Here is a 56,062-nt window from a genome sequence, read left to right as displayed (position 1 = left end):
CGAGGACCGGGTGGCCCAGGGCGGCCACGAAGTTGCCGTCGCTGGCGCCGCCGACGGAGCATTCGCGCAGGGTCACGCCCAGCTCGGCCGCGAGGTCGCGCGCGAGCTCGTAAAGCCGCGCGATGCCCTCGGATCGCTCCATCACCGGCCGGTTCCAGCCGCCCTCCACCACCACGGTGGCCCGCGGGTCGTGGGCGGTCAGCGAAGCGACACCGGCGTCGATGCGGGCGGCTTCGGCGGCGCTGGACACGCGCACGTCGATCTCGCCGCGCGCCGACCCGGCGATCACGTTCTGCCTGCTGCCGCCGGAGATCACGCCGACGTTCACGGTGGTCCCGGCGTCGAGGTCGGTCAGCGCGTGCAGCGCCAGGATCGCCCGGGCCAGCTCGTCGATCGCGCTCGCGCCCTTCGTCGGGTCGAGGCCCGCGTGGGATTCCACGCCCTTCGCGTGCACCTGGAAGAGGCCGACGCCCTTGCGCGAGGTCTTCACGGCACCGTCGGCGCTCGCTTCGAACACCAGGGTTGCGCGAGTGCCCGCGGCCGCCTCCTCGATCGCCGGCCGCGAGGCGGGGCTGCCGAGCTCCTCGTCGCCGTTGAGGACCAGCCGGATCGCCGGACGCGGCAGCCCCGCCGCGTCGAGCGCCCGCAGCGCCCACACGGCGTGGACCAGGCCCGACTTCATGTCGAAGATCCCCGGCCCCGTCGCGCGGTCGCCGTCGACGGTGAACGGCCACTCGGCGAGCGTGCCCAGCGGCCACACCGTGTCGTAGTGGCAGAGCAGCAGCACGGGCTGCTCACCGGCGCCGGGGTAGTCGTAGATCTTGATGTCGCCGTGGCGGCCGCCGTCGACGTCGCGCACGGCTGCGGGCTCGCCCAGCCGGGTACGCAGCCAGCCGTCCACCCAGGACAGTCCGCGGGTGAGACTTTCCTTGTCGTCACTGGGAGTCTCGATCCCGACGTACTCGGCGAGGTCGGCGAGCAGGTCGTCGCGGTGCGCGCGCACCCACTCGTGCAGCTCCCGGATCCCGGTCACAGGTGTGCCTCCAGTTCGGTGAGGTGGTCCTCGGACATCGGTGTGCCGGCCTCGACATCGCCCAGGCGCTTGAGCACGGCGGTCAGGAGCGGCAGGCCGATCCCCAACTCGGCGGCTTCGTCGAGCACCGGCGCGTAGTGGTGGAAGACCTCCACCGGGCGGTGGCGCACGGCGATGTCACGCCAGATCCCGCTGCGGTCCTTCGGCATCGTGCGCAGCCAGGCCACGAGCCGGTCCGTCGCCGCCTCCCGCCCGTCGGCACCCGGCAGGTACGCGGCCGGGTCGAACTGGTCGAACGGCTCCAGCACGCGCGCGCCGGCCGCCGCGAACACCTCGGCGGCGAGCGCGTGCATCAGCGGCCGGTGCCGGTCGATGAGGTCGGCCATCGGCGCGTCGGCCAGCGCCGTCGTGGTCAGCATCGCGCCGAACCCGAGCTTGGCCCACAGGTAACCCTCGACGTTGGCGGTCGCCTTCGCCGGGCCCCACGCCTGCAGGTCGGCCACGACCTCCTCGACACGGCGCGTGATCCGGCCGTCGGGCTCGCCGACGACCAGGGCGCCGGCCCCGCCGTCGCGCACCACGCCGGGTTCGGCGACGTCGGCGAAGAGGTTCACGAACGCGCCCACCGTGCGCCCGGCGCCGACGAACGACGCGATGAGCTGCTCGTTGAGCCCGTTCTGCAGTGACACCACGAATCCGTCGGCGGCCAGCCGCGGTTCGAGCCACTGCATGGCGTGTTCCGTGGCCTGGGCCTTCACCGCGAGCAGCACGCGGCCCAGGTCCGGCGGTGCCTCGCCGGGGACGAACGCGGGGAGGTCGACGCGCTCGGCACCTTCGGGCCGCACCAGGGTGAGTCCCCCTGAGTTGATCGCGGCCACGTGGGCCGCGTCCGCGTCGACGACCACCACCGGATGCCCGGCCTTGGCAAGGTGGAATGCCAGTGTGCCGCCGATCGCGCCGCCGCCGACCACCGTGTACGAGCGCTCAGACATGCGTGGTTCCCTTCTGAACCGCGGTCTCGCCGGACCAGTGCAACGGCAGGCCCGCCGCACCCGCGGTCGAGCCGCCGTCGACGCGCAGCACCGTGCCCGTGATCCACCCGGCCTCCGGGCCGGCCAGCCAGAACACGGCGTCGGCGATCTCACCCGGCGCGCCGCGGCGGCCGAGCGGGTTCACCGACACGGCCGCGGCATAGGCCTCGGTCACGGGATTGGCTTCGCTGTCGACCGTGACGAACCCGGGGCTCACGGCGTTGACGCGGATGCCGTGCGGTCCGAGCTCCACCGCACACGCCCTGGTCGCCATCTCCAGCGCGGCCTTCGACGTCGCGTAGTGCGACGCGCCGGGCCGCGCGCGGGTGGCGGCGCCGGAGGAGATGTTCACGACCGTGCCGGTGGTCCCGGCGGCCACGTGCTTGCGCCCGAACGCGACGGTGGTGAGCACCGCGGCCCGCACGTTCACGTCCTGCACGCGGTCCCACCGCTCGGCGGTCATGTCGAGGAGGCGGGTGGCGGGGTAGATGCCGGCGGCGTTCACGAGCACGTCGACCGCGCCGGCCGCGTCCACCAGGCCTTCGGCGTAGGCGGCGTCGGCGAGGTCACCGGGCAGCTCGGTCACGGCCACGCCGTGGTCGGCGCGCAGCTTTTCGGCCACTGTGGACAGTTCGGCCGGACGCAGGTCCGACACGGCCAGCCGATCGCCCGCGGCGGCGAAGCGGGCCGCGATCGCGGCCCCGATCCCGCCCGCGGCACCGGTGACGAGGACGGTGCGCACTAGAGCTGCTTTCCCTTCGTCTCGGGCATCGTGAGGTACACCGCGACGCCGATCAGGGCGGCGACGGCGACGTAGATCCACACGAGGTCCCCGTGGTGGTTGGCGTTGAGCCAGGTCGTGATGTACGGCGCGGTGCCGCCGAACACGGCGACGGCCAGCGCGTAGGGCAGCCCGATGCCGGTGGTGCGCACCTCGGGCGGGAACTGCTCGGCCATGATCACGGCGCAGTTGGCCGAGTAGCCGACGATCAGCACGAGCCCGATGAGCTCGATCACGAACACGCTCCAGAACCCGTTGGCCAGGAAGTGGAACGCGGGCCACGCGAAGATCACGAACCCGGCCGCGAACGCGGTCATCGTGGGTTTGCGGCCGATGCGGTCGGACAGCAGGCCGCCGAAGGGCAGCAGGCAGATGAACACGAGCATCGCCAGCGTGTTGGCCAGCAGCGCGGTCTTGAGCGGGATGCCGGTGGCGAGGTGGGCGTAGGCCGGCATGTAGCTGACCCACACGTAGTAGATGAGCGTGCCCGCGATCGTCACGCCGGCCACGCGCAGCGCCGCGCCCGGGTGGTCGCGGAACATCGCGACGACGGGGTTGCGGCGCGGCAGGGCGGTGGTCTTGCCGAACGCCTCCGTCTCGTGCACCGAACGGCGCAGCCACAGCCCGACCAGGCCCAGCAGCCCCGCGACGCCGAACGCGAGCCGCCAGCCCCACCCGTGCAGGGCGGAGTCGGACAGCGTCGAGTTGAGGATGGTGCCGAGCAGCGCGGCGATGAGCGTGCCGGCGCCGACGGAGACCTGCTGCCAGGACCCGGCGAACGCGCGGCGCCCGGCGGCGGCCGACTCGATGAGGAACGCCGACGACGAACCGAACTCGCCGCCCGCCGAAAAGCCCTGCACGAGCCGGGCCAGCAACAGCACGATCGGGGCGCCGACGCCGATCTGGCTGTAGGTGGGGCAGACCGCGATCACGATCGACGCGGCCGCCATCAGCGAGATGGTGAGCGTGAGGCCCTTCTTGCGGCCACGCCGGTCCGCGTACGCGCCCAGCACCGCGCCGCCGATCGGCCGCATCACGAAGCCGACCGCGAACACGGCCAACGTGGACAGCAGGGCCGCGGTTTCGTTGCCACCGGCGAAGAACTGGCCGGCGAAGATGGGGGAGAACGTGGCGTAGACCGCCCAGTCGACCCACTCGACGGTGTTGCCGATCGAGCCGGCGACGATCGCCTTGCGCTGCTGCGGGTTGAGCCGGTGGGTGGCGACGGACGTGTCCGAAGTGGACGGGACCGTGGTCATGGGCGGGCCTCCCCGCGGGTGAGGACGTGGTCGACGACCTGGGCGTGGGTGGCGAACCACACGCCGTCGTGGCCGCTGATGTGGTCGAGCAGCTCGGTGAGGATCGCGACGCGCGAACGGTGCCCGATGATGTGCGGGTGCATGGTGAGCTGGAACAGCCCGCCTTCGGCGTAGGCGGCGTCGAACTCGTCGCGCCAGATCGAGAGCACCCCGCGCGGCGGCGTGTACGGCCGCAGCGAGGCGAAGCGGTCCATCATGAAGTACGGCGCGTCGTCGCGGATCCATTCCACGGGCAGCTCGACGACGCCGGTGGGCTCGCCGTTCTCGAGCAGCTCGTAGCAGTCGTCGTCGGCCATCAGTGAGGAGTCGTACTTCAGGCCGAGCTCGCGCGTGATGGTGAGCGTGTGCGCCGAGAAGTCCCACGACGGCGTGCGGATGCCGACCGGACGGGTGCCGGTGAGGCGGTCCAGCACGTCGGCGGCGCGGAAGGCGAGGTCGCGCTCCTCGGTCTCGGTGAGGGCGGTGTTGCGTTCGTGGATCCAGCCGTGCAACGCGACTTCGTGCCCGGCGTCCACATAGGACTTGACCTCGCCGTCGTGCAGCAGGGCCGACACGGCGGGGACGAAGAAGGACGCGGGCGCGCCGAAGCGGTCCAGCAGCTTGAGCAGGCGCGGCACGCCGACGCGGGCGCCGTACTCGCCTTGCGCGAGCTTTCCGGGCAGCACTTCGCCGTCACGCAGGGCGGGCGTCTCGTGGTCGGAGTCGAACGACAGCGCCACGGCCACCTTCGCGCCGCCGGGCCACGAAGCCGGGCGCAGCGAGCGCCCGGCGCGGACGTGCTCGACGTGCCCCCGCCACGTCTTCTCGTCCCAGAGCCACGGTTGTTCGGTCATGCTTCCTCCCGGGTTGCTGTGGCCGCGGGCGTGGGCGACCAGGCGCGTTTGAGGGTCGAGACCTGCAGGGTCACGTCGGCTTCCCGCAGGCCCGGCAGGGCGCCGACGACGTCGGTGGTGTGGCGGTAGAGCTCGCCGTAGTGGCGCAGCACGATCTGGCCGACCAGGTTGAACCGGCCGGTCGTGGCGCTGAGGTACTTCGTGCCCGGGTGCGCGGCGAGCTGCTGCCCGGCGCGGTCGAGCTCGGCCGGGACGACCGAGAGCCAGAGCATGAACTCCAGTGCGTAGCCGAACATCGCGGGCTCGGCGAGCGTGCGGAACCGCAGGCAGCCGCGGCGCACGAGGGAGTCGACGCGGCGCGCGACGGTGGACTCGCTCGTGCCGACCTGGCGCGAGACCTCCTTGAACGAGAGCCGGCCGTCTTCGCCGAGGGCGGCGCTGATCGCGAGGTCCAGCTCGTCGAGGTGCTCCGGCGGGCGTTCCCAGTGCTGTTCCTCGAACGGGCGCACCTCGCCGCCGCGCAGCTCGGCCGCCGCCTCCGCGCTGAGCTCACCGGAGTTCCAGTCGTGGTTGGAGGTGAACGTGCGCATCACGGCGAAGGTCTCGGCGTCGCGGACGTTGTCGGCCGCGGGGAAGTCGCCCTGCAGACGGGCGACGTCGCGGTAGGTCGGGAGCACGAACTCGGCGGAGCAGTCGGCGCTGCCGGCGAGCACGGTGGCGTAGCGGACCTCGGGCCGCGCGGCCAGCGCCTCGGCGACGGCGGTGGCGGTGCCCGGCCGGCACCGCAGCCGCGCCAGCACCGGCACGCCGAGGCCGCAGCGCAGCACGTCGACCACGCCGATCACGCTCAGCTGGCCGGACTCCGTCAGCTGCCCGGCGCGGCGCAGCACGGTGGACTCGCTCGTGCCCACGTGCCGGGCGATCGCGCCCCACGACGCGCGCCCGTTGAGCTGCAGCGCGGCGACGATGCGCCGGTCAAGCTCGCTGACTTTGGCTTCGTCCTGCACGGATGCATCGTGTATGCAGGAAAACGTCAAGTCAAGGGTCAGGTCTGCAAGAAACCGGCGTTCTGCAGGGTCAGAAAGCGTTCCATCGCCGCGTCGACGGCTTCGCGGTCGCCCGTGGTGACGAGGTCGAGCAGCAGCCCGCGCGCCACGGCGAGACCGAGCCGGGCCTGCGCCGCGCGGTGCCGCTCGGGCACGCCGAGCCGTTCGAGCAGCGCCTCGACGGGCGCGAGCCAGCCGTCGATCACGCCGTCGAGGAACTCCGCCGTGCCGGGCGTGCCGCCGAGAGCCTGGCCGTAGAGCTGGAAGAAGAGTTTTTCGTTGTGCCGCAGCGTCTCGTCGGTGAGCCGGCGCCAGAACACGCGCGCCAGCTCGTCCGGCGGCAGGCTGGGGTCGAGGTCGGCCAGCACGGCGCGCTGCCGGCGTTCCACCTCGCGCGCGACCTCCGTGAGCAGGCCTTCCTTCGAGCCGAAGTGGTAGATGAGCATCCGGTGGCTCGTGCCGAGCGCCGTCGCCAATGCGCGAAGGCTGTGGTCCGCCCCGTTCCGCGCGATGTGCTCGACGGCAGCGTCGAGGAGCTTCGCCCTTGCCTCCGTCATGTACCGGATGGTACATGTACCACGTGGTACATGACGGTTGAGGAGGCCTGATGCAAAGAATCTCGGTCCGGGCCCGCACGTCCGCCGACCGGCGACGGTCTACGCGCTCCTGCGCGACGGCGAGAGCTGGCCGCGCTGGTCGCCGCTGGGCTCGTTCGAACTGGCCCGGGCGGGTTCGTCGGAACGCGAAGGGCTGGGCGCGCTGCGGGTCTTCCGCACCGGGCGCACCTGCTCGTGCGAGGAGGTGATCGAGCTGGTTCCCGACCGCCGGTTCGGCTACGCCCTGCGCAGCGGCCTGCCCCTGCGTGACTACCGCGCGTACGTCGACCTGACCCCGGTCGACGGCGGCACGGAGATCCACTGGCACTCGTCGTTCACGGGCAAGGTGCCGGGGACGGGCTGGTTCTACCGGCTGGTGCTGGGGCGGTTCATCGGCCGCGTGGTGGCGGGTCTGGTGGCGGAGACTTCGCGGGTCGCTCCGTAGGGTTCCGGCGCCCGCGTGTGGGCAGCGCTGCGCTGGGGGTGCGGCGGTGTCCCGGTGGCACCCAGGAGTGTTACTCTCTTCGGGAGAGTGACATCGAGGAGGCCCTGTGGTGCTGGGAAACCCTTACGACCGCGACTGCCCGACCCGTCAGCTCCTCGACCGCATCGGCGACCAGTGGACCGTCCTCATCGTCGGCTCGCTGCGCGACGGCCCGCTGCGCTTCACCCAGATCGGCAAACGCGTCGAGGGCATCTCCCAGAAGGTCCTGACGCAGACGCTGCGCAGCCTCGTCCGCGACGGCATCCTCACGCGCACCGCGTACCCCGTCATCCCGCCTCGTGTGGAATACGAGCTCACCCCGCTGGGCCGCAACCTGTCCGAGCCCCTCGACATGCTCGCCGGCTGGGCGCGCCACCACATGGACCAGGTGACCGCCGCCCGCGAAGCGTTCGACGCGGAACACGCGCCGGCCTCGGCCTGAGCGCCGGGGACGTGCCGAACCGCTGGGTCGGCGTGACCGTCGACTGCGTTGACGTGGAACGGGTCGCGGGGTTCTGGAGCGCTCTGCTGGACCGTCCGCCGGACCGGTCCCGGCCCGGCTGGGTCTACCTCGGCCCCGCCGGCGACCCGCAGCCCCGCCTCGTCTTCCAGCCCGTGACCGAGCCGAAGCACGGCAAGGTGCGGCTGCACCTCGACGTCGCGGTCGACGACATCGACCAGGGCGTCGCCCAGGTCCTCGCTCTGGGCGGGCGGTCGACCGGGGAACGGCACGACTACGTCGAGGGTGTCGTCGTCGTGATGGCCGACCCCGAACAGCACGAGTTCTGCCTGGTCCAGTACCTCTGATCCCGGGGATCACCACACCAGCGCGGCGCGGCCGGGAAAGGACCCCGACCGGATCCGCTCGTGCACGGCGGGTACTTCCTCCGGCCCCACCACCGCGCTCACCAACGGCCGGACGCGTCCGGAGGTGACCAGCGCGGCGGCGAGCCCGACCTCGTACCGCGACGCGTACCGACAGCCGAGCACGGCGAGCTGGGACAGGACGAGCTCACGCGAAGAGACCGTGAACTCCTCGTCGAGCATCGAGGTCAGGCACATCAGCGAACCGTTCTTCGCCAGGTGGTCGAGCGCCCAGCGCTGCGCGGGCGCCCGGCCGTACAGGTCGATCACCACGTCGGCCTTTCCCGCCCAGGCCGGCGGAAGCGCGATGGCACCGAAGTCGGACGAGTCGGCGGCCCGCACCCCCAGCTGCTGCTCGAGGTATTCGAGCTTGTCCGCCACCACGTCCAGCCCCACCACGTCGGCCCCGTACGCGCGCGCCACCTGGACCATGTGCAGCCCGACCCCTCCGCCGGCCGCCAGGACCGCGACCCGCGTGCGCGGCCCGAGCCCCGCGCGGCGGGCGATGTGCACCGGGGTCGCGATGGCGTCGGCGATCGTGGTCGCGGCCACGGGGTCCACCTCGCGCGGGACCTCGATCGCGTTGAGCGAGGGGAGAACCGCGTACTCGGCGTACCCGCCGTCGATCGCGACGCCGACGTTGCCGCGGAAGTTCAGGCACGTGGAGTCCCGCGCCGCCAGGCATTCGCGGCACGCGCCGCACACGAGGTAGAAGTACGCCATCACCCGCCGGCCCACCAGCGCCGGGTCGGTGCCGGGACCCACGGCTTCGACGATCCCTACCAGCTCGTGCCCGGGTACCCGCGGCAGGTGGGACGCCTCCGAGCCGAGCTGCCCGTTCATGCACTGCAGCACCGTCACGCCGATGCCACAAGCCTCGACCCGCACGAGGACCTCCCCGCGCGCCGGCTCCGGTTCGGCGACCACCACCGGCTCGAGGGCGCCACCCCACGCCGAGATCCGCAAAGCCCGCACGTCGCCTCCTCGCAGTGGCGGTCAGGCTACTGCAATCGTTCGCAGTGCGCGAGTGCCGGACGCGTTTCCGGGCCCTGAAGGCGCACTCGGCCGGCGAATCGGCGCTACCCGGCGAAGCGCTCCAGCTCGTCGGCCTAGAGGCTGTTCAGAATGACGTCGCCGGTGCGCACCAGGGACTTCCGCCGCTTGTCGTCGACGTGCACGACGGTGCCGGTCATCGTGGTGCCGGTGATCCGGACGGTTTCGCCCACCGCGAAGTCCGCCATGACCGCCGACCCCTGCCGCGGTGCCGCCTCAGCGGCTGACCAACCCCGCTTCGTGGGCCAGCAGGCCCGCCTGCGTCCGGTTCGCGCACTCCAGCTTCACCAGCATCCGCGACACGTAGCTCTTCACCGTCGCCTCCGCGAGGTGCAGGCGCCCGGCGATGTCCGCATTGGACAGTCCCTCGCCGAGGCACGTCAGGACGTCGCGTTCGCGGTCGGTGAGGGCGCCGACGCGGCGCAGCGCCGAGTCGGTGCGGGCGTGGCCGTCGGCCGACAGCGCGACGAGGCGGCGCGCGGCGGAGGGGGACAGGACGGTGTGGCCGTCGGCGGCGACGCGGACGAGGCCGATGAGGTCTTCGGGCGGCGTGGACTTCACGAGGAAGCCCGCGGCGCCCGCGCGCAGCGCCCGGATCACGTAGGTGTCCGCGTCGAAGGTGGTCAGCGCGACGACCGCGGGTGGGTCGGGCAGCTGGACGATGCGGGCGATCGCCGTGAGCCCGTCGACGCCCGGCATGCGCAGGTCCATGAGCACGACGTCGGGGCGGTGCCGCACGACGGCCTCGACCGCTTCGGCGCCGTCGGAAGCCGAGGCGACCACCGTGAGGTCCTCGGCCGAGCCCAGGATCGTGCGCAGGTGCGCGCAGACCATCGGCTCGTCGTCGGCCACGACCACCGTGATCACCGGGGCGCACCTTCCGTCGTCGGGACGTAGGCGGGAAGTATCGCACCGACGCGGAACCCGCCGCCGGGCTCGGGCCCGGATTCGAGCTGCCCGCCGACGAGCTCGACGCGCTGGCGCAGCCCGCTCAGCCCCGCGCCCGAGCCGCTGCCCGCGAGCGTCGGGTCGGGCGGCCGGCAAGCGCGGGTGTTGGTAACGCACACGTCGAGACCACCCGCGTGGTACCGCAGCGTCACGGCGGCCGACGAACCCGGCGCGTGCTTGCGGACGTTCGTCAGCGCCTCCTGCACCACGCGGTACGCGGTGCGCGCCACCGTCGGCGACACCTGCTCCGGGTCGCCGCTCACCGAAAGCTCCGTGGCCACGCCGACGGCCACCGACTCGGCCACCAGGTCGGCCGGGGAAGCGACCGGGGCCGGCGAAGCGACCGGGGGTTCGATGCTCGACCCGTCGCGCAGCACGCCCACCAGATCACGCAGCTCGTCGAGCGCGTGCGCGCCCTCGCGGCGGATGTCTTCGGCCGCGGAGCGCACCGAGGGGTCGGTCGACACCACGCCGAGCGCGCCCGCGTGCAGCACCATCAGGCTCAGCCGGTGGGTCACCACGTCGTGCATCTCGCCCGCGAGCCGCCGCCGTTCCTCGGCGCGGGCCCGCTCCGCGAGCAGGTGCTGCTCGCGTTCGGCGCGTTCGGCCCGGTCGCGCAGCGAACGCAGCAGGTCCCGGCGCGCCACGAAGTAGAGCGCCACCGCCACCGGCAGCGCGGTGCTCAGCAGCCCGAACGGCGTCGTGTTCCACGCCGGGTCCCACGGCCTCGTCGCCAGCACCGCCAGCACCCCGCCGATCCACAGCAACCGCCGCCGGTCCATCACGCGCGGGAGCTGGCTCAGCACCACCGGCGTGATGGTGGGCACCGTCATCAGGCTCGGCTGGTGCGCGGGGACCAGCAGCCCGGGCCAGAACAGGTCCGACGCCAGCATCGCCAGCGACGCCACCACGAGCACCCCGGCCACCGCGTCGGGGAAGCGGAACACCGCCAGCAGCGTGAAGTCGCAGGCGAGCCGCAGCACCAGCCCGGCGTACGGCCCGAGGACCCCGCTCGTCGGCCCGGCCCAGTGCAACGCGAAGTCGAGCCCGGCGAACAGGAGCGCCGCGACCAGCAACCAGACCATGTCCGCCGGCCGGGGCCAGGTTCCACGCCGTACTTCGCTCACGCTCGTCACGGTAACGGCTGGTCCGGACCGCCGCGGCGGAATCGCACCGGCCGGGGGAGGACCCGCAACGAAAGTTGCGCGCGGGACAACGTTCGTCGGCTTCACCGGCTACCGATCACCGTTACGCGGACCCGGCCCGGCGCGGTGGACTCGGATCATGACGAGCCTCATGACGAGCCGCGAGACCGGCACGGGGGAGATCGCCCCGTTCGCCCGGCTGCCGGTGCTCACCGTGGCCGTGCTGGCGGCGGCGCTGCTTGTGCTCACGAGCGTCCGCTACGCGCACGGCTTCGACGAGCTCTACTTCCTGGTGGCTGGTCGAGATCATCCGGCCTGGGGGTATTTCGACCAGCCACCGCTCGTCCCGCTGCTCGCGGGCACGCTCGACCGCCTGTTCCCCGGTTCGCTGCTCGCGTTCCGGCTGCCGATGGCGCTCGCGGTCGGCGCCGGCGTGGTGATCACCGCGCTGATCGCCCGCGAACTGGGCGGCCGCCGGCCCGCGCAGCTGATGGCGGCCGGGCTGTACGCCACGTCGAACCTGGTCGTCCTCAGCCACTGGATCTCCACCTACGCACTGGACCCGTTCCTGTGGACGGTCGTCGTTTTCCTGCTGGTCCGGTGGACCCGCACGCGCCGCGACGGCCTGCTCGTGTGGGCCGGCGTCGTCACGGCGGTGTCGCTGGAGGTCAAGTTCCTGATCCCCGCGCTGTGGGCCGCCGTGCTGGTGTCGGCGGCGATCCTCGGCCCACGCCGCCTGCTGAGCCGCCCGAAACTGTGGCTGGGCGCGCTGATCGCGGTGGCCGCCACCATTCCGGCGCTCGTCTGGCAGGCCACGCACGACTGGCCGTACCCGCACATGGCCGACGTCGTCGCCGCGGAGTTCCCCGGCTACCTCGCCTTCGCGCGCGACGGGCTGCTCGGCGCGGGCATGGGCGTCGGGGTGCTGGCGCTGCTCTACGGCGTGTGGCGCCTGTTCCGCTCGCCCGCGCTGCGGCCGTACCGGTACCTCACCTTGGCGTTGCTGCTGGTCACCGTGGTGGTGGTGCTGACGCACGGTCGCTCGTACTACCTGATGAGCCTCTACGCGCTGCCGTTCGCGGCCGCCGCCACGGAGCTGGGCCGGCGCGACCTGGTGCGCTGGTGGCGGATTCCGGTGGGGATCGCGTTCGGACTGTCGGCCGCCGTCACCGTGGCCGCGCTGCCGGTGTGGCCGGCGTCGGTCACGGCGACGTCGTTCGGGCCCTTCTCGCTCGGCACTGTGTTCGCCGGCGGCGAGACGGCGCAGAAGCAGGTCGCCGACGTCGTCGGGCAGACGTACTCCTCGCTGCCACCCGGCGTGAAGGCGCAGACGGCCGTGTACGCGGAGATCTACCCGTTCGCCGCGGCCGTCGAGTATTACGGCCCGCGGTACGGGATCACCGACGTCTACAGTGGACACCGCGGCTACTGGTACTTCGACCGGCCACCGGACCGCGCGCGCGACGTGCTCTTCACCGGCTTCGACCCGGCACTGCTGAAGCCCTACTTCACGTCGGTGACCGAGGTCGTACCGGGACTCGTCTGGCTCTACTCGGGAAGGACGCAATCGTGGGACCGGATCTGGCCGCTGGTGAAGCGCCAATGACTCTCTCGCTGGCCGCCCAGGCCTACCTCCTCGCGTGCGACCCGGACACGGGCCGCATCCGCAGACGCAGCCGCGCCGCGCTGCTCGTCCGCGCGTCCGCCACGACGGACCTCCTGCTGCGCGGCCAGTTGAGGACAACCGGCGGCCGTGTCTCGGCGGCCGGCTCCGGCCCCACCGGCGACCTGCTCCTCGACGACCTGCTCACCGACCTCATCGCCGCCGGCCCGACCCGCTGGCGCCGCCTGCTACGCCACGACTCGACCGACACCCTCCGCTCCCTGGAACTTCAGCTGGCCGCCGCCGGACTCCTGCAACCGCACGTCACGCCGCTCCTTCGCCGCAAAGTCCTGCGCCTCGACGGCCGATCTCCGGCCGAAGCGGTCCGCGCCACTGTGGACCGAGCCCTGCACGCGCCCTTGTCCGAAGTGGACACCCGCGCGGCCGCTCTGACGTCCCTCGCCGCGGCGGCCCAGGTGGGCTTCACCCGCCGCTCGACCCGCCACCACGCCGCCCGCCTCGCCGCGCTGGACCAGACCGCAGGCCCCGCGGCCCCGGCCCTGCGCGCCCTCCTGCGCACCCGCCGCGCGGCAATCATGGCGGGCGGCAGCTGAGCGAGCACCGCCGAGCGTCTGCGACAGCGGCGATGGCGGCAGCGGTTGGGGCAGTGACCGAAACCCGACAGGCGGTCGTCGAGCGGCCCGCCGGTTGACTGCCACCACGGCGGGCGAGAGCTGAGCCGGCGGTCGGATGGCGACTGAACTCGGCAGGCGGTGGTTGAGTGGTTGGTCGGCGGGCTGCCGGCGTCGTGGCCAGTTGCGCGCGCGGCAAGTCGGCTGCCGAGCCCCGCGCGCTGTGGTCCGTGGGGAGTACTGGGGCGGCGGCCGCCCCTGGCGGGGAGGTCGAGTGCTCAGCTCGGCGGCTGCCGCGGTGCCGCAGCGAGCAGCCGAGCGGGTCGGTTCGGCGGCCACCGAAGCATTGCGCGCGTAGGTTCGCGGGCATGACTTCGTTCGCCGCGTTGCACGTGCCCGGGAAGCCCCTGCTGCTGCCGAATGTGTGGGAGTTCGGCTTCGCGGCCGCGCTGGCCGCGGCGGGGCACCCGGCGGTCGGGACGACGAGCCTCGGCGTGTCGGCCGCCGCCGGGTTGGCGGACGGCGCCCCGGCGTCGCGTGCCGCGACGGTGGCGCTGGCTCGAGCGTTGGCGCCGCTGGACGTGCTGGTGAGCGTGGACATCGCCGACGGCTTCAGTGCGGAGCCGGCCGAGGTCGCCGACCTGGTCGCGGAACTCGCCGACGCGGGCGCGGTGGGCGTGAACCTCGAAGACGGCCGCGCCGACGGCACGCTCGCGCCGGTGGAGGTCCAGGGTGCCTTGATCGCCGCGGTCCGGTCGGCTGCGCCCGGCGTTTTCCTCAACGCCCGCACCGACACCCACTGGCTCGGCGCCGGCCCGGTTTCCCTTGCGGCCGAACGGGCCCGCGCCTACCGCGACGCCGGCGCCGACGGGGTGTTCGTCCCGGGCCTCGCCGACCCGGGTGAGGTCGCGGAGGTGGTGGCGGCGGTGGACGTGCCGCTCAACGTCCTGTTCCTCCCGGGCCGCGTCACGCTGGCCGGCCTCGCCGAGCTGGGGGTGGCGAGGGTGAGCCTGGGTTCGACGCCCTACCGCGTCGCGCTGGCCGCCGCCCTGGCGACCGTGGACGCCGCCCGCGAAGGGACTTCGCTGCCACTGCCTCCGCCGTCCTACGCCGAGGTAGCGGGGTTGCTGCCGCCGCCCCTGTAGCGCGGGGAATGCTTCGCCGGAGAACGACCCTGCCTCCGCTCTCCTGCACTGATGCGGCGGTCAGCTGAAGGCATGCGCGGCGTTGGGGCGCGGACGTGCTGCGACAGGGCCGCAATGCTGCCGCCGGTTCAGCAGGTAGGCACAGGCTAGCCCTTTCGTGGCGCGCCGCCGGCGGGAACCATGCGCGCCTCGGTCAGCCTGCTGGCGTCGAGGCAGCCGAATTGCTTCCCCCGCTTCAGTAGCGTCCACCCCATGCACGCCTTCGGAGCCGACTTCGCCGTTCCCGCCGGGTACCTCAACACGCCGAGCATCGGAATCCCACCCGAGCCCGTCGCGGACGCCGTGGCCGAGGCCGTGCAGCGGTGGCGAAACGGCAAGGACCTGCCGGGCGGTTTCGACGAGGCCGTGGCGCGCTCGCGCGAGGCCTTCGCCCAGCTGGCCGGCGTGCCGGGTGACCGGGTGGCCATCGGTGCGTCCGTGTCGCAGCTGGTCGCCAACGTCGCGGTGGGCCTGCCGGACGGCGCGCGTGTCCTGGTCGCAGCCGGGGACTTCACCAGTGTGACCTTCCCGTTCGCCGCGCGGCCCGATGTCGAGGTCACCGAGCGGCCGCTGGCCGAGCTGCCCGGGCACGTCGAGGGCCACGACCTCGTGGCGGTCAGCCTCGTGCAGTCCGCCGACGGCACCGTCCTGGACACCGAGGTCCTGCGCGAAGCCACGGAAGCCGGCGGTGCGGCCGTGTTGCTCGACGTCACGCAGGCCGCCGGCTGGCTGCCCCTGGACGTGGCGTGGGCCGACTGGGTGGTGTGCGCCGGGTACAAGTGGCTGTTCTCGCCGCGTGGGTGCGCCTGGCTGGCCGTGCACCCGCGCGCCCACGAGCGGACGCGGTCGGTTGCCGCCGGGTGGTACGCGGGGGACGACCCCTGGACCACGGTCTACGGCCTGCCCCTGCGCCTGGCCCGCGACGCGCGCGCGTTCGACCTCTCCCCGGTCTGGTTCGCCCACACGGGGGCCGCGGAAGCGCTGGAGTACGTCGCCGGTCTCGACGTCGCCGCGGTCCGCGACCACAACGTCGGCCTCGCGGACTCCCTGCTCGCCGCCCTGGGTCTCCCGCCCCGGGGCACCGCCATCGTGTCGCTCGACGCGGACCCCCAGCGGCTCGCCGCGGCGGGCCTCGTCGCGAGCAGACGCGCCGGTCGCGTGCGCGCCGGGTTCCACCTCTACAACACCCCTGACGACGTCGAACGCCTTCTCACCGCCTTCGGCTGAAGGCGCTCAGCGCGGTGAACTACGGTATGTGCCCGTGGTCGGTCCCCAATTCACCCCCGGTCCCTCGGACACGGCGCCGCTCGCTGCGGTGCCCGCGCAGCCGGGGTCGCCGCCCGGTGGCGGAAACGGCCCCACCCCGCCCCGGGACACGAAGGCGTTGCTGGTGCGCGGTGCGGGCCTGGTCGTGATCGCCGTCGTGGCGGGGCTGATCTGGTTCCTCATCCGGCACGACAGCACGCCCGAACCGGTGGCGGCACAGGAGCCGGCGAAGACGAACCCCTTCGACTACAAGCTGGTGGAAGGCCCGAACAAGTCCACCGACTGCGCGGCGAAGGCCTACGACGACACCAAGAAGTTCTTCCAGACCAACCCGTGCACCTCGCTCGCGCGCGGGCTCTACACGGTCGAGTACGGCGACGCGAAGGCGCTCGTCTCCGTCGTCAAGGTGAGCATGCCGACCGCGGCGCAGGCGACGCAGCTCAAGGCCCTGACCGACCAGGACGGCACCGGCAACGTGAGCGACCTGGTGCGCGACGGCACGTACAAGGCCGCGGGCGCGCCCAAGGTGAGCGGCGACCAGGCGGAGTACGAGTCCCAGGTCACCGGCACCGACGTCACCATCGTCCTCGCCGACTTCTACGCAAAGCACCGCGACGACGTGCTGCTCAAGCGCATCGCCACCGGCGCGCTGGACCTCGGCGCCGACCTGCACTGACCCGCGCCGGCACCGAGACACCAAGAACACCGAGACACCGAGACACCAAAAGGGCCGTTCCCGAAACATCGGGAACGGCCCTCTTTTTCACCGAGAACTCAAGCCGGCTGACCCGGCATCGCCAGCGCTGTCGGCTTCTCGCCCGCCTCCTGGCGCCACGGCGTGCCGCGCCGGGCCGCCGCGATCAGCGCCTGCAAAGCCATCTTCCGCAGCCCCGCGCCGTCCGTGTGGGTAACGACGCCGAGCCACGCGGCCGCCGAGTCCTCCTCGGCGCTCGCGACCAGCGCGGCGGCCGAGGCGGTGTCGTCGACCGGCTTCGGCGGCACGTAGGCCGCTTCCGGGGCCACCGGCGTGCCGCCCGCGGCCTCGATCATCTGGGTGACCACGTCGCGGCGCGCGGTGTGCTCGGCGCGCCCGGCCTTGAGGGCGTCGCCGAACTCGCCGGGCAGGAAGGCTGTGACCAGCCCGTATACCCACAGTGCGGCGTGTTCCGAGGCCAGCGCCTTCTGCAGGGGGTCGACCGCGTCGGAGCTGGCGGTGCCGGCGGGCGCCACCACGGCCTGGGCGTCTTCGCCGGGCCCGAGCGTCGAGGCCAGCCGCTGCAGGCTCGCGCAGCCGGCCGCGACGCCCGCGACCAGGCCGGCGCGGTAGGCGGGGAGGCTGGGCACGAGGTCCTCGGCCTGCTTGCGGGCCGTCGCCAGGCGCTCCTTGAACGCGCTCAGGTCCGCGGGCGCGGGCGGTGGCGTGCCGGCCTGCGAAGGCCGGTTCAGCCGGTCCACCTCGGGTTTCAGGGCGGCGGCCTGGGCGGCGCGCGCGTCGGCGACCTGCCCGGCGACCCCGCCGCCGAGGGCTCTGGCCGCGGCGGCGTCCGCGTCGGCGGCGGACAGGAGCGGGGCGAGCGGGTCGGGGCTCTCGTCGTATCCCCCGGAACAGGCGGCCAGCGGGAGGGCCAAGGCGGCGACGGCGCCCAGGCGCAGAACGCCGCGCCGGGAAAGGTCGGTCGGTCTTGCGGTCACGTCGGCCCATCCTGCCAGGCCCGGCACCGGCACCGCCGCTCGCGCGTCGGTGCGGGGGCGCACGATAAGCTGGTCCACCACCGACCACAGTCGTGACCAGCCCGCGTCACCTCGGCCGAACAGGAGTGCTCCACGTGCCCAACGAACTCGCCAGCCGGCTTCAGCCGATAGTGGCCGAAGCCGTCACCGCCGCGGGTTTCGACCTCGACTCGTTCGAGGTGCAGCAGGCCGGCCGCAAGCAGCTGGTCAAGGTCGTCGTCGACTCCGACGACGGGGTCGGGCTGGACGAGGTCGCCGAGATCAGCCGCAAGGTGTCGGCGGCGCTCGACGAGAACGAACACGTGCTCGCGAGCGCCTACACCCTCGAGGTCACCTCGCCGGGGCTGGACCGGCCGCTCGCACAGCCGCGCCACTGGCGGCGCGCGAAGTTCCGCCTGGTCCGCATCACGCCCGCGGAAGGCGCGGAGTTCGTCGCGCGGGTGGGCCACGCCGGCGAGGAGCGCGTGACCGTGCTCGTCGAGGGCAGGCTGAAGGACGTGCACTACAAGTCGGTGGCGAAGGCCGTGGTGGAGATCGAGTTCAAGCAGCCGCCCGCCGACGAGCTCAAACTGTTGGAAGAAGACGCGTCCGGCAAGAGCAGCACCCCTGCCGGCCAGACGGAAGCGAAGGAGGAGCCGAAGTGAACGTGGACATCGCCGCGCTGCGGGCGATCGAACGGGACAAGGACATCCCCTTCGACACGGTGATCGAGGCCATCGAGACGGCTCTGCTCACCGCCTACAAGCACACGGAGGGGCACCAGCCCCACGCGCGCATCGACATCGACAAGAAGACCGGCCTCGTCCGCGTCCTCGCGCACACCCTCACCCCCGAGGGCGAGGTCGACGAGGAGTGGGACGACACGCCGGAGGGCTTCGGCCGCATCGCCGCCACGACTGCCCGGCAGGTCATCCTGCAGCGGCTGCGCGACGCCGAGCACGAGAAGACCTTCGGCGAGTTCTCCGCCAAGGAGGGCGAGATCGTGGCCGGCGTGGTGCAGCGCGACGCGCGCGCCAACGCCCGCGGCATGGTCGTGGTCCAGGTCGGTGACACGGAGGGGATCCTGCCCTCGGGCGAGCAGGTCGCGGGGGAGTCCTACGAGCACGGCACGCGCATCAAGGCGTTCGTGGTCGGGGTCTCACGGAGCAACCGCGGGCCGCAGATCATGCTCTCGCGCACGCACCCGAACCTGGTGCGCAAGCTCTTCGCCCTCGAGGTGCCCGAGATCGCCGACGGCACCGTCGAGATCGCCGCTGTGGCCCGCGAGGCGGGGCACCGCACCAAGATCGCGGTGCGCTCCACCGTGCCCGGGGTGAACGCCAAGGGCGCCTGCATCGGCCCGATGGGCGCGCGCGTGCGCAACGTGATGAGCGAGCTGGCCGGCGAGAAGATCGACATCATCGACTACTCGGAGGATCCGGCCCGCTTCGTGGGGAATGCATTGTCCCCGGCGAAGGTTGTTTCGGTACGTGTCGTGGACGAGCGGGCGAAGACGGCTCGCGTCGTCGTACCCGATTTCCAGCTCTCCCTCGCCATCGGCAAGGAGGGCCAGAACGCGCGGCTCGCGGCCCGGCTCACGGGCTGGCGCATCGACATCCGCAGCGACGCCGCACCCGCCGACCCGGTGGGTGATCAAGACCACGCCGGACAGGCGCGGCCCGCCGCGACAACCGGTTCGGCTGAGTGAAGGTCGAAGCGCTAGACTCATCAGTGGTTCAGGGTCCGCCGCGGGGATGTGGCGACACGACCGACCTCCAGCGCCACCGGCATTTCCCGGTACGCACGTGTGTCGGTTGCCGGCAGCGGGTCCTGATCGGTGAGCTGCTGCGAGTGGTCGTGGTGGCCGGACGGCTGGTCGTCGACGAAAGTCGGCGGCTGCCGGGGCGGGGCGCGTGGGTGCACCCCGTACCGGGTTGTCTGGCCAAGGCCGAGCGGAAGCGGGCGTTCCCCCGGGCACTTCGGGCCCAGGGCACGCTCGACACCGCGGGGCTGCGCGAGCACCCGGCATTCATCACGGAGATCGGTTCCGGGACCCACCCGGAACCGCGGTGAAACAAGGAAGCAGGTCGACCCGTCATGAGTCAGCCGTGAAGCCGACGCCATGAACGCGCGACAATAAGGACGAGGTCAGCGGGTCTCTTCACCGCCTGGCCTCCCCTAGATGAGGAGAGCTGTGCCAGGCAAGGCCCGTGTACACGAGCTCGCGAAAGAGCTCGGCATCACCAGCAAGGAAGTTCTCGCCAAGCTCAAGGAGCAGGGCGAGTTCGTCAAGTCCGCGTCATCCACGGTCGAGGCGCCCGTCGCCCGCCGGCTGCGTGACGCGTACCCCGCCAAGGGCGGGAAGAAGTCCGGCCCGACGCCCGGCCCGCGGCCCACGCCGCCGGCCGCCAACTCGGGCAACTCGAACGCTGCTGCGCCCGCTCCGCAGGCCCCCCGGCCCGCGGCCGCGCCCGCTCCGCAGCCGACCCAGCAGCAGGCGCCGGCGGCCAAGGCCGCTCCGTCCGCTGCTCCGCAGCAGTCCGGCCCGCGTCCGGCCACCCCGGGCAGCCGTCCCGGTCCGGGCCCGCGTCCCGGCCCGCGCCCGGCCACTCCGGCTCCGGCGCAGCCGCAGCAGCAGCAACCGCAGCCCCAGGTGCAGGCCCCCGCGGCCAAGGCCGAGCCGTCCGGTGGCAGCACCGCGGCGCCGAAGCCCGCTCCGAAGCAGGACGCCGCTTCGTCGTCGTCCGGCTCGGTCGTGCCGCCGAAGCCGCAGGGCCCCAAGCCCGGCGGTCCCAAGCCCGGCCCGCGTACCCCGCGCGTCGGCAACAACCCGTTCGGCGTCGGTTCCGGCGCCCCGGCCCCGCGTCCGCCGGCCCAGCGCCCCGGTCCGGGTCAGGGCGGCGACAACCGTCCGCCGCGTCCCGGCGGTGCCGGTGGCGGCGGTGACCGGCCCGCGCCGCGTCCCGGCGGTGGCGCCGGTGGCAACCGGCCGAGCCCGGGCAACATGCCCCCGCGCCCGAACCCCGGCATGATGCCGGGCCGCACCCCGCGTCCGGCCGGTCCGGGCGGTGGCGCCCGCGGCGGCCCCGGTGGCGGTGCCCGTGGTGGCCCCGGTGGCGGCGGTCGTCCCGGCGGCGGCGGTGGCGGCGGTTTCCGTCCCGGCGGCGGCGGCGGTGGCGGTGGCGGTGGCTTCCGTGGCGGTCCCGGTGGCGGTGGCGGCGGTGGCGGTTTCCGTCCCGGTGGCGGCACCGGTGCTCCTGCCGGCGGTGGCGGCGGCTTCCGCGGTGGCGGCGGCGGTCGTGGCGGCCCCGGTGGCCGTGGCGGTACCGCGGGTGCCTTCGGGCGTCCCGGTGGTCCCTCGCGCAAGGGCCGCAAGTCGAAGCGGCAGAAGCGCCAGGAGTACATGGACAACATGCAGGCGCCCAGCGTCGGCGGCGTCCGCCTGCCCAAGGGCAGTGGCGAGACGATCCGGCTGCCGCGCGGTGCCTCGCTGACCGACTTCGCCGAGAAGATCGACGCCAACCCGGCTTCGCTGGTGCAGGTGCTCTTCCACCTCGGCGAGATGGTCACGGCGACGCAGTCCGTGTCCGACGACATCCTCGAGCTGCTCGGCGGCGAGATGAACTACGTCGTCCAGGTCGTGTCCCCCGAGGAGGAGGACCGCGAGCTGCTGGAGACCTTCGACATCACCTACGGTGAGGACGAGGGTGGCGAGGAAGACCTGCAGGTCCGGCCGCCGGTCGTGACCATCATGGGTCACGTCGACCACGGTAAGACCCGCCTGCTGGACACGATCCGGAAGACGAAGGTGCGCGAGAGTGAAGCCGGTGGCATCACCCAGCACATCGGCGCCTACCAGATCGAGACCGAGCTCGAGGGCACGCCGCGGCTGATCACCTTCATCGACACCCCGGGTCACGAGGCGTTCACCGCCATGCGTGCCCGTGGTGCGAACTCGACGGACATCGCGGTGATCGTGGTGGCCGCCGACGACGGGGTCATGCCGCAGACGGTCGAGGCGATCAACCACGCGCAGGCCGCCAAGGCGCCGATCGTGGTCGCGGTCAACAAGATCGACAAGGAAGGCGCCAACCCGCAGAAGATCCGCCAGCAGCTCACCGAGTACAACCTGGTCGCCGAGGAGTACGGCGGCGACACGATGTTCGTGGACATCTCCGCACGGGAGAACATCAACATCGACGGGCTGCTCGAGGCGATCCTGCTGACGGCCGACGCGGCGCTGGACCTCCGGGCCAACCCGGACATGGAGGCCCAGGGTGTCGCGATCGAGGCACACCTCGACCGCGGCCGCGGCCCGGTGGCCACGGTGCTGGTGCAGCGAGGCACGCTGCGCGTCGGCGACTCCGTCGTCGCGGGCGACGCCTACGGCCGCGTCCGCCGCATGGTGGACGAGCACAACGTGGACGTCACCGAGGCGCTGCCCTCGCGTCCCGTCCAGGTCATCGGGTTCACCTCGGTGCCGGGCGCGGGCGACACCTTCCTGGTGGTCGACGAGGACCGCGTCGCCCGGCAGATCGCCGAGCGCCGCTCCGCTCGCACCCGCAACGCGCTCAACGCGTCGCGGCGCAAGCGGGTCAGCCTCGAGGACCTCGACTCCGCCTTGAAGGAGACGAGCAGCCTCAACCTGATCATCAAGGGTGACAACTCGGGTACCGTCGAAGCGCTCGAGGCGGCACTGCTGCAGCTGGACGTCGGCGACGACGTCGAGCTGAACGTGGTGCACCGCGGTGTCGGTGGTGTGACCGAGTCGGACATCGACCTGGCGACCGCGTCCGACGCGATCGTGCTCGGGTTCAACGTCCGGGCCCAGGGCAAGGCGACCGAGCGGGCCACCCGCGAGGGCGTCGACGTCCGGTACTACACGGTCATCTACCAGGCGATCGACGAGATCGAGCAGGCCCTCAAGGGCATGCTCAAGCCGGAGTTCGAAGAGGTGGAGCTCGGCCGCGCCGAGGTCCGCGACGTCTTCAAGTCCTCCAAGATCGGCACGATCGCGGGTTGCCTGGTCATGTCGGGCGAGATCCGGCGCAACGCCAAGGCGCGCCTGCTCCGCGACGGCACCGTCATCGCCGAGAACCTGCCGATCAGCTCGCTGCGGCGGTTCAAGGACGACGTGGTGGAGGTCCGTGAAGGGTACGAATGCGGTCTGACGCTGGGTTCGTACAGTGACATCAAGGTCGACGACGTGATCGAGACCTACGAACAGCGGGAGAAGCCCCGTGCGTGAGTGATCGGTCCGGGGTGCGGGTTTCGGCCCGCACCCCGGACCTTTCGCCTCACGGCACAACTTCACTGCCTATGTACGTCGGAGCTCTCGAGCTCGACATCCTGCTCGACGACATTCATTCGTTGAAGCAGAAGCGATCCGTGATCAAGCCGGTCGTGGCGGAGGTGCGCAAGCGCTTCGCCGTCTCGGTGTCCGAAGCCGGTCACCTCGACCTGCACCGGCGAGCCCTGATCGGGGTGGCCGTGGTCGCCGCGGGTGGCGAACACGTCCGGGACGTGCTCGACTCGTGCGAGCGGTTCGTGGCCTCGCGACCGGAGTTCGTCCTGCTGTCGGCACACCGCCGGCTGCTCGGTCCGGACGACTAGACCGGAGAACATTTCAGAAGGAGACACCTCCCATGGCCGATCCTGCTCGGGCTCGCAAGCTCGCCAAGCGGATCTCGCAGATCGTGGCGTCGGCGATCGAGCACGACGTCAAGGATCCGCGGCTCGGTGCCGTGACCATCACGGACACCAAGATCACCGCGGACCTGCACGACGCCACGGTGTACTACACGGTGCTGGGCGAAAGCCTCGACTCGGCGCCGGACTTCGCGGGCGCCGCGGCGGCGCTGGAGTCTGCCCGGGGTGTCCTGCGCACCAAGGTCGGGCAGGGCACGGGGGTCCGCTACACCCCGACTCTCACCTTCGTCGCCGACAGCATCCCCGACGACGCGCGCCGCATCGAGGAACTCCTCGCCAAGGCCCGCGAGGCCGACGCCGAGGTGGCCCGCCGCGCGACGGGCGCCCAGCACGCCGGCGACGCGGACCCGTACAAGGCCCCGCGCGAAGACGACGACGAGGATGACCTCGACGTCGACCTCGCCGAAGCCGAAGAGGAGACGCGAGGCTGAACCGCTCCGGAGGACCCCCGACGTCCGACGACGCGGCGCGCTGTTCCGTGGCGCCGCGCCGTTCGTCGCCACCTCCTCCGGGCGCCCCGCCCCGCTGGCTACGCCGCCCGCGGCTGCCCCGCCCACCAGGCCGCCGGCCCTGAACGCACGACGCTCGGGGCCGGCGGTTTTTCGTGCCGTCAGTCCACCGGCCGGGTGGCGGTCACCGCGTCGGTCAGTGCCTGCAGCAGGTCCAGCACCTGAGGCTGCAACTCGCCGGGCAGGAGGTCCCACGCCGCGCGCTGGTTGTCGCGCAGGCGGGTGCGGGCGCGGTCCCAGTGGGCGCGGCCGCGGTCGGTGAGGGCGACGACGACGCGGCGGTCGTCGTGGGCGTGCGGGGTGCGGCGGACGAGGCCGGCGGACTCCAGGGCCTTCACCGAACGCGTGACGGTGGGCTGGGCGAGCTTCGCCTCCTGCGCGAGCTCGCCGATGGTCATGGCGCCCAGACGGGCCAGGGGAGTCACGAGCTGGGCCTGCGAGTCGCTGAGGGCGGAGGCGGCCGCGGCCTGCGCGTCGAGGCGGGCGCGGTTGGTGCGCATGGCCGAGTAGAGCGCGTTGCAGGCGTCGGCGAAGCGGTCGACGTCGGTGTCGGGCTCGGCGGACCCGGAGGGCACGGTCACCCGGAAAGATTAGATCACCGAAGTACATAGCATGCTATGTTTGGCTCACGGAACCGGGAGGAGACGCAGCATGGTCCGCAAGATCGCCCTCGAGGAGCACTTCGGCACCGCCGACCCCGACATCGTCGAGCAGTCGCGCGAGCACTTCACCGAGCAGACGTGGCCGCCGCACCGCCGCCAGTTGCTCGACGTCCAGGACGAACGCCTGAGGCTGATGGACGAGGCCGGCATCGAGATCGTCGTGCTTTCCCTGCTGGCGCCCGGAATCCAGGGCCTGCCCGACCGCGCGCAGGCCGTGGACTGGGCGCGGCGCACCAACGACGTGGCCGCCCGGCACGTGGAGCTACGGCCGGATCGGTTCGCCGCGTTCGCCGCGCTTCCGTTGCAGGATCCCGAAGAAGCCGTCGCCGAGCTGCGCCGCGCGGTGACCGAGCTGGGCTTCAAGGGCGCGCTGGTGAACGGGTTCTCCGAAGTGGACGGTGACCGGATCGCCTACCTCGACGAGCCGCGGTACCGGCCGTTCTGGGCGGCCGTCGAAGACCTGGGCGTGCCGGTGTACCTGCACCCGCGCGACCCGCTGCCGCGTGACAGCCGGATGCTCGAAGGCCACCCGTGGCTCTACGGCTCGGCGTGGGGCTTCTCGATCGAAACCGGCACGCACGCGTTGCGGCTCATGGCCAGTGGCCTGTTCGACGAGCATCCCGGCGTGCAGGTGATCCTCGGGCACCTGGGCGAGCTGCTGCCGTTCAACATCTGGCGCACCGACCACCGGCTGAAGGTCAAGCCCGCGGGCATCCCGGCGCGCAAACCGTTGCGCGAGTACCTGCGCGAGAACTTCCACCTCACCACGAGCGGCAACTTCGCCACGCCCGAGCTGCTGTTCACGATCGGCGAGGTCGGGGCCGACCGCGTGCTGTTCTCCGCGGACTACCCGTTCGAGTCGATGGGCGAGGCCGCCGCCTGGTTCGACGCGCTGGACCTCGACCGCGCGGTGCACGAGAAGATCGCGGAAGGCAACGCGCGCAAGCTCCTCGGGCTCTGATCGCGAAGGACGGTCAGGGCTTCGACGCCACCACGAGGTCGCGCTCGATGGCCTGGTCCACGCGGTGGGCGAACTGCTCGTACGGCCCGCCTTCGCGCACGTCGAGGCCGGCCTTCGCGAGCACCGCGACGAGCTCCTCGCGCGGCAGGACGTTGAGGTTCCACGAGATCCCGAGCGCGCCGCCCGGGCGGAGCACGCGTGTCCACACGGGAACGGCGGCCGCCAGCAGGTCGCGCGGGCTGCGCGCGAGGCTCGCGTCCTGCGTGCGGTGGCTGCCGTGCTGCACGCCGTACGGGGCGTCGGTCACGATCACGTCCACGGAGTTCGCGCGCAGCAGCTCGTCGGTGGTGAGGGTGTCGGCGTTGAAGTAGGTGAGCCGGCGCGTCTGGCCGCCCCTGTAGTCGTCCTTGTCGAACGCGTATTCGACGTCGAGGCGGCGCCCGAGGCGGACCTTGTTGCGCCGCAGCTGCCCGGAGTCGGCGGTGTGCTTCACGCGCTTGGTGCGCAGCCAGGTCTTGAGGAACTGCTCGAAGGCCTCGAAGTCCTTGCCGTCCACGTCGAGGCCGGTGGCGTCGAAGCCGTACATCACGGCCTGGTTGAGCGTGGTGCCGCGCCCGCACAGCGGGTCGAGCAGCGTCCGCGGGCGCTCCAGCCACCCGGTCGGGTCGGCGGTGGCGAGCAGCGTGACGTTGAGCAGCAGCTTCGTGAACTGCTCATTGGTCTTGCCCGCGTACTTCTGGATCGTCAGCAGGTCCGAGTCCGTCTTCGCCAGCGGCCGCACCAGGACCGGGCGCAGCACGCCGTCGCCCAGCTCGAACAGCGCGTAGAGCGAGGACAGGTTGGACAGCAGCGCGACGTCCGGCCCGGTCAGCGGCTCAGGGGTCGCGAACTTGACGTAGCCCACGCCGCCGAGCTCCACGTCCTCGGCCTCCGACAGCTCGGCGGAGAGGCCGGCCGCGCCGAACACCGCCAGCTCGGCCCGCAGCAGCGCGGGCGACGAGGCGGCGTAGACCCGGTTGGCGGACGGGTGAACGAGGATCGCGTACTCAGGCATCCCGCAGAGCGTAGCGTGACGCACTGTGACAGCTACTTTGGCGCAGGACATCGAAGCCGCCGCGGCTCTACTCGCCGGGGCCACCGACGTGACGCTGCTGGGCCACGTGCGCCCGGACGCCGACGCACTCGGCAGCGCTCTGGCCCTCGGCCACGTGCTGCACCGGCGCGGCGCCCGTGTGCGCGTGTCGTTCGGCGAGCCCGACGAAGCCCCCGAGACCCTGACCTGGCTCGACGTCGACGGGCTGCTGACCAAACCCGACGACCTGCCCGCATCGGAGCAGCTGCTCGTCGCACTCGACACGCCGGTGCCGGCGCGGCTGGGCCGGCTCGCCTCGCGCGTCGATGTGGTCCGCGCCGACGGCGGCGCCGTGCTGGTGGTCGACCACCACGCCACCAACGCGTTCTACGGCACCCACCACGTGGTCGACGAGGCCACCGAGGCGACCGCGGTGCTCGTCGCGCAGATCATCGAGGTCATGGGCGTCGAGCTGGACGAGCCGGCCGCGCGCTGCCTGTACGCGGGGATCGTCACCGACACCAGCGGTTTCCGCCGCGCCCGCCCCGAAACGCACCGGATCGCAGCGCGCCTGCTGGAGGCCGGCGTCGACCCGACGGAGGTCGCGCGGCGGATCGTGGACGACCACCCGTTCGCGTGGCTGCCGATGCTCTCGGCCGTGCTGTCCGAAGCGGAGCTGGAGCCGGAAGCCGCGCAGGGCTTCGGGTTCGTGCACGCGGTGGTGCGCTCGGCCGTGGCGGCGACCGTGCGGCCGGAGGAGGTGGAGTCGGTGATCGACGTGGTCCGCGCGACGCGCGAGGCCGGCGTCGCGGGGGTGCTGAAGGAGTTCGCGCCCGCCTCGCCCGGTTCCGTGTGGACGGTCTCCCTGCGGTCCGCGGGCCGCGTCGACGTGTCGGCGGTGGCCTCGGAGTTCGGCGGTGGCGGGCACCGGATGGCCGCGGGCTGCACGATGGAGGGCACGTCGGACGACGTGCTGGCGCGGCTGCGCGCCGCGCTCGGCCGGGCGCCGCTGCTGGGGAACCGGAGTGCCTGAACCCGTCCGGTTCGACGAGGAGTTCCTGGCCGACCCGGTGTGCGCGTACGCCCGGCTGCGCGCCGCCGGCCCCGTGCACCGCGCGGAGTCGCCCGACGGCGCGCCGATCTGGCTGGTCACGCGCTACGCCGAGGTCAAGGCGGGTCTCGGCGACCCGAGGCTGTCGCTGGACAAGGCCCACTCGTCGGGCGGCTACCGCGGCCTCGCGCTGCCGCCCGCGCTCGACAAGAACCTGCTCAACCTCGACGCCCCCGAGCACACCCGCCTGCGCCGGCTCCTGGGACGCGCCTTCACCCCGCGTCGCGTCGAGGCCCTGCGGCCGGAGGTCACGCGCATCGCCGAGGAGCTGGCCGACGCGCTCCCGGCCGAGGCCGACCTCATGGCCGGTTACGCCGTGCCGCTGCCGATCACGGTGATCTGCGTGCTGCTCGGCGTCGCCCCCGCCGACGTCGCCGTCTTCCGCACGTGGACCGACGCCGTCCTGATGCCGACGGACGCCGAAGCCACGCGCGACGCCATGCGGTCGCTGTACGCGTTCGTCACCGAGCTCATCGCGGCCAAGCGTGCGGAGCCGGGGGAGGACCTGCTCAGCGTCGTCGCCCCGGACCTCACCGACGACGAGCTGCTCAGCGCCGCGTTCCTCCTGCTGCTCGCGGGGTACGAGAACGTGGTGCACGTCCTCGGCAACGGCTTTCACGAGCTGCTCACCCGGCCGGCGCTGCGGACGGCACCGGCTGAGTCCTTTGTGGACGAGATCCTGCGCCACGCCTCGCCGGCGCAGCTCGCCATCCGCCGCTTTCCCTTGCAGGACCTCGAAATCGGCGACACGACGGTTCGTGCCGGCGACACCGTCCTGCTCGCCCTCGCCTCGGCCCACCGCGACGACACGGTGTTCGACGCCCCGGACACCTTCGACGCGGATCGTCCGGACAACCCCCACCTCGCCTTCGGCCACGGCCCCCACTTCTGCCTCGGCGCACCCCTGGCCCGCCTCGAACTGGAGATCGGCTTCGACACCCTCCTGCGCCGCTTCCCGGCGATGGTCCCGGCGGGCGACCCGGTGTGGCGCTCGACGTTCCGCAGCCGCGGGCCGGCGGCCCTGCCGGTGATCCTGCGCGCTTGACGTCCGGAATGTCGGCGGCGGTCGTTACGCTCGCCGGGTGCCCGATGAAGCCCCGCCTGCCCCGCCTGTGACCTCCGAGGACCGGATTCCCGCGCGACGCGTGCTCGGGCTCGCCGTGCCCGCGCTGGGGGTGCTGGCGGCGGAGCCGTTGTACGTGCTGGTCGACACGGCGGTGGTGGGGCATCTCGGCGCGCTGCCGCTGGCGGGCCTGGCGCTCGGCGGGGTGGTGCTGTCACAGATCTCCACGCAGCTCACGTTCCTCTCGTACGGCACGACCTCGCGCACGGCGCGGCTGCACGGCGCCGGGCGGCGGCGCGACGCGGTGAGTGAGGGCGTGCAGGCCACGTGGCTGGCGGTGCTGGTGGGGCTGGTGCTGCTGGTGGCGGGCCAGCTGCTGGCCGGGCCCATCGCGCGGGCGCTGTCGGGCAGTGACGAGATCGCGGCGGCGGCCGTGTCGTGGTTGCGGATCGCGCTGTTCGGGGCGCCGCTGATCCTCGTCACCATGGCCGGCAACGGCTGGATGCGCGGGGTGCAGGACGCGGCCCGCCCGCTGCGGTACGTGCTGGCGGGCAACGGCATCTCGGCCGTGCTGTGCCCGGTGCTCGTCTACGTCGCCGGGCTGGGGCTGGAGGGTTCGGCGATCGCCAACGTGGTGGCCCAGGTGGTCTCGGCGTCGCTGTTCTTCGCGGCGCTGGTGCGTGAGCGCGTGCCGCTGCGGCCGGACTTCGGGGTGATGCGCGCGCAGCTGAGCCTGGGCCGCGATCTCGTGCTGCGCAGCCTCGCGTTCCAGGCGTGTTTCGTCTCGGCGGCGGCCGTGGCGGCGCGCACCTCGACGGAAGCGGTCGGCGCGCACCAGGTCGTGCTGCAGCTGTGGACGTTCCTGTCGCTCGTGCTCGACTCCGTCGCGATCGCGGCGCAGTCGCTCGTCGGCGCGGCGCTGGGCGGGGGAGCCGAGCGGCAGGCGCGCGGGGTCGCGAACCAGATCGTCGCGTACGGGCTGGTGCTCGGCTGCGTCCTGTGCGTGCTCTTCGGGGCGTTGTGGAGCACGCTGCCGCACGCGTTCACCTCGGACCCGGGGGTGCTCGCGGAGATCCCGCACGCGTGGTGGTTCTTCGTGGCGCTGCAACCGATCGCGGGCGTGGTGTTCGCGCTCGACGGCGTGCTGCTCGGCGCCGGCGACGCCGCGTTCCTGCGCACCGCCACGCTCGTCAGCGCGGGCCTGGGCTTCCTGCCGCTGATCTGGCTCTCACTCGCGTTCGGCTGGGGGCTCACCGGCATCTGGACGGGGCTGTCGCTGTTCATGGTGTTCCGCCTGGCCGCCGTGCTCATCCGCTGGCGCTCCGGCCGCTGGGCGGTCGTCGGGGCCGTCCGCGGCGCCTGAGCCCGTGCCAAGGTGGAGCCATGCGCTTCAGCCAGGTCGACGTCTTCACCGATGAGCTCACCCTCGGCAACGCACTCGCCGTGGTGCACGACGCCGAAGGCCTCTCCGACGACACGATGGCCGCCTTCGCGCGGTGGACCAACCTCAGCGAGACCACGTTCCTGCTCCCGCCGGCACACGCCGGGGCCGACTACCGTGTGCGGATCTTCACCGTGGAGCGCGAGCTGCCCTTCGCCGGGCACCCCACGCTGGGCTCGGCCCGCGCGTGGCTCGAAGCGGGCGGCACGCCGAAGGGCGAAGACCTCGTGCAGGAGTGCGGCGCCGGCCTGGTCCGTGTGCGGCGCACCGGCGAGCGGCTCGCCTTCGCCGCGCCGCCGCTCACGCGCGGCGGCCCCGTCGCGCCCGAGGACCTCGCCGCCGTCCGGAAGGCCCTGCACCTGGCCGAAAGCGACGTCGTCGACGCGCAGTGGGCCGACAACGGCCCCGGCTGGCTCGCCGTGCTCCTCACCGACGCCGAGGCGGTCCTCGCGGTCGAACGCGACATCGCGGCGCTCGGGAAGTACAAGGTCGGCATCGTCGGACCCCATCCGGCCGGCTCGCCCGCGGCGTTCGAGGTCCGCGCCTTCACCGGCCTGGTCGAGGACCCGGTCACCGGCAGCCTCAACGCCGCGATCGGCCAGTGGCTCATCGGTTCGGGCCGCGCGCCGGAGTCCTACGTGGCCGCGCAGGGCACCCGGCTCGGCCGGCGCGGCCGCGTGCACGTCGAGCGGGCGGACGGCGAGATCTGGGTGGGCGGCGACACCGTGGTGGGAATTGCCGGTCGAGTGACGCTGCGGTGAACGGGTGATGTGGCGAATCCCACCGAGGTAACGGCTATGTTTCGAGGTTGCTGAGGCGATACAACGATCGAGGCGGCAGCGTCGTCGTCTTTCCCCGACGACCGCTACCCGCAGGAGGAAACCTTGTCGCCCGGCCGCGCCACCGTCCGGTCCTGGCTCATCTGGCTCACCGCCGTCTTCGTGTACCTGCTCGCCGTGTTCCACCGCACCTCGTTCGGGGTCGCGGGCCTGGAAGCGGCGGACCGGTTCGGGGTCGGCGCCGCGGCGCTCGGCACGTTCACCGTGCTGCAGGTCGGGGTCTACGCCGCCATGCAGATCCCCACCGGCGTGCTCGTCGACCGCTACGGCCCGCGCCGCGTCCTCACCGCCGCCGTGCTCATCCTCGGCACCGGGCAGCTGCTGCTCGGCCTCGCCGAGAGCTACGGCGTCGGCCTGCTCGCCCGCGGCATCCTCGGCCTGGGTGACGCGCTGACGTTCGTCAGCGTGCTGCGCCTGATCGCCGCCCACTTCCCGGCGCGGCAGTACGCGTTGATCACGTCGTTCACCTCCGCCGTCGGCTACATCGGCAACCTCGCCGCCACCGTGCCGCTGACGCTGCTGCTCGCCGGTCCCGGGTGGACGGTCACGTTCGTCTCGGTCGGCGCGCTCACGCTCCTGGTCTCGGTGCCGGTGGTGCTGCGCGTGCGCGACACCCCGCTCGGCGTCCCCGAGCCCGAGCGCAAGCCGGTGCACCCGGCGCTGCTCGCGCGCCAGATCCGCGCCGCGTGGCGCGTGCCCAGCACCCGGCTCGGCTTCTGGACGCACTTCAGCACGATGTTCGCGCCCAACGTGCTCACGCTGCTGTGGGGCGTCCCGTTTCTCGTCGAGGGCCAAGGCATTCCGGCCGCCACGGCGAGCGCGATGCTGACCGTGTTCGTGTTCGGGTCGCTGGCCGGCGGCCCGGTGCTGGGCACCGTGATCAGCCGCCACCCCGAGCTGCGGATGCCGATCGTCGGGGGCTACCTCGGCACCGCCGCCGTCACGTGGGCCGTGCTGCTCGGCTGGAACGGGCACCTCCCGCTCGGGGTGCTCGGTCCCGCGTTCGCGCTGCTGTCGCTCGGCGGCCCGGTGTCGATGATCGGCTTCGCGCTGGCGCGCGACTACAACCCGATCGAGCGCGTCGGCACGGCGACCGGCCTCGTGAACGTCGCCGGGTTCGTCGCGACGACGGTGACCTCGCTCGTGGTCGGCGTGCTGCTGCAGTGGACGGGCGGGAACTTCCGCGTGTCGCTGCTGAGCGTCGTGGTCGTGCTCGCGCTGGGCACGTGGCGGATGCTCGTGTGGTGGCGCCGCGCCAGGGCGCACGTGTTCGCCGCCGAAGCCCGCGGCGAGGACGTGCCGGTGCGGCTCACCCGCCGGCGCTGGGACGGCGAGGTGCCGGCCGAAGCCGCGGCCGTCGCCGCCTGACAGGTGCTCGCCGGTCCGAACCGGACGTCTCGATAGGGTTCGCCCCGTGTCTCGCCCGAAAGAACCGCGCCGCCCCGCTCCGCCGCCCGGTCTGCTCATCGTCGACAAACCGGCCGGAATGACGTCGCACGACGTCGTCGCGAGGGCGCGCCGGATCATGGGGACCCGCAAGGTCGGCCACGCCGGCACGCTCGACCCGATGGCCACCGGCGTGCTGGTGCTCGGCATCGAGCGCGCCACCAAGCTGCTGGGCCACCTGGCGCTCGACCGCAAGACCTACCTCGCGACGCTGTCGCTGGGCAGCTCCACCACCACCGACGACGCCGAGGGCGAGGTGCTCACCGAGGGCGACCCCGCGGTGCTCGCGAAGATCACCGACGAGGAGCTGGCCGCCGGCGTCGCCGAGCTCACGGGCGACATCCAGCAGGTGCCCAGCGCCGTCAGCGCCGTGAAGATCGACGGCAAACGGGCCTACGCCCGGGTGCGCGCGGGGGAGGACGTGGTGCTCCCGCCGCGGCCCGTCACCGTCTACCGCTTCGACGTGCTGGCGATTCGCCGCGAGGACGACCGGATCGAGCTCGACGCCGTGGTCGAGTGCTCGTCGGGCACCTACGTGCGCGCGCTGGCCCGCGACCTCGGCGCCGGGCTCGGCGTCGGCGGGCACCTGCTCGCGTTGCGCCGCACCACGGTCGGGCCCTTCACCCTCGCCCGGGCGCGCACGCTGGAGAAGCTCGAGGAGACGCCCGAGCTGTCGCTGGACCTCGACGCCGCCGTCGCCGCGGCCTTCCCGCGCCGCGACGTCGACGCCGCCGAAGCGCAGGCCGTGCGCCACGGCCGCGCCATCCCGGCGGCCGGCATCGACGGCACCTACGGCCTCTTCGCGCCCGACGGCCGCGTGCTCGCCCTGGCCGCCGACACCGAGGGTGTGGCCCGGTCGGTGGTGGTCCTGCTGCCCGCATAGGGTGGGTCGCGGTTGGGCGAGAGACCGGCACGGGGAGAGTTGACGACAGTGCAGCGGTGGCGTGGCCTCGGGGACCTCCCGGGCGGCTGGGGACGGTGCGTGGTCACCATCGGCGTGTTCGACGGCGTGCACCGCGGGCACCAGGTGCTCATCTCGCGCACCGTGCGCGCGGCGGCCGAGCGCGGGGTGCCGAGCGTGGTGCTCACGTTCGACCCGCACCCGTCGGAGGTCCTGCGCCCGGGCAGCCACCCGGCGCAGCTGACCACGTTGCGGCGCAAGGCCGAGCTCGTGGAGGCCCTCGGCGTCGACGTGTTCGCCGTGCTGCCCTTCACCCTCGAGCTCTCGCGCCTGTCGCCGCACGAGTTCGTGCACGAGGTGCTGGTGGACCGGCTGCACGCCGCCGCCGTGCTGGTGGGCGACAACTTCACCTTCGGCGCCAAGGCCGCGGGCGACGTGACGCTGCTGCGCAAGCTCGGCAGCCGCTTCGGCTTCGTCGCCTACGGCGCGGAGCTGCAAGGCCGCTCGCTCGCCGACGACCGCGTCGCCAACGACATCACCTTCTCCTCCACGTACGTGCGCTCGTGCATCGACGCCGGCGACGTGGTGGCCGCGGCCGACGCGCTGGGGCGCCCGCACCGGCTCGAGGGCATCGTCGTGCGCGGCGACGGCCGGGGCCACGACCTCGGTTACCCGACCGCGAACCTGTCGACGCCGCGGTTCGCCGCCGTGCCCGCCGACGGCGTGTACACGGCGTGGTTCACCCGCCTGTCGGACCCGGGCCGGCGGCTGCAGGCCGCGGTTTCGGTGGGCACGAACCCCACGTTCTCGGGGCGCGAGCGCACGGTCGAGGCGTTCGTGCTCGACGTCGACGAAGACTTCTACGGCCAGCACGTGGCGCTCGACTTCGTCACGCGGCTGCGCGACCAGGAGCGGTTCAGCCGGTCCGAGCAGCTGGTGGAGCGGATCGACGACGACGTGGCGCGCACCCGCGAAGCGCTGGGCGCCGAAGACTGACGTCGTTCCCCCGGACGGGGTCCGGCCGGGGGCGGAATGGGCGGTTCCGGCCGCCCGGGCGCGGGTCCGGTGGCAAGATACTCACGGGCGGGTGAAACGGTCCGGGCACGCCGGTCCGGCCGGACGAGGGGACCAAGGGGAGCGGAACTGGTGGAGGACCACAAGATCGTCCAGCGGAACGTCGCGCTGCAGCGGGAGTGGTACGGCGAACCGCTGGGTGACCGGGTGCGCAGGCTCGTCGTGGCCTTCGACATCTCGCAGGCCTACCTCGCCGAGGTTCTCGGCATCAGCGCCCCCATGCTCAGCCAGGTGATGAGCGGCCGGCGCGCCAAGATCGGCAACCCCGTGGTGCTCGCCCGCATGATCATGCTCGAACGCAAGATCCTCGTGCCCGACGTCGCGGCGGGCAACCGCGACGCGATGCAGGCGGCGCTGGAGGACGTGCGCGACTCGCGGCCCACGGTCGGGCGCGACAACATCCCGGTGGGCTCCGACGAGCGGCTGGTGCTCGCCGCGCTGCGCGAGGTCGCCGAGGAAGAGGACCTCACCGAGGCCGCGAAGCGCCTCGACGACGACTTCCCGATCCTCGCCGAGCTCCTGCGCCGCGCCGGCGCCAGCCACTAGCTTCGTGCGGCTGTTCACCGCGCTGCGCCCGCCGGCCGACGTCGTCGCCGCGGTGGCCCTGTCGCTCGGCGAACCCGGTCCCGGCCTGCGCTGGTCGCCGCCGGAGGACTGGCACGTCACGCTCGCGTATTACGGTGAAGCGGACCCGGAAGAACGGGCCGCCGACCTCGTCCCCGCGCTGGCCGGCCGCCCGGCCGTCGACGTCCGGCTGACCGGCCCGGGAACCTTTCCCGGCGTGCTGTGGCTGGGCGTCGCGGGGGACGGGCTGACGCGGCTCGCGGAAGCGGCCGGCGCGGACCAGGAGGAACGGCCGTACCGGGCGCACCTCACGCTGGCGCGGTACCCGCGTGACCGCCGGGGCGCGGCGACACCGTGGACGCAGCGGCTCGCCGGGTTCGCCAGTCGCGAGTGGACCGCCCGCGAGGTGGTGCTCATGGGCAGCGCCGAGACGGCGGGCGGGCGCTACCGGGCGCTGCGGACGTTCCCGCTGGGCCCCGCCGGAACGTGAACCGCGCCTGAAGGCACTGATCACACGGCTGGTAGCCTTGACAATCGGGTCCGGCTGCAGTCCGTGGCGGCCGAGACCGACTACCCGGCCGCGCAGCGCGGTGCGGGCCCCACGGCACTGATTCAACGAGGAGCAACACCAGTGGCGCTGTCCACCGATGAGAAGAAGTCGATCCTGGCCGAGTACGGCGTGCACGACTCGGACACCGGATCCCCCGAGGCCCAGGTCGCGCTGCTGACCAAGCGCATCGTCGGCCTCACCGAGCACCTCAAGGCTCACAAGCACGACCACCACTCGCGTCGCGGGCTCCTGCTGCTGGTCGGCCGTCGCCGCCGGCTGCTGAACTACGTGATGAAGGTGGACATCGAGCGGTACCGGTCGCTGATCCAGCGGCTCGGCCTGCGCCGATAGCGTGACCCGAGGGGGAGTGACCGGTCCGGTCGCTCCCCCTCGGTGCCAGAAGAGAAGAAACGGCGCGAGCGCGCTGGAGGATCCGTCCGCCGGTCCTCGGTAGTGGTTCCCGGGTGAGAAGACTGCGAAGTCCCGGGAGCTTCGATCGAAGACCGGCCTCATTCCTCGAGCGTCCGCGGGCGAACCGGGTCCCAGGGTGGGAGACTCGCGCCGGACGAAGCACAAAAGAGGAGATACACCCTATGACCGACTCCACCGGAGTCACCGTGCACGAGACCGAAGCCGTGATCGACAACGGCCGGTTCGGCACCCGCACCGTGCGTTTCGAGACGGGCCGCCTGGCCAAGCAGGCCGCCGGCTCCGTCGTCGCGTACCTCGACGAAGAGACCATGCTGCTCTCGGCCACCACGGCGTCGAAGCACCCGAAGGAGCACTTCGACTTCTTCCCGCTGACCGTGGACGTCGAGGAGCGCATGTACGCCGTGGGCCGCATCCCCGGCGCGTTCTTCCGCCGTGAGGGCCGCCCGTCGACCGACGCGATCCTCACCGCCCGCCTGATCGACCGCCCGCTGCGCCCGTCGTTCACCGACGGTCTCCGCAACGAGATCCAGGTCGTCATCACCGTCCAGAGCCTCAACCCGGACGACCCGTACGACGTGCTGGCCATCAACGCCGCTTCGGCGTCGACCCAGATCGCGGGCCTGCCGTTCTCCGGCCCGGTCGGCGGCGTGCGCGTCGCTCTGATCGAGGACCAGTGGGTCGCGTTCCCGACCTGGTCGCAGCTGGAGAAGGCCACCTTCAACATGGTGGTCGCGGGCCGCATCGTCGGCGACAGTGCCGATGACGTCGCGATCATGATGGTCGAGGCCGAGGGCACCGAGCACACGCTCGACCTGATCGCCGCCGGCGGCAAGGCGCCCGACGAGGCCGCCGTGGCCCAGGGCCTCGAGGCCGCCAAGCCGTTCATCCGCGTGCTGTGCGAGGCGCAGCAGCGCCTGGCCGCCGACGCCGCGAAGCCGACCGGCGACTTCCCGCTGTACCCGGCCTACCAGCCGGACATCTACGAGGCCGTCGCCGCGATCGCGACCGACGACCTGGCGAAGGCGCTGACCATCGCCGGCAAGCAGGACCGCGACGCCGCGACCGACGAGGTCAAGGCCACTGTGCTGGCGAAGCTGGGCCTGGGCGACGGCGAGGCCTTCGAGGGTCGCGACGGCGAGGTCGGCGGCGCGTTCAAGGCGCTGACCAAGAAGATCATGCGCCAGCGCGTGCTCACCGAGAAGATCCGCATGGACGGCCGCGGCCTGACCGACATCCGGTCGCTCTCGGCCGAGGTCGCCGTGATCCCGCGGGCCCACGGTTCGGCGCTGTTCGAGCGCGGCGAAACCCAGATCCTGGGCGTCACCACGCTGAACATGCTCCGCATGGAGCAGCAGATCGACTCGCTCTCCCCGGAGACGACCAAGCGCTACCTGCACCACTACAACTTCCCGCCGTTCTCCACCGGTGAGACCGGCCGCGTCGGCTCGCCGAAGCGGCGCGAGATCGGCCACGGCATGCTCGCCGAGCGCGCCCTGGTCCCGGTGCTGCCGAAGCGCGACGAGTTCCCGTACGCGATCCGCCAGGTCTCCGAGGCGCTGGGCTCCAACGGCTCGACCTCGATGGGCTCGGTCTGCGCGTCCACGATGGGCCTGTTCAACGCCGGCGTGCCGCTGAAGGCGCCGGTCGCGGGCATCGCGATGGGCCTGGTGTCCGACGAGGTCGACGGCGAGACGCGCTACGTCGCGCTGACCGACATCCTCGGCGCCGAGGACGCCCTGGGCGACATGGACTTCAAGGTCGCCGGCACCAAGGACATCATCACCGCGCTGCAGCTCGACACGAAGCTCGACGGCATCCCGTCGGAGGTCCTCGCGGCCGCGCTGAAGCAGGCGAAGGACGCACGGCTGACCATCCTGGAGGTCATCGCCGAGGCGATCGACGGCCCGGACGAGATGAGCCCGTACGCCCCGCGCGTCACCTCCGTGAAGATCCCGGTCGACAAGATCGGCGAGGTCATCGGCCCGAAGGGCAAGATGATCAACTCGATCACCGAGCAGACCGGTGCCGACATCTCCATCGAGGACGACGGCACGATCTACGTCGGTGCGGCCGACGGCCCCTCGGCCGAGTCGGCGATCGACCTGATCAACGCGATCGCCAACCCGCAGCTGCCGAAGGTCGGCGAGCGCTTCCTGGGCACCGTGGTGAAGACGGCCGCGTTCGGCGCGTTCGTCTCGCTGCTGCCGGGCAAGGACGGCCTCGTCCACATCTCGAAGCTGGGCAACGGCAAGCGGATCGCCAAGGTCGAGGACGTGGTCAACGTGGGCGACAAGCTCCGCGTCGAGATCGCCGACATCGACAACCGCGGCAAGATCAGCCTGATCGTGGTCAAGGAGGACGACGCCGCCGACGCCAAGCCGGCCGAGGGCGCCGAGGGTGCCGACGCCGAGAAGTCCGACGCCAAGTAAGTCCTTCATATCTGAAAAAGAAGTCCCGTCGAAGGCCTCCTCGCGGAAGACGCGCGAGGAGGCCTTCGCGGCATCGTGAGTAAGGAACCCATGGCACGGCAGGTTTCCGGGCACGAGCAGCCCGTCGGCAGCACCCGCACGCTCGAGTCCACTCCGGACGGTGCGATCGTCAGGCGCAGCGTGCTCCCCGGCGGCCTGCGGGTGATCACCGAGTACGTCCCGGCGTCGCGCTCGGCGACGGTGGGGCTGTGGGTGGGCGTCGGTTCGCGCGACGAGCCGCTGGCCGTCGCCGGCGCCGCGCACTACCTGGAACACCTGCTGTTCAAGGGAACCGCCAACCGGGACGCCACGCAGATCGCCGAGGAGATCGACGCCGTCGGCGGCGAGTTCAACGCGTTCACGGCCAAGGAGCACACCTGCTACTACGCGCAGGTGCTCGATGCCGACCTGCCGCTGGCCATGGACCTGGTGACCGACGTGGTGTTCGAGGCGCTGTGCACCGACCGCGACATGGACACCGAACGCAGCGTGGTGCTCGAAGAGATCGCGATGCGCGACGACGACCCCGAGGACCTGCTGCACGAGACGTTCGTGGGCGCGATCCTCGGCGAGCACCCGCTCGGCCGGCCGGTGCTGGGCACCGAGAAGTCGATCACGGAGATGTCGCCCACGGCGTTGCGCGGCTTCTACAAGCGCCGCTACACGATGCCGCGGATGGTGCTCGCGGTCGCCGGGAACGTCGAGCACAACCAGGTGCTTCGCCTGGTGCGCAAGGCTTTGGGCGATCGGCTCAACGGCGCGGGCGTCCCGGTGCCGCCGCGCGCCGGCCGCGCGCGCATCCAGACCGTGCCGAAGCTGGCGCTGCACACCGACGACACCGAGCAGGCGCACGTGATGCTCGGGCTGCGCTCGCTGCCGCGGCACGACGAGCGCCGTTTCGCGTTGTCGGTGCTCAACGCGGCGCTGGGCGGCGGCATGAGCTCGCGGCTGTTCCAGGAGATCCGGGAGCGGCGCGGGCTCGCGTACCAGGTGTACTCGTCGGTGGCGAGCTACGCCGACACCGGGCACATGGCTGTGTACGCCGGCTGCCAGCCGGAGCGGCTCGGGCAGGTCGCGGGCGTGATCCGCGAGGTGCTCGACGGCGTCGCCGCCGACGGGCTGACCGACGCCGAGGTGGCGCGCGCCAAGGGGCAGCTGCGCGGCGGCCTGGTGCTGGGACTGGAGGACACGTCGTCGCGCATGTCGCGCATCGGCAAGAACGAGCTGAACTACGGCCGTTACCTGGGTGTCGACGACACCGTGGCCCGCGTGGACGCGGTGACGACCGAAGAGGTGTGTGCGCTGGCTCGCACTCTGCTGCGCCGCCCCGGTGGGGTGTCGGCGGCGGCGGTCGTGGGGCCGTACGCTCACGCCGACGACCTGCCGGACGATCTGCACGAGGTGATCGCGTCATGACCGACTCCCCGATCCGCGTCGGCGTGCTGGGCGCGCGCGGCCGCATGGGTGCGACGGTGGTGAACGCCGTCGAGGGCGCCGCCGACCTGAAGCTGGTGGCCGCGCTCGACGCGGGAGACGACTTCGCCCCGCTGGGCGAGGCCCAGGTGGTGGTGGACTTCACCCACCCCGACGCCGTGATGGACAACCTGCGGTACCTGATCGAGCACGACTTGCACGCCGTGGTCGGCACGACCGGGTTCAGCGAGGAGCGGCTGGACCAGGTGCGTTCGCTGCTGGCCGGGAAGCCTTCGCTGGGCGTGCTGGTCGCGCCGAACTTCGCGCTCGGTGCGGTGCTGGCGATGCGCTTCGCGGCGCAGGCGGCGCGGTTCTACGCGTCGGCCGAGATCATCGAGCTGCACCACAACCGCAAGGCCGACGCCCCGTCGGGCACCGCGTCGCACACCGCGCGCATGATCGGCGAGGCGCGCGCGGCGGCCGGCCTGGAGCCGGGTCCGGACGCCACGACGTCCGAACTGGACGGTGCCCGCGGCGCCCGCGTCGCCGAGGTCCCCGTGCACTCCGTGCGGCTGCCGGGTTTGGTGGCGCACGAGGAGATCCTGTTCGGTGGTGAGGGGGAGACCCTGACCATCCGGCACGACTCGCTGGACCGCACGTCGTTCATGCCGGGCGTGCTGCTGGGCGTGCGTTCGGTGGTGTCGCGCCCCGGCCTCACGGTCGGCCTGGAGAACGTGCTCGACCTGTGAGGGCCCGCAACGTCGCGCTGCTGCTGACCGCGGCGCTGGTCGTGTACCTGGTCCTGCTGGCGGACCGGGCGGTGGCGCTGTTCGCCACCGGTACGCCCGCGGGCATCGCGCTCGGCGTGGGCGTGTTCGTGCTGCCGCTGCTGGGTGTGTGGATCGTGGTCGCCACCTGGCGGTCCGGCCTGCAGATCCAGCGCCTCTCGCGCCGCCTCGACGCCGAAGGCGCGCTGCCCGACGTGTCCGACCTCCCGCGCCGCCCGTCCGGCCGCGTCGACCGCACCGCCGCCGACGCCTGGTTCGACGCCCGCCGCGAGGAAGTCCAGGCCAACTCCGAGGACTGGCGCGCCTGGTACCGCCTCGCCTACGCCTACGACATCGCGGGCGACCGCCGCCGAGCCCGGGCGACGATGCGCAAGGCCGTGGAACTGGAAGCCGCGGACCGCTGAAAAACAGGGGCCGCCGCGGAACAGGGGTTGCCGTTCCGCGGCGTCCGTGCGGGTCGGCGATCCAGCGACGACCCGGCTCAGTGCATCCAGCCCGCGAGCAGCGCCGGTGACGCGGCCAGCAGGCTGAACCGCACCCAGCGGCCCGCGAGCCCCGCGGCCAGGAACGTGACCAGCCGCATCCGCACCATGCCGGCGAGCACGCTCGTCGCCATGAAGGGCGGGAGGCCGATGAGCGAGCTGACGCCGTAGGTGCCCGCCATCCAGTGCGGGTGACGCTGGCAGCGTTCGCGCAGGGCTTCGATCTTGGAGCGCAGCACCTTGGTGCGCCGGTGCCAGCGGTCCCGGCGGGCGCTGGGCACGCGTTCGCGGTGGAGGCGGTCGTGCAGGAAGCGCGGGAGGCGGATGGAGCCGCGCGCGGCGAGGTAGTACAGCAGCTTGCCGGCGATCTGGCCGACCGCGACGGCCGCACCGAGCCACAGCCAGTGCACGTCGTGCTGGCTGGCGCAGAGGCCGACGACGAACAGCTCCGCGTTCACGACCGGCACGATCGCCGAGCCGAACGCGACGCCGAGCGTCACGAGCAACCAGCCCATCGTGCCTCCCCCTGAAGTGAACCCCCCGAAGTGATCCTCGTCATTCGAGGCTAGCAGTCGTCACGAAAAGGTCACGGGGGCTAACCCCCCTATTCCGGCGGGTGCTGACCCCAGAAGATCACCTGGACGTTCGGTTCAGGACACCTGCGCCTGCCACCATTCGGGCGTGACCGACGTGCCCTTCGCCGATCGCTTCGCCGGGTTCTGCGCGGCCGTCGTCCGAGTCCTGCCCTTCGGGCTGTCGCGCCTCGTCGCGCCGAGCTTCCTCGGGTTCGTGATCATCAACGGCTTCACGTTCGGCGTCGACCTCGGGCTGCTGACGGTGTTCCACAGCAGCTTCGGCTGGCCCGTGTGGCTGGCGATCAGCGCGTCCTACGTGCTCGCGTTCGGGCTCAGCTTCGTGCTCAACCGCGCGCTGAACTTCCGCTCGCACGCGCCCGTCGGGCGGCAGGCGGTGCTGTACGTGGTGGCGATCGGGGTGAACTACGCGGCGTTCCTGCTGGGCGTGGGCGCCGGGCTCGCCGCGCTGGGCATGGAGTACCACCTGTCGCGGCTGATCGCGGGAGCGTGCGAGGGCGTGTTCATGTACTCGGTGATGCGCTGGGTCGTCTTCGCGAAGCGCGAAGAGCCCGCCGTCAGTGCGTGAGCTCCAGCTGCAACGTGCCGGTGAGGCGCACTTCGCGCAGCGTGCCGCGGCCCGTGTCGAGGGTGCGGACGGTCCCGTCGGGCGCCCAGCCCGCGCGGCGGTAGAAGCCGAGCGTCGGGTGGTCCGACTGCGCGACCCACGTGACGCCGCGGTCGAGCCCGTCCCGGCGCAGGTCGGCGGCGGCCGTGCCGAGCAGGCGGCCCGCGTGCCCGCGGCGGCCCCAGCGCGGCTCGACGACGAGCGTCGCGATCAGCGCGGTGGTGGCGGCGTCGGGCGGGGCGGCGCCGTCGGCCGTGGCGATCTCGTCGGCGGGCGCGGGGCCGGCCACGCAGTAGCCGACGGTGAACTCGCCTTCCACCGCGAGGTACACGCGCGTGCCGGGGAACTCGATGGTCTCGGCCCACGTGCCTTCGAGGTCGGCGGCGTCCAGCGCGTCGATGGCCTCGGCGCCCAGCAGGTCGGTGTAGGCCGCCCGCCAGGTGAGGCGCTGGATGCGGGCGATCTCGGCGGCGTCGGACAGGCTCGCGGGACGGACTTCGGCGGCACTCACGCGGGGCAATCTACCGCCCGCGGTCGCGGAAACTGTCGGGGGCGGCTGGCACGATGGACCGACCATGCAGACGATCAGCCTTCAAGCGGCCCGCCGCACCGCGCTGGCCGCCCAGGGGTTCGCCGACGCGCGCCCCGCCGCGCCGCCCACCCGCCGGCACCTGGCCAAGGTGCTTTCGCGCGTCCAGCTGCTGCAGCTGGACTCCGTGAACGTCGCCGTGCGCGCCCACTACATGCCCGTGTTCTCGCGCCTGGGCGCCTACGACCAGGCGCTCCTCGACGACGCCGCCTGGGCCGACAGCGCGCGCAGACCGCGGATGCTCGTCGAGTCGTGGGCCCACGAGGCGAGCCTGCTGCCGATCGAAGACTGGCCGCTCCTGCGCTCCGGTGCCAAACGCGACGGCTGGTGGCGCAACTACACGCGCGTGGTCGAAACCGTGCCCGGCCTGATCGACGACGTGCTCGCGATCGTCAAGGAACACGGCCCCATCGGCGCGGGCGCCATCGAGAAGGCGCTCGAAGCGGAAGTCGCCGGCCGCGGTCCGGGCGCGTGGTGGGAACGCTCGGTGGTCAAAAAGGCGTGCGAGTACCTGTTCGGCCTCGGCCGCCTGTCCACGGGCACGCGCCGGTCGTTCGAGCGGCTCTACGACCTGACCGAACGCGTGGTGCCGCCCGCGATCCTGTCCCGGCAGATGTCGGCCGAGGAGGGTGCCCGCGGCCTGATCGACCGCTCCGCCCGCGCGCTGGGCGTCGCCACCGAGACCGACCTGCGCGACTACTACCGGCTGGGCCCGGACGTCGCGCGCCAGGCCGTCGCCGAGCTGGTCGAGGAGGGCACCCTGGAACCCGTCCAGGTCCGCGACTGGCGCGGCATCGCCTACCGGCACACGGCCGCCCGCACGCCCCGCGCGATCACCGGCCGGGCCCTGCTGTGCCCGTTCGACCCGCTCATCTGGGAACGCGCCCGCACCGAGCGGCTCTTCGGCTTCCGCTACCGCATCGAGATCTACGTGCCGGAACCCAAGCGGCTCTACGGCTACTACGTCTTCCCGTTCCTGCTCGACGGCTCCCTGGCCGCCCGCGTGGACCTCAAGTCCGACCGCGCCGCCGGCGTGCTGCGCGTCCAGGGCTCGTTCGCCGAGGAGGGCGCCGACGTCCCGCGCGTCGCCGCCGAGCTCGCGGGGGAGCTGGCGCACATGGCGGCGTGGCTCGGCCTGGACGGCGTCGCGGTGGGACCCCGCGGCGACCTGGCGGAGGCCCTGTCACGCGCCGTGCGCTGACCGGCGCCTGAACACGTTGCGGGGCAAGGGCTTTCGCTGGAGGTGGCCGTCGAGAAGCGGCGGGCCGGAACGGGTAACCGGAGCGGGGGAGCGGTTCACCTGGCGGCAGGCGGGGCGCCTTGGCGGGTGCGGTTGTCCAGTGTGTTGCGGTGAGCTGGGCCCGAACGCGTTGCGGGGCAAGGACTTCGCATCGGAGTGGGGTGTGCTGCGGCGGCACGGTCGCGTTGTTTGCGCGTGCCGTGCGCTGAGCCGGCCCTGACTGCGTTGCCGGGCTGCGCTCGCGCCGGAGACGGCGGCCTGCGAGACGCGGCAGGCCGGGCCGGATGTCCGGAACGGAGGAAGCCGCACCCGTGACCAACGGGCCGGTGCCGGCGGCGCAATGCCTGGCGGTGCCGCTGCCGCGAGCCGAGCCGGAATGCCCTGCGGGACAAGGACTTGGCGCCAAGACTCTGCGGATACGAAGCGGCGGGCCGGACCGGATGCCTCGGTCCGGCCCGCCGCCTCCCCCTTAGCCGGCCGCGCGGGTCACCACCGCGTTGCCGGTGCCGGTGCGGGCGCGGACGCGCAGGGTGGCGCCCGCTTCGGGCGGCACGTCGGAGACGTCCAGCTCGCTGTGGACGCGGCCCGCGGACGAGGCGAGCTCGACTTCGGCCGCGATGCCGCGGCGGATGCCCACGCGGACTTCGCCGGAGCCGGTGATCAGGTCGACCGTGCCGGAGGCCGCTTCGGCGACGGACAGGTCGCCGCTGCCGGTGCGGGCCATGACTTCGCCCGTGACGGAGCCGAGCCAGACGTTGCCGGTGCCCGTGGCCAGCGTGGCGGAGCCGGAGACGGACGCCGCCTCCACCGAGCCGCTGCCGGTGCGCAGCTGGAGGCCGGCGGGCGTCGGGCCGAGCTTCACGCGGCCGGTGCCGGTGCGCACGATGGCGGCGCCGTCGGCCTGTTCGAGCGTGACCTCGCCGGAGCCGGTCAGGATGTCGGCGCGCCCGGCGGTGCCGGTGACCGTGACGTCGGCGGCGCCGGCGCGGACCTCCACGTGGGAGCCCTTCGGCGCGTGCACGGTGACCGACACCGGCACGTTCCGCAGCTGCCACGCCTTCGCCGCCCGCACCACGAGCCGGTTGCCGGTCTTCTCGATCCGCGCCTGGCGCACCGCATCGGCCGGCGAAGCGTCCGCGGTCACGCCCAGCTGGTCACCGAAGCGCTCGCCGACCCACGACAGCAGGTTGTTCACCCCGCTGACCCACGGCGGCTGCTCGCCCGCGTCGTGCCGCAGCTCGACCCGGGCGCCGGACTCGCGATCCAGCACCAGTTCCACGCGGCCGATCGTCACGCCGACGTCGAGCTCCAGCGGGCCATCGGCCTCGAACTCCTGCGCACGCACCAGCGGATCGTCCGAAGTGGACGAACCGAGATCAGCCGAAGCGACCGCCTCCTCCGCCGCACCCGCGACGGCTTCCTCGGCGGCTTCCTGGGCGGCTTCCTGGGCGGCTTTGTCCCAATCGGACTTGTCTTCACTCATCGTCGCTTCCCCCTTCTAGCTCTGGACCCAGCCGTGCAGCTTGGTCTCGGAGCGGCCGCCCTGGTGGTGCCGCTGCTGGTGGTGCTGCGCCTGGCCGAGTGCCCCCTGCACGGCCTGGGCGACGAACGTGTTGAGCGAGACCCCTTGCGCGGCCGCCGCCTGCTCGGCCTGGCTCTTGATCTGCTCCACGAGCCGCAGCGTGATGCGCGAGATGTCCCCGCCGTCGATCGGTGGGGGCGGCGTGCGCGGCTGGTCCGTCCGCGCCGGCTCGCCGGGCTCGGCCGCACCGGTCACGACCACGCGCACGTCGCGGCCGTCGAGCCGGACGTCCACGACCTGGCCCGGCAGGGCGGCGGTCACCTCGGCGGCGAGGTCGGCCAGTGCGTTCATCAACGTCAGCCGGGCCGCGGGTTCGAGTGCGGACGAAAGGAGTGCGGCCGTGCGCCGGGTCTGCTCGTCCCCGGCGGAGGCCGTGTTCGCGAGGTCTTCGCGAAGGTTCGCGATGTACGGCGTCAGGTCCATGACACCACTATGACGTCACCGGTGACGTCAGTCAAGGAAGCGGTGACATCAAGTGGTGTCACGCCGGTGTCGAACACACAAGCGGTTAGAGTGCGGGCCGGGAGCCGCAAGCGGGAGAGGGAGTGCTGACGTGGTCGAGACCGTGTCGCCCAGAGTGCAGCTGGTCGCGAAAACGGAGTTCTTCCCGCCGGAGGACGTGCCGTGGACGACGGACGCCGACGGGGGACAGGCTCTGGCCGAGTTCGCCGGCCGCGCCTGCTACCAGTCGTGGAAGAAGCCGAACCCGAAGACGGCCACCAACGCTGGGTACCTCGACCACATCATCGAGGTCGGTCACCTTTCCGTGCTGGAGCACGGTTCCGTGAGCTTCTACATCACCGGCATCTCGCGCTCGCTCACCCACGAGCTGATCCGCCACCGCCACTTCTCCTACTCGCAGCTCTCGCAGCGCTACGTCCCCGAGCGCGACGCCGCGTTCGTCGAACCCGACGTGATCGCGAACGACCCCGATCTGCACGAGAAGTTCCTCAAGGCCGCGCAGGCCAGCGCCGACGCCTACGACGAGCTGCTCGCCGGGCTCGAGGAGAGGTTCGCCGACGCCCCGAACGCCACCCTGCGCCGCAAGCAGGCCCGCCAGGCCGCTCGCTCCGTGCTGCCGAACGCCACGGAGACTCGCATCGTCGTCACCGGCAACTACCGCGCCTGGCGCCACTTCGTGGCCATGCGCGCCACCGAGCACGCCGACGTCGAGATCCGCGCGCTGGCCATCGAATGCCTGCGGGAGCTGCAGAAGGCCGCGGGCAACGTGTTCGCCGACTTCACCATGTCGACCCTGCCCGACGGCACCGAGGTCGCGTCCAGCCCGAAGGTGCTCGAAGGCTGATGAAACGACTCGCGATCGACGTCCGCCCGGGCGACTACTCGGTGGTGCGCCTGCCCGCCGACGCACCGGTGCCCGCAGACCTGCTCGACCCGGCCGGGCCCGCGCTCGTGTCCGTGACCCGCACGCCGGAGGAGCTTTCGGTGATCTGCCCGACGGGCCGCGAGCCCTCGGGTGGTGTCGTCGAGCACGGCTGGCGCCTGATGAGCGTGCGCGGCCCGCTGGAGTTCACGCTCACCGGCGTGATCTCGGCGCTCGCGTCCGAGCTCGCCGCCGCCGGCGTCGCGCTGTTCTCACTGTCCACTTTCGACACCGACCACATCCTCGTGCGCGCCGCCGAGCTCGACCGCGCGGTGAAGGCGTTCCGCGACGCCGGCCACGAGGTCGGCCTGCCCGCCTGAAACCGGTCGCGACGGCCCTCCGCCCGCGAGGACGGAGGGCCGTCGTCGTCCGGTACGGCCAACCGGCTGGTGGTAGAGCCCACCCTTGCCCTGCAAAGTTCGGCATGCCTAAACTTCGAGTTGGGACACCCGACAGACGGAGGGCGACGTGATGGCGGTGGCGGAAGCGGTCCGGCCCCGGCGGCTCGCCCGCCTGCGCGCGGGCTCGGCCCTGCTCGGTCCGGCGTTCGTCGCCGCCGTGGCATACGTGGACCCGGGCAACGTCGCGTCGAACATCAGCGCCGGTGCGCGGTTCGGGTACCTGCTGGTGTGGGTGATCGTCGCGGCGAACCTGATGGCCGTGCTGGTGCAGTACCTGTCGGCGAAGCTCGGCCTGGTCACGGGCCGGTCGCTGCCCGAGGCGCTGCGCGAACGGCTGCCCCGCTCGGCGCGGCTGGCGTACTGGGCGCAGGCCGAGGTCGTCGCCGTGGCCACCGACCTCGCGGAGGTCGTCGGCGGCGCCATCGCGCTGAACCTGCTGTTCGACCTTCCGCTCGTGGTCGGCGGCCTGATCACCGGCCTGGTGTCCCTGACGTTGCTCGCGGTGCAGGACCGCGGTGGCCAGCGGACGTTCGAACGCGTGGTGACGGGCCTGCTCGCCGTGATCGCCATCGGCTTCCTGGCGAGCCTGTTCGTGGAGCCGCCCTCGGCGTCGGGGATCGCCAGCGGGCTCGTGCCGCGCTTCGACGGCGCCGACAGCGTGCTGATCGCCGCCGCCATGCTCGGCGCCACCGTGATGCCCCACGCGGTCTACCTGCACTCCGGTCTCGTCCGCGACCGCCACGGCACGCCCGCGCCCGAGAAGCGGCGACGCCTGCTTCGCGCGACCCGCTACGACGTCGGCTTCGCGATGCTGCTCGCCGGCGCGGTCAACCTCGGCATGCTGCTGCTCGCCGCCACCAACCTGCAGGGCCTGCCCGGCGTCGACTCGATCGAAGGCGCGCACGGCGCCGTCGCCACCGCGCTCGGCCCGACCGTCGCGCTGCTGTTCGCGATCGGGCTGCTGGCCTCGGGTCTCGCGTCCACGTCGGTGGGCGCCTACGCGGGCGCCATGATCATGCAAGGCTTGCTGCGCAAGAAGTTCCCGATCCTCGTGCGCCGGCTCGTCACGCTCACGCCGGCGATCGTGGTGCTCGCGCTGGGCGCCGACCCGAGCGCCGCGCTGGTGGTGTCGCAGGTGGTGCTGTCGTTCGGCATCCCGTTCGCGCTCGTGCCGCTGATCCGGCTCACGTCCGACGCGGAGCTCATGGGCACCGACGTGAACCGGCGGATCACCACCGTGCTGGCGTGGTGCGTCGCGGCCGTGATCATCACGCTCAACATCGCGCTGATCTACCTCACCGTCACGGGCTGAGCCCCGCAGGGAAACCCGAAGGAACCGGCCTGGGCCCCGCGCGGTCCGACTAGCATTCGCGCGACCCCGAACGAGGAGCCCGGCCCCGTGACCGACGAACAGACGCGCCCGTACGACCCGACCCGCCCGGCGCCCGGGCCGCGGCTCGTCGCCGGCCGCTACCTGCTGCTGGGCGAGCTCGGCCGCGGCGGCATGGGCGTGGTGTGGCGCGCGCAGGACCAGGTGATCGGCCGCCAGGTGGCCATCAAGGAGCTGCGGCTGCCGGACACCGAAGGCCAAGCGGTGTTCTCCGAACGCGTGCTGCGCGAGGTCCGCACCGGCGGGCGGCTCAACGACCCCGCCGTGGTCACGGTCTACGACATCATCACGGACAACGGCACCACGTTCATCGTGATGGAGCTCGTCGAGGCCCCGACGCTGGCCGACCTCGTGCGCCGCCAGGGCCCGATGCCGGCCGCGCACGTCGCGGTGATCGGCGACCGCGTGCTCGCCGCGCTGCAGGCCGCGCACGCCGCCGGGATCGTGCACCGCGACGTGAAGCCCGCCAACATCATGGTCGCGCCCGACGGCCGCGTGAAGCTCACCGACTTCGGCATCGCGCACGCCGTCGACGACCCGCGCCTGACCACGAGCGGCGTGATCGTGGGCTCGCCCGCGTTCATGGCGCCCGAACGCGTCGAGGGCCGCGAGGCCATGCCCGAGTCCGACCTGTGGTCGCTCGGCGCGACGTTGTTCTTCGCCGTGGAGGGCATCGTCGCGTTCGAACGCCCGACCACGGCCGCGACGCTGCACGCGATCATGACCGAGGTCCCCTACCTCACCCGCGGCCAGGGCCCGCTCGCCGCGGCGATCCTGGGGCTGCTCGTGGCCAAGCCGGAGGCCCGGCTCACGGCCCCGCAAGCCCGCAACCTCCTCGCCACCGCGGCCGGCCAGCCGCCCACGCCGCCGTCGGGCAGCACCGCCCCCGTGCTCACCACCGCCCCGGCGGCCGTCGCCGCCGCGCCGAAGCGCTCCCGCCGCGGCTGGTGGCTCGCCGGCGCCGCCGTGCTCACCGTCGCCGCGCTGGCCGGTGGTTTCTTCCTCGGCAAACCCGTGTGGACACCGAAGACCGACCCGCAGCTGCGGCCCACCGTCACCTTCGGCCCCGACGGCTTCCTCAAGGCGGAGATCGGCACCTACTACCGCTGCTACAACGCGGCGGTTCAGCAGGGCGTGGTGATCAGCGACGACAACAGCACGACCTGCGACAAGCCCCACACCCTCGAGGTCTACGACATCGGCTCGGTGCTGCCCGTCGAGAGCTACGCCGACGACGAGGCGAAGGTCGCCGCCTACCCGGGCCTCGAGTCCGTCAGCCGGCTCGCCGAAGCGCGCTGCGCGGCGTCGTTCCACTCGTCCGCGGTGCCCGAGCAGCAGCGCGCGGGGCTCACCTATCAGGCGATCGTGCCCACGCAGCACGAGTGGGAGCTGGTGCCCACCGAGGACCACCGGGACTACAACCGCGACTTCTACTGCGTGCTCGCGAAGCCCGGCAACGCCCAGATCCCGGCGCAGATCACCACTAAGATCAAGTGACCGGGGCGAGAAGTTCCGCCCCGGGCCCGCTCACCCGGGAAAATCTCCGATCTTCACCAGGTCGGGCCCGGGTTCACCCGTTCGACGAGGTACCGTCAACACCATGTCCACTGCACCGTCCACCCCACCCACTGCCGCGCCCGGACGCCCGTTCGGCCGCGTGCTCACCGCGATGGCCACGCCGTTCGACCGCGATGGCGCGCTGGACCTGAAGCGGGCCCAGGAGCTCGCCGAGCACCTCGTGGAGCTGGGCAACGACGGACTGGTCGTGAACGGCACCACCGGCGAGAGCCCGACCACGAGCGACGAGGAGAAGACGGCGCTGATCCGCGCCGTCGTCGAGGCCGTCGGCGACCGGGCGACCGTGGTGGCGGGTGCCGGCACCAACAACACCGCCCACAGCGTCGAGCAGGCCCGCGCCGCCGCCGAGGCGGGTGCCCACGGCCTGCTCGTGGTCACGCCGTACTACTCGCGGCCCAGCCAGGCCGGCCTGTTCGCGCACTTCACCACGGTCGCGGACGCCACCGAGCTGCCCGTGCTGCTCTACGACATCCCGCCGCGCTCGATCGTGCCCATCGAGGTCGACACGCTGCTGCGGCTGGCCGAGCACCCGCGCATCGCCGCGGTGAAGGACGCCAAGGGCGACCTCATCGCCGGCTCCGAGGTGATCGCCAACACGCACCTGGCCTACTACTCGGGCGACGACGGCCTGAACCTGCCGTGGATCGCGGTCGGCGGTGTCGGCGTGGTCAGCGTCATCGGCCACGTGGTGGCCGGGCGGATCCGCGCGATGATCGACGCGTACGAGAACGGCGACACCTCCACCGCCCGCACCAACCACCGCGCCATGCTGCCGGTGATGCGCGCGATGTCGCGCGTCGGCGGGGTCGCGTTCGCCAAGGCGTCGCTGCGGCTGCGCGGGTTCGACATCGGCGACCCGCGGCTGCCCGTCGTGCCCGCCACGGAGGAGCAAAGTGCCCTGATCGCCGCCGATCTCGCCCAGGGCGGCGTGCCGCTGGGCGACAGCGCGGCCCAGGACTGGCATGGTGCACGGGTGGCACAAGCGGATTCCCAGGCGGCCTACGTCGCCCCCACCTCACACACCAGCGTTGGGACCTTGCCCCGGTGAGCTCACTTCCCCCCGGACCCGGACCCACGAACCTCCCGCCCGCCCTTCCCGAAGGCGCCCTGCGCGTCGTCGCGCTGGGCGGCATCGGCGAGGTCGGACGCAACATGACCGTCTTCGAGTACGACGGCAGGCTCTTGATCGTCGACTGCGGCGTCCTCTTCCCCGAGGACGACCAGCCGGGCGTCGACCTGATCCTGCCCGACTTCCGCGCGATCGAGGAGCGGCTCGACGACGTCGACGGCCTCGTGCTCACCCACGGGCACGAGGACCACATCGGCGCCGTCCCGTTCCTCTTGCGGCTGCGGCCCGACCTGCCGATCTACGGCTCGCGCTTCACCAACGCGCTGCTCGCGGCCAAGGCCAAGGAGCACCGCCAGCGGCCGAACCTCATCGAGGTGCGCGAAGGCGAGCGGCGCAAGGTCGGCGCGTTCGACCTCGAGTTCTTCGCCGTGAACCACTCGATCCCGGACGCGCTCGCGGTCGCCATCCGCACGCCCGCCGGGGTCGTGCTGCACACCGGCGACATCAAGCTCGACCAGCTGCCGCTCGACGGGCGCCTCACCGACCTCGCGGGCTTCTCGCGCCTGGGCGACGAGGGCGTGGACCTGTTCTGCGTCGACTCGACCAACGCCGAGGTGCCCGGGTTCGTCATGCCCGAGCGCGACATCGGCCCGGTGCTCGACGACGTGATCCGCCGGGTCGACCAGCGCGTGATCGTCGCGTGCTTCGCGAGCCACGTGCACCGCGTGCAGCAGGTGCTCGACGCCGCCGTGCGGCACGGCCGCCGGGTCGCGTTCGTGGGCCGCTCGATGGTCCGCAACATGGGCATCGCCGCCGAGCTGAAGCTGCTCGAGGTGCCGGACGGCCTGCTCGTGGACCTCGACCAGGCGAGCACGCTGCCCGAGAGCAAGGTCCTGTTCGTCTCGACCGGTTCACAGGGCGAGCCGCTCTCGGCGCTCTCGCGCATGGCGCGCGGCGAGCACCGGCAGATCTCGATCCGCGCGGGCGACACCGTCGTGCTCGCCAGCTCGATGATCCCGGGCAACGAGACCGCCGTGTTCGGCGTGGTCAACGGCCTCACGCGGCTCGGCGCCAACGTCGTGCACCAGGGCAACGCGAAGGTCCACGTGTCCGGCCACGCGTCGGCCGGCGAGCTGCTCTACCTGTACAACGCCGTCCGCCCGAGCAACGTGATGCCGGTGCACGGCGAGTGGAAGCACCTGCGCGCCAACGGCGAGCTGGCCATCCGCACGGGCGTGTCGCCGGAGAACGTGGTGATCGCCGAGGACGGTGTGGTCGTGGACCTCGTCGACGGCAAGGCTTCGCGGACCGGCCGCGTCGAGGTGGGCCACGTGTACGTGGACGGCCTTTCGGTGGGCGACGTCGGCGAGTCGACGCTGTCCGACCGGCTGGTGCTGGGCGAGGGCGGCTTCATCTCGATCAGCGTCGCGGTCGACTCCAGCACGGGCCGCGCGGTCAGCAGCCCGACGGTCTCGGGGCGCGGGTTCTCCGACGACCCGAAGGCGCTCGACAGCGTGGTGCCGCTCGTGGAGATGGAGCTGGCGCGCACGGAGGCCGAGGGCATCACCGACACCCACCGCATCGCGCAGGCGGTGCGCCGGGTCGTCGGCCGCTGGGTCGCCGACACCTACCGGCGCCGGCCGATGATCGTGCCGACGGTCATCCCGGTCTGAGTTCTTCGCGTCGCCGGCCGCCGCCGCTCTCCCTTGGCCGGGGGAGCGGCGGCGGCTTTTTTTCAGCGCGGCCGGCCGGTTTTTTCAGCGGGTGATGGCGGCGATCAGCAGTGCGAAGGCGACGACGGCGCCCTGGCGGGCGAGTGCGTTGCGGGCCCGGCGCTGCTCGGACTTGGTCGGTGTGGTCACGGCTGCCCCCGTTTCTCGTGGTCGGTCCATGGTCGCTCGTGCGGCGGCCCGGCACATCCCGCGTGAGGCGGGTCCTGGCTCCCCTCAGGTACGAGTCCCGCTTTACGCCGTTCGTCCTACGGCGGCGGGCCGCGGCGGCGTTAACCTGCGTTGAGCAGGAGGGACGCGCCGATGGGGCGTCATTCGAGCGTGCGGGCACGAAGCCGGCTGCTGGCGCCGCTGGCTGTTTCCGTGCTGCTCGTGCTCGGTGGCTCGGTGTGGGCCGCGGCCACGCTGGAGAGCCGGTGCGCGAAGGGGCACGTGCTGGTGTCGGCGTCGCCCGATGTCGCCCCGGTGCTTTCCCAAGTGGCGCAAGGACTTTCGGCGTCTTGCCGGTCGTACGAGATCCGCCCGCGCGACACCGCGCAGGCCGTGGCCGAGTTCGGCGCGCCCGGCGGGGAGCGCGCGCAGGTCTGGGTGCCGGACTCGACGATCGCGTTGCAGCGGGCGCGGCAGCTCGGCGCGACGGACGTGCCGGAGTCGGGGCCGTCGGTGGCGAGCTCCCCGGTCGTGCTGGCCGTGGCGGAAGGCACCGCGCGCGGGCTCGGCTGGCCGGAGCGCACGCTGACCTGGACCGACGTCGTCGGCGCGCCGGGCGCCGTGCTCACCACGCCGGACCCGGCCCGCGACCCGGTGGGCACCTCGGCGCTGGTCGGGCTGCGCGACGTGGTGGGTTCGGCGCCGGACCCGGCGGGGGCGTTCGCGGCGGTGCTGCGGCGGTTCGCCGTCGGCGGCGGGGGAGGGACGGCGTATCCGGCTTCGGAGAGCTCCGTGGTGCAGCACAACGCCGCTTCGGGGGCTTCGCCGCTGGTGGCGGTGTATTCGGCCGGTGCGCCCGCGCTGGACTACCCGTTCGCGCGGCTGAGCGGCGCCGGGGCCGAGCAGAGCGCGGCCATCGACGTATTGCAGCAGGCGGTGCTGGGCAGTGCGGGCACGGCGGCCCTCGCCCGGGCCGGCCTCCGCGTCCCCGGGCAGGCCCTGGCCGGGCACGCGGACGACCCGCACGTACAGGCGGCCGGGCAGCGCAGCGCGCCCGTGCCGTCGGGTGCCGATCTCAAGGTGCTGCTGACCCAGTGGGCGGGCGTGAACCTCGACGCGCGGGTGGAGGTGCTGCTGGACGTCTCGGGTTCGATGGAGGCGCGCGTGCAGGGCACGAACTTGAACCGCATGCAGGTGACAGTGGCCGCCGCCGAGCAGGCGCTGCACCTGTTCCGGCCTTCCACGCAGCTGCGGATCTGGGAGTTCGCCACGAGACTCGACGGGGCCAAGGACTACCGAGAGGTGCTGCCGCTCGCGCCGGTCGCCCAGCACCTCACGCCGGACGACCTCGCGAAGCTCACCGCGGTGCGCGCCGTCCCGAAGGCGGGAACCGGCCTGTACGACACCGTGCTCGACCTGTACGGGGTTGCTCGCCGCGACTGGCAGCCCGGCGTGCTCAACGTCGTGATCGTGATGACCGACGGCCGCAACGAGGACACGTCCGGCATCTCCCGTGAGGCGTTCCTGGCCGGCCTCACCCGCCTCGCCGACCCGGCGCACCCCCTGCCGGTGATCGCGATCGGCATCGGCGCGGACGCCGACGAGAGCGAACTGTCCGCCATCACCGCGATCACCGGCGGCGGTGCGTACGTGACGCGTGACCCGACGAAGATCGGCGACGTGTTCTACGGGGCGCTGGCCCAGCTCGTGGCGCGCTAGCGGTATTCGGCTAGGCCGGTTCTTTCGGCGGGCGCAGCCCGTCGACCACGACTGTGACGACCGTCGTTGCCCGCGGCTCCCACTCCGCCTCGGGGATCCGCGACAGCGCGCCCAGAAGCAGGATTACGTCGGCGGCATCGACCCCGTCGCGCACCTGACCGGCGGCCTGCCCGCGCTCCAGCAGCGTGCCGAGCGCTTCGTCGAGCCGGTGGTGCTGGCCGGAGTACAGGTCGTGCCACGCCGAGGCCTCGATCGCCGCCATGACGCCGCGTTTGACCCGCGCGTACTCGACCAGCCGGTGCAGCCAGTGGGTCAGAGCCAGCAGCGGCGGGTGCTCGGCCAGCAGCGGCGGCACGGCGTCGACGAGCTGGGTCAGCTCGTGGCGGTACACCTCGGCCAGCAGGTGCTCGCGGGTGGGGAAGTGCCGGTAGAGCGTGCCCTGGCCGACGCCCGCGGCTTTCGCGACCCCGTGGAGCTTGAGGTCGTCGATCGCCCCGTTGGACCTGCTCAGCTCGGCCCGCGCCGCCTCGACGATGCGGTCCCGGTTGGCCACCGCGTCGGACCGCAGCTCACGGGTCGCCACCGGCGTCACCTCGCTTCCCGTTCGACTAAGTGGACAACTGTCCGGTACGGTGGGAACCGTAAGCGGACAGTTGTCAGTTTAGAGCGGAGAGGTCGAGATGAGCACGTTGGAGGGCAAGGTCGTCGCCATCACCGGCGCGAGCAGCGGGATCGGGGAGGCGACGGCGCGGGAGCTGGCGGCCCGCGGTGCGGCCGTCGTGCTGGGCGCGCGGCGCACCGATCGGCTGGCCGCGGTCGTGACGCGGATCCGGGCCGCGGGCGGGCGCGCGGAGATGCTGGACGTCGACGTGACGAAGCGGGCCGATCTCGAACGGCTGGTGGCGGCCGCCGTGGACCGGTTCGGCCGGCTCGACGTGCTGGTGGCCAACGCGGGCGTCGCGCGGATCGCCCCGGTGGGCGACCTCGACGTGGACAGCTGGGACGCGATGATCGACG

Annotated in this window: 58 protein-coding genes (2 of these 58 only partly in view); 39 read left to right on the top strand and 19 right to left on the bottom strand. The window is 72.6% G+C overall.

Annotated elements, in window-relative coordinates:
* The 7 genes in view from ACQPXB_RS32155 to ACQPXB_RS32125 are tightly spaced (at most 38 nt apart) and all read right to left on the bottom strand, a layout consistent with a single transcriptional unit that may run on beyond the window.
* Positions 1-1,033 carry the 5' portion of a M20 family metallopeptidase gene (locus tag ACQPXB_RS32155; RefSeq protein WP_432845501.1) on the bottom strand. It extends 119 nt beyond the left edge of the window, so the window shows 1,033 of its 1,152 coding nt (coding positions 1-1,033); the start codon lies at positions 1,031-1,033; its stop codon lies off the left edge, out of view.
* Positions 1,030-2,025 carry a ketopantoate reductase family protein gene (locus ACQPXB_RS32150; protein WP_432845500.1) on the bottom strand — a complete coding sequence of 332 codons (996 nt, stop codon included), beginning with the start codon at positions 2,023-2,025 and terminating at the stop codon, positions 1,030-1,032. The genes ACQPXB_RS32155 and ACQPXB_RS32150 overlap by 4 nt, the downstream gene beginning before the upstream one ends.
* Positions 2,018-2,806: an SDR family NAD(P)-dependent oxidoreductase gene (locus ACQPXB_RS32145; RefSeq protein WP_366582253.1), complete on the bottom strand. Its 789-nt coding sequence runs from the start codon at positions 2,804-2,806 to the stop codon at positions 2,018-2,020. The genes ACQPXB_RS32150 and ACQPXB_RS32145 overlap by 8 nt, the downstream gene beginning before the upstream one ends.
* Positions 2,806-4,104: an MFS transporter gene (locus ACQPXB_RS32140; RefSeq protein WP_366582252.1), complete on the bottom strand. Its 1,299-nt coding sequence runs from the start codon at positions 4,102-4,104 to the stop codon at positions 2,806-2,808. The genes ACQPXB_RS32145 and ACQPXB_RS32140 overlap by 1 nt, the downstream gene beginning before the upstream one ends.
* Positions 4,101-4,997 carry a polysaccharide deacetylase family protein gene (locus tag ACQPXB_RS32135; RefSeq protein WP_432845499.1) on the bottom strand — a complete coding sequence of 299 codons (897 nt, stop codon included), beginning with the start codon at positions 4,995-4,997 and terminating at the stop codon, positions 4,101-4,103. Before ACQPXB_RS32135 ends, ACQPXB_RS32140 begins: the two co-directional genes overlap by 4 nt.
* Positions 4,994-6,004 carry an Lrp/AsnC family transcriptional regulator gene (locus tag ACQPXB_RS32130; protein WP_432845498.1) on the bottom strand — a complete coding sequence of 337 codons (1,011 nt, stop codon included), beginning with the start codon at positions 6,002-6,004 and terminating at the stop codon, positions 4,994-4,996. The genes ACQPXB_RS32135 and ACQPXB_RS32130 overlap by 4 nt, the downstream gene beginning before the upstream one ends.
* A gap of 38 nt (positions 6,005-6,042) precedes the next feature.
* Positions 6,043-6,600 carry a TetR/AcrR family transcriptional regulator gene (locus ACQPXB_RS32125; RefSeq protein WP_366582249.1) on the bottom strand — a complete coding sequence of 186 codons (558 nt, stop codon included), beginning with the start codon at positions 6,598-6,600 and terminating at the stop codon, positions 6,043-6,045.
* A 37-nt stretch (positions 6,601-6,637) separates the two neighbouring features.
* Between ACQPXB_RS32125 and ACQPXB_RS32120 the strand changes: the two genes are divergently transcribed.
* The 3 genes from ACQPXB_RS32120 (at position 6,638) to ACQPXB_RS32110 (ending at position 7,930) form a co-directional block, all read left to right on the top strand.
* The gene (locus ACQPXB_RS32120; RefSeq protein ID WP_432845497.1) at positions 6,638-7,084 is read left to right on the top strand and encodes an SRPBCC family protein; all 447 of its coding nucleotides are present in this window, start codon (positions 6,638-6,640) and stop codon (positions 7,082-7,084) included.
* Between the two features lie 109 nt (positions 7,085-7,193).
* Positions 7,194-7,565: a winged helix-turn-helix transcriptional regulator gene (locus tag ACQPXB_RS32115; RefSeq protein WP_366582247.1), complete on the top strand. Its 372-nt coding sequence runs from the start codon at positions 7,194-7,196 to the stop codon at positions 7,563-7,565.
* Between the two features lie 11 nt (positions 7,566-7,576).
* Complete coding sequence (locus ACQPXB_RS32110) at positions 7,577-7,930, top strand: VOC family protein (RefSeq protein WP_432845496.1); 354 nt, start codon at positions 7,577-7,579, stop codon at positions 7,928-7,930.
* A 9-nt stretch (positions 7,931-7,939) separates the two neighbouring features.
* On the opposite strand, the gene ACQPXB_RS32105 is transcribed toward ACQPXB_RS32110, so the two are convergent.
* The 4 genes from ACQPXB_RS32105 to ACQPXB_RS32090 form a co-directional block, all read right to left on the bottom strand.
* Positions 7,940-8,962 (bottom strand): alcohol dehydrogenase catalytic domain-containing protein, encoded by a 1,023-nt coding sequence (locus ACQPXB_RS32105; RefSeq protein WP_432845495.1) that lies wholly within the window; start codon positions 8,960-8,962, stop codon positions 7,940-7,942.
* A gap of 134 nt (positions 8,963-9,096) precedes the next feature.
* A complete protein-coding gene (locus ACQPXB_RS32100) occupies positions 9,097-9,228 on the bottom strand; it encodes a hypothetical protein (protein WP_432845494.1) in 132 nt (43 codons plus the stop codon).
* Between the two features lie 28 nt (positions 9,229-9,256).
* Entirely contained in the window at positions 9,257-9,907 is a 651-nt protein-coding gene (locus ACQPXB_RS32095) for a response regulator (protein WP_386950281.1), read from the bottom strand.
* Positions 9,904-11,115 (bottom strand): sensor histidine kinase, encoded by a 1,212-nt coding sequence (locus ACQPXB_RS32090; RefSeq protein WP_432845493.1) that lies wholly within the window; start codon positions 11,113-11,115, stop codon positions 9,904-9,906. The genes ACQPXB_RS32095 and ACQPXB_RS32090 overlap by 4 nt, the downstream gene beginning before the upstream one ends.
* Positions 11,116-11,272: 157 nt before the next feature.
* Here ACQPXB_RS32090 and ACQPXB_RS32085 point away from each other — a divergent pair, with 157 nt between their 5' ends.
* From ACQPXB_RS32085 to ACQPXB_RS32065, 5 genes are all read left to right on the top strand, one after another.
* Positions 11,273-12,739, top strand: coding sequence for an ArnT family glycosyltransferase (locus tag ACQPXB_RS32085; protein ID WP_432845492.1), 1,467 nt, complete (start codon positions 11,273-11,275; stop codon positions 12,737-12,739).
* The gene (locus tag ACQPXB_RS32080) at positions 12,736-13,350 is read left to right on the top strand and encodes a GPP34 family phosphoprotein (protein WP_432845491.1); all 615 of its coding nucleotides are present in this window, start codon (positions 12,736-12,738) and stop codon (positions 13,348-13,350) included. Before ACQPXB_RS32085 ends, ACQPXB_RS32080 begins: the two co-directional genes overlap by 4 nt.
* Positions 13,351-13,736: 386 nt before the next feature.
* A complete protein-coding gene (locus tag ACQPXB_RS32075; protein WP_432845490.1) occupies positions 13,737-14,513 on the top strand; it encodes an isocitrate lyase/PEP mutase family protein in 777 nt (258 codons plus the stop codon).
* A gap of 252 nt (positions 14,514-14,765) precedes the next feature.
* Positions 14,766-15,779 carry an aminotransferase class V-fold PLP-dependent enzyme gene (locus ACQPXB_RS32070; protein WP_432845489.1) on the top strand — a complete coding sequence of 338 codons (1,014 nt, stop codon included), beginning with the start codon at positions 14,766-14,768 and terminating at the stop codon, positions 15,777-15,779.
* 34 nt (positions 15,780-15,813) lie between these two features.
* Entirely contained in the window at positions 15,814-16,494 is a 681-nt protein-coding gene (locus ACQPXB_RS32065) for a hypothetical protein (protein ID WP_386950265.1), read from the top strand.
* Positions 16,495-16,592: 98 nt separating this feature from the next.
* Here the strand turns inward: ACQPXB_RS32065 and ACQPXB_RS32060 are convergent, their stop codons facing one another.
* On the bottom strand, positions 16,593-17,510 hold the full coding sequence (locus ACQPXB_RS32060; protein ID WP_432856873.1) for a ferritin-like domain-containing protein: 918 nt from the start codon (positions 17,508-17,510) through the stop codon (positions 16,593-16,595).
* A 134-nt stretch (positions 17,511-17,644) separates the two neighbouring features.
* Between ACQPXB_RS32060 and rimP the strand changes: the two genes are divergently transcribed.
* From rimP to rbfA, 6 genes are all read left to right on the top strand, one after another.
* The gene (rimP, locus tag ACQPXB_RS32055) at positions 17,645-18,193 is read left to right on the top strand and encodes a ribosome maturation factor RimP (RefSeq protein ID WP_366582238.1); all 549 of its coding nucleotides are present in this window, start codon (positions 17,645-17,647) and stop codon (positions 18,191-18,193) included.
* Positions 18,190-19,236 carry a transcription termination factor NusA gene (gene nusA / locus ACQPXB_RS32050; RefSeq protein ID WP_366582237.1) on the top strand — a complete coding sequence of 349 codons (1,047 nt, stop codon included), beginning with the start codon at positions 18,190-18,192 and terminating at the stop codon, positions 19,234-19,236. The genes rimP and nusA overlap by 4 nt, the downstream gene beginning before the upstream one ends.
* A gap of 143 nt (positions 19,237-19,379) precedes the next feature.
* Positions 19,380-19,601 carry a YlxR family protein gene (locus ACQPXB_RS32045; RefSeq protein WP_432845488.1) on the top strand — a complete coding sequence of 74 codons (222 nt, stop codon included), beginning with the start codon at positions 19,380-19,382 and terminating at the stop codon, positions 19,599-19,601.
* A 121-nt stretch (positions 19,602-19,722) separates the two neighbouring features.
* Complete coding sequence (infB, locus tag ACQPXB_RS32040) at positions 19,723-22,776, top strand: translation initiation factor IF-2 (protein ID WP_432845487.1); 3,054 nt, start codon at positions 19,723-19,725, stop codon at positions 22,774-22,776.
* 71 nt (positions 22,777-22,847) lie between these two features.
* The gene (locus tag ACQPXB_RS32035; protein WP_220242307.1) at positions 22,848-23,141 is read left to right on the top strand and encodes a DUF503 domain-containing protein; all 294 of its coding nucleotides are present in this window, start codon (positions 22,848-22,850) and stop codon (positions 23,139-23,141) included.
* Positions 23,142-23,173: 32 nt separating this feature from the next.
* Positions 23,174-23,668 (top strand): 30S ribosome-binding factor RbfA, encoded by a 495-nt coding sequence (rbfA, locus tag ACQPXB_RS32030; RefSeq protein WP_366582234.1) that lies wholly within the window; start codon positions 23,174-23,176, stop codon positions 23,666-23,668.
* Between the two features lie 179 nt (positions 23,669-23,847).
* Here the strand turns inward: rbfA and ACQPXB_RS32025 are convergent, their stop codons facing one another.
* Complete coding sequence (locus ACQPXB_RS32025) at positions 23,848-24,327, bottom strand: MarR family winged helix-turn-helix transcriptional regulator (RefSeq protein WP_366582233.1); 480 nt, start codon at positions 24,325-24,327, stop codon at positions 23,848-23,850.
* Positions 24,328-24,397: 70 nt separating this feature from the next.
* Between ACQPXB_RS32025 and ACQPXB_RS32020 the strand changes: the two genes are divergently transcribed.
* A complete protein-coding gene (locus ACQPXB_RS32020) occupies positions 24,398-25,369 on the top strand; it encodes an amidohydrolase family protein (RefSeq protein ID WP_366582232.1) in 972 nt (323 codons plus the stop codon).
* A gap of 13 nt (positions 25,370-25,382) precedes the next feature.
* Here the strand turns inward: ACQPXB_RS32020 and ACQPXB_RS32015 are convergent, their stop codons facing one another.
* Positions 25,383-26,423 (bottom strand): TRM11 family SAM-dependent methyltransferase, encoded by a 1,041-nt coding sequence (locus ACQPXB_RS32015; RefSeq protein WP_432845486.1) that lies wholly within the window; start codon positions 26,421-26,423, stop codon positions 25,383-25,385.
* Positions 26,424-26,448: 25 nt separating this feature from the next.
* On the opposite strand from ACQPXB_RS32015, the gene ACQPXB_RS32010 reads away from it, so the two are divergent.
* The 14 genes from ACQPXB_RS32010 (at position 26,449) to ACQPXB_RS31945 (ending at position 40,935) form a co-directional block, all read left to right on the top strand.
* Positions 26,449-27,474: a DHH family phosphoesterase gene (locus ACQPXB_RS32010; protein WP_386950246.1), complete on the top strand. Its 1,026-nt coding sequence runs from the start codon at positions 26,449-26,451 to the stop codon at positions 27,472-27,474.
* Positions 27,467-28,597 carry a cytochrome P450 family protein gene (locus ACQPXB_RS32005; protein WP_432845485.1) on the top strand — a complete coding sequence of 377 codons (1,131 nt, stop codon included), beginning with the start codon at positions 27,467-27,469 and terminating at the stop codon, positions 28,595-28,597. Before ACQPXB_RS32010 ends, ACQPXB_RS32005 begins: the two co-directional genes overlap by 8 nt.
* A 37-nt stretch (positions 28,598-28,634) precedes the next feature.
* Entirely contained in the window at positions 28,635-29,978 is a 1,344-nt protein-coding gene (locus ACQPXB_RS32000) for an MATE family efflux transporter (RefSeq protein ID WP_386950240.1), read from the top strand.
* Between the two features lie 20 nt (positions 29,979-29,998).
* On the top strand, positions 29,999-30,817 hold the full coding sequence (locus tag ACQPXB_RS31995; RefSeq protein ID WP_386950237.1) for a PhzF family phenazine biosynthesis protein: 819 nt from the start codon (positions 29,999-30,001) through the stop codon (positions 30,815-30,817).
* A gap of 123 nt (positions 30,818-30,940) precedes the next feature.
* A complete protein-coding gene (locus tag ACQPXB_RS31990) occupies positions 30,941-32,263 on the top strand; it encodes an MFS transporter (protein ID WP_432845484.1) in 1,323 nt (440 codons plus the stop codon).
* A 46-nt stretch (positions 32,264-32,309) separates the two neighbouring features.
* Entirely contained in the window at positions 32,310-33,224 is a 915-nt protein-coding gene (gene truB, locus ACQPXB_RS31985; protein ID WP_366582226.1) for a tRNA pseudouridine(55) synthase TruB, read from the top strand.
* A gap of 48 nt (positions 33,225-33,272) precedes the next feature.
* On the top strand, positions 33,273-34,238 hold the full coding sequence (locus ACQPXB_RS31980) for a bifunctional riboflavin kinase/FAD synthetase (protein ID WP_366582329.1): 966 nt from the start codon (positions 33,273-33,275) through the stop codon (positions 34,236-34,238).
* Between the two features lie 150 nt (positions 34,239-34,388).
* Positions 34,389-34,862: a helix-turn-helix domain-containing protein gene (locus ACQPXB_RS31975; protein ID WP_285965649.1), complete on the top strand. Its 474-nt coding sequence runs from the start codon at positions 34,389-34,391 to the stop codon at positions 34,860-34,862.
* Positions 34,863-34,866: 4 nt separating this feature from the next.
* Positions 34,867-35,370: an RNA 2',3'-cyclic phosphodiesterase gene (gene thpR / locus ACQPXB_RS31970; protein ID WP_366582225.1), complete on the top strand. Its 504-nt coding sequence runs from the start codon at positions 34,867-34,869 to the stop codon at positions 35,368-35,370.
* Between the two features lie 141 nt (positions 35,371-35,511).
* Complete coding sequence (gene rpsO / locus ACQPXB_RS31965) at positions 35,512-35,781, top strand: 30S ribosomal protein S15 (RefSeq protein ID WP_360602627.1); 270 nt, start codon at positions 35,512-35,514, stop codon at positions 35,779-35,781.
* A gap of 242 nt (positions 35,782-36,023) precedes the next feature.
* On the top strand, positions 36,024-38,291 hold the full coding sequence (locus tag ACQPXB_RS31960) for a polyribonucleotide nucleotidyltransferase (RefSeq protein WP_366582224.1): 2,268 nt from the start codon (positions 36,024-36,026) through the stop codon (positions 38,289-38,291).
* A 90-nt stretch (positions 38,292-38,381) separates the two neighbouring features.
* The gene (locus ACQPXB_RS31955; RefSeq protein WP_366582223.1) at positions 38,382-39,746 is read left to right on the top strand and encodes a M16 family metallopeptidase; all 1,365 of its coding nucleotides are present in this window, start codon (positions 38,382-38,384) and stop codon (positions 39,744-39,746) included.
* The gene (gene dapB, locus ACQPXB_RS31950) at positions 39,743-40,492 is read left to right on the top strand and encodes a 4-hydroxy-tetrahydrodipicolinate reductase (RefSeq protein ID WP_386950225.1); all 750 of its coding nucleotides are present in this window, start codon (positions 39,743-39,745) and stop codon (positions 40,490-40,492) included. The genes ACQPXB_RS31955 and dapB overlap by 4 nt, the downstream gene beginning before the upstream one ends.
* A complete protein-coding gene (locus tag ACQPXB_RS31945) occupies positions 40,489-40,935 on the top strand; it encodes a tetratricopeptide repeat protein (RefSeq protein ID WP_432845483.1) in 447 nt (148 codons plus the stop codon). Before dapB ends, ACQPXB_RS31945 begins: the two co-directional genes overlap by 4 nt.
* Before the next feature lie 77 nt (positions 40,936-41,012).
* Here the strand turns inward: ACQPXB_RS31945 and ACQPXB_RS31940 are convergent, their stop codons facing one another.
* A complete protein-coding gene (locus ACQPXB_RS31940; protein ID WP_360602618.1) occupies positions 41,013-41,528 on the bottom strand; it encodes a hypothetical protein in 516 nt (171 codons plus the stop codon).
* Positions 41,529-41,694: 166 nt separating this feature from the next.
* Between ACQPXB_RS31940 and ACQPXB_RS31935 the strand changes: the two genes are divergently transcribed.
* Positions 41,695-42,174, top strand: coding sequence for a GtrA family protein (locus ACQPXB_RS31935; protein WP_386950219.1), 480 nt, complete (start codon positions 41,695-41,697; stop codon positions 42,172-42,174).
* On the opposite strand, the gene ACQPXB_RS31930 is transcribed toward ACQPXB_RS31935, so the two are convergent.
* Entirely contained in the window at positions 42,164-42,724 is a 561-nt protein-coding gene (locus ACQPXB_RS31930) for a GNAT family N-acetyltransferase (protein WP_366582219.1), read from the bottom strand. The genes ACQPXB_RS31935 and ACQPXB_RS31930 overlap by 11 nt on opposite strands.
* Positions 42,725-42,788: 64 nt before the next feature.
* On the opposite strand from ACQPXB_RS31930, the gene ACQPXB_RS31925 reads away from it, so the two are divergent.
* Positions 42,789-44,003 carry a winged helix-turn-helix domain-containing protein gene (locus tag ACQPXB_RS31925; protein ID WP_366582218.1) on the top strand — a complete coding sequence of 405 codons (1,215 nt, stop codon included), beginning with the start codon at positions 42,789-42,791 and terminating at the stop codon, positions 44,001-44,003.
* A 508-nt stretch (positions 44,004-44,511) separates the two neighbouring features.
* Here the strand turns inward: ACQPXB_RS31925 and ACQPXB_RS31920 are convergent.
* Positions 44,512-45,525, bottom strand: a complete 1,014-nt coding sequence (locus ACQPXB_RS31920; protein WP_366582217.1) for a DUF4097 family beta strand repeat-containing protein — start codon at positions 45,523-45,525, stop codon at positions 44,512-44,514.
* A gap of 15 nt (positions 45,526-45,540) precedes the next feature.
* Positions 45,541-46,047: a toxin-antitoxin system HicB family antitoxin gene (locus ACQPXB_RS31915; RefSeq protein ID WP_366582216.1), complete on the bottom strand. Its 507-nt coding sequence runs from the start codon at positions 46,045-46,047 to the stop codon at positions 45,541-45,543.
* Between the two features lie 130 nt (positions 46,048-46,177).
* On the opposite strand from ACQPXB_RS31915, the gene thyX reads away from it, so the two are divergent.
* The 7 genes from thyX to ACQPXB_RS31880 all read left to right on the top strand — a co-directional run bounded on the left by thyX (position 46,178) and on the right by ACQPXB_RS31880 (position 55,045).
* A complete protein-coding gene (thyX, locus tag ACQPXB_RS31910; protein ID WP_432845482.1) occupies positions 46,178-46,930 on the top strand; it encodes an FAD-dependent thymidylate synthase in 753 nt (250 codons plus the stop codon).
* Positions 46,930-47,328 carry an ACT domain-containing protein gene (locus ACQPXB_RS31905; RefSeq protein ID WP_285965662.1) on the top strand — a complete coding sequence of 133 codons (399 nt, stop codon included), beginning with the start codon at positions 46,930-46,932 and terminating at the stop codon, positions 47,326-47,328. The genes thyX and ACQPXB_RS31905 overlap by 1 nt, the downstream gene beginning before the upstream one ends.
* A 151-nt stretch (positions 47,329-47,479) precedes the next feature.
* Positions 47,480-48,721 carry an Nramp family divalent metal transporter gene (locus tag ACQPXB_RS31900; RefSeq protein WP_366582213.1) on the top strand — a complete coding sequence of 414 codons (1,242 nt, stop codon included), beginning with the start codon at positions 47,480-47,482 and terminating at the stop codon, positions 48,719-48,721.
* Between the two features lie 87 nt (positions 48,722-48,808).
* On the top strand, positions 48,809-50,296 hold the full coding sequence (locus ACQPXB_RS31895; RefSeq protein ID WP_432845481.1) for a serine/threonine-protein kinase: 1,488 nt from the start codon (positions 48,809-48,811) through the stop codon (positions 50,294-50,296).
* Positions 50,297-50,399: 103 nt separating this feature from the next.
* A complete protein-coding gene (gene dapA / locus ACQPXB_RS31890) occupies positions 50,400-51,425 on the top strand; it encodes a 4-hydroxy-tetrahydrodipicolinate synthase (RefSeq protein ID WP_366582211.1) in 1,026 nt (341 codons plus the stop codon).
* The gene (locus tag ACQPXB_RS31885) at positions 51,422-53,119 is read left to right on the top strand and encodes a ribonuclease J (RefSeq protein ID WP_366582210.1); all 1,698 of its coding nucleotides are present in this window, start codon (positions 51,422-51,424) and stop codon (positions 53,117-53,119) included. Before dapA ends, ACQPXB_RS31885 begins: the two co-directional genes overlap by 4 nt.
* Before the next feature lie 378 nt (positions 53,120-53,497).
* Positions 53,498-55,045, top strand: coding sequence for a substrate-binding domain-containing protein (locus ACQPXB_RS31880; protein WP_432845480.1), 1,548 nt, complete (start codon positions 53,498-53,500; stop codon positions 55,043-55,045).
* Between the two features lie 10 nt (positions 55,046-55,055).
* On the opposite strand, the gene ACQPXB_RS31875 is transcribed toward ACQPXB_RS31880, so the two are convergent.
* Positions 55,056-55,628, bottom strand: coding sequence for a TetR/AcrR family transcriptional regulator (locus tag ACQPXB_RS31875; protein ID WP_432845479.1), 573 nt, complete (start codon positions 55,626-55,628; stop codon positions 55,056-55,058).
* A gap of 97 nt (positions 55,629-55,725) precedes the next feature.
* Between ACQPXB_RS31875 and ACQPXB_RS31870 the strand changes: the two genes are divergently transcribed.
* Positions 55,726-56,062, top strand: partial view of an SDR family oxidoreductase gene (locus ACQPXB_RS31870; RefSeq protein ID WP_432845478.1) — the 5' portion only. It continues 404 nt past the right edge of the window; 337 of the gene's 741 nt are visible here — the first part of the coding sequence; its start codon is at positions 55,726-55,728; its stop codon lies beyond the right edge, outside the window.

Origin of the sequence: Amycolatopsis sp. CA-161197 (assembly GCF_050942255.1) — a bacterium.
In the GTDB taxonomy this organism is placed as follows: Bacteria; Actinomycetota; Actinomycetes; order Mycobacteriales; family Pseudonocardiaceae; genus Amycolatopsis.
Note: the sequence above shows the minus strand (reverse complement) of the source record. Positions and strands in the feature narration are given on the sequence as shown.

What these genes read in the sequence shown, in the direction of transcription:
- ACQPXB_RS32150 (WP_432845500.1), bottom strand. Translation starts at nt 2,025, where the DNA reads ATGTCTGAGCGCTCGTACACGGTGGTCGGCGGCGGCGCGATCGGCGGC.
- ACQPXB_RS32140 (WP_366582252.1), bottom strand. Translation starts at nt 4,104, where the DNA reads ATGACCACGGTCCCGTCCACTTCGGACACGTCCGTCGCCACCCACCGG.
- ACQPXB_RS32135 (WP_432845499.1), bottom strand. Translation starts at nt 4,997, where the DNA reads ATGACCGAACAACCGTGGCTCTGGGACGAGAAGACGTGGCGGGGGCAC.
- ACQPXB_RS32125 (WP_366582249.1), bottom strand. Translation starts at nt 6,600, where the DNA reads ATGACGGAGGCAAGGGCGAAGCTCCTCGACGCTGCCGTCGAGCACATC.
- ACQPXB_RS32100 (WP_432845494.1), bottom strand. Translation starts at nt 9,228, where the DNA reads ATGGCGGACTTCGCGGTGGGCGAAACCGTCCGGATCACCGGCACCACG.
- ACQPXB_RS32085 (WP_432845492.1), top strand. Translation starts at nt 11,273, where the DNA reads ATGACGAGCCTCATGACGAGCCGCGAGACCGGCACGGGGGAGATCGCC.
- ACQPXB_RS32080 (WP_432845491.1), top strand. Translation starts at nt 12,736, where the DNA reads ATGACTCTCTCGCTGGCCGCCCAGGCCTACCTCCTCGCGTGCGACCCG.
- ACQPXB_RS32075 (WP_432845490.1), top strand. Translation starts at nt 13,737, where the DNA reads ATGACTTCGTTCGCCGCGTTGCACGTGCCCGGGAAGCCCCTGCTGCTG.
- ACQPXB_RS32070 (WP_432845489.1), top strand. Translation starts at nt 14,766, where the DNA reads ATGCACGCCTTCGGAGCCGACTTCGCCGTTCCCGCCGGGTACCTCAAC.
- ACQPXB_RS32035 (WP_220242307.1), top strand. Translation starts at nt 22,848, where the DNA reads ATGTACGTCGGAGCTCTCGAGCTCGACATCCTGCTCGACGACATTCAT.
- rbfA (WP_366582234.1), top strand. Translation starts at nt 23,174, where the DNA reads ATGGCCGATCCTGCTCGGGCTCGCAAGCTCGCCAAGCGGATCTCGCAG.
- ACQPXB_RS32020 (WP_366582232.1), top strand. Translation starts at nt 24,398, where the DNA reads ATGGTCCGCAAGATCGCCCTCGAGGAGCACTTCGGCACCGCCGACCCC.
- ACQPXB_RS32015 (WP_432845486.1), bottom strand. Translation starts at nt 26,423, where the DNA reads ATGCCTGAGTACGCGATCCTCGTTCACCCGTCCGCCAACCGGGTCTAC.
- ACQPXB_RS31995 (WP_386950237.1), top strand. Translation starts at nt 29,999, where the DNA reads ATGCGCTTCAGCCAGGTCGACGTCTTCACCGATGAGCTCACCCTCGGC.
- ACQPXB_RS31960 (WP_366582224.1), top strand. Translation starts at nt 36,024, where the DNA reads ATGACCGACTCCACCGGAGTCACCGTGCACGAGACCGAAGCCGTGATC.
- ACQPXB_RS31955 (WP_366582223.1), top strand. Translation starts at nt 38,382, where the DNA reads ATGGCACGGCAGGTTTCCGGGCACGAGCAGCCCGTCGGCAGCACCCGC.
- dapB (WP_386950225.1), top strand. Translation starts at nt 39,743, where the DNA reads ATGACCGACTCCCCGATCCGCGTCGGCGTGCTGGGCGCGCGCGGCCGC.
- ACQPXB_RS31940 (WP_360602618.1), bottom strand. Translation starts at nt 41,528, where the DNA reads ATGGGCTGGTTGCTCGTGACGCTCGGCGTCGCGTTCGGCTCGGCGATC.
- ACQPXB_RS31925 (WP_366582218.1), top strand. Translation starts at nt 42,789, where the DNA reads ATGCAGACGATCAGCCTTCAAGCGGCCCGCCGCACCGCGCTGGCCGCC.
- ACQPXB_RS31920 (WP_366582217.1), bottom strand. Translation starts at nt 45,525, where the DNA reads ATGAGTGAAGACAAGTCCGATTGGGACAAAGCCGCCCAGGAAGCCGCC.
- ACQPXB_RS31915 (WP_366582216.1), bottom strand. Translation starts at nt 46,047, where the DNA reads ATGGACCTGACGCCGTACATCGCGAACCTTCGCGAAGACCTCGCGAAC.
- ACQPXB_RS31905 (WP_285965662.1), top strand. Translation starts at nt 46,930, where the DNA reads ATGAAACGACTCGCGATCGACGTCCGCCCGGGCGACTACTCGGTGGTG.
- ACQPXB_RS31900 (WP_366582213.1), top strand. Translation starts at nt 47,480, where the DNA reads ATGGCGGTGGCGGAAGCGGTCCGGCCCCGGCGGCTCGCCCGCCTGCGC.
- dapA (WP_366582211.1), top strand. Translation starts at nt 50,400, where the DNA reads ATGTCCACTGCACCGTCCACCCCACCCACTGCCGCGCCCGGACGCCCG.